46 protein-coding genes (2 of these 46 running past the window's edge) are annotated in these 57,671 nt (G+C 57.4%); 16 read left to right on the top strand and 30 right to left on the bottom strand.

Annotated features, from left to right (window positions below; translation table 11 throughout):
* From AAIG26_RS03205 to nifL, 5 genes are all read right to left on the bottom strand, one after another.
* A protein-coding gene (locus tag AAIG26_RS03205; RefSeq protein ID WP_343179637.1) for an EAL domain-containing protein crosses the window boundary here: on the bottom strand, positions 1 to 907 show its 5' portion. The gene continues 332 nt to the left of window position 1, outside the view; only the first 907 of its 1,239 coding nucleotides appear in the window; its start codon is at positions 905 to 907; its stop codon lies off the left edge, out of view.
* A 207-nt stretch (positions 908 to 1,114) separates the two neighbouring features.
* Positions 1,115 to 1,627: a nitrogen fixation protein NifQ gene (locus AAIG26_RS03200; protein WP_269230934.1), complete on the bottom strand. Its 513-nt coding sequence runs from the start codon at positions 1,625 to 1,627 to the stop codon at positions 1,115 to 1,117.
* Positions 1,624 to 3,018 carry a nitrogenase cofactor biosynthesis protein NifB gene (gene nifB, locus AAIG26_RS03195; RefSeq protein ID WP_343179636.1) on the bottom strand — a complete coding sequence of 465 codons (1,395 nt, stop codon included), beginning with the start codon at positions 3,016 to 3,018 and terminating at the stop codon, positions 1,624 to 1,626. The genes AAIG26_RS03200 and nifB overlap by 4 nt, the downstream gene beginning before the upstream one ends.
* 146 nt (positions 3,019 to 3,164) lie before the next feature.
* Positions 3,165 to 4,739: a nif-specific transcriptional activator NifA gene (gene nifA / locus AAIG26_RS03190; RefSeq protein WP_343179635.1), complete on the bottom strand. Its 1,575-nt coding sequence runs from the start codon at positions 4,737 to 4,739 to the stop codon at positions 3,165 to 3,167.
* Positions 4,736 to 6,223 carry a nitrogen fixation negative regulator NifL gene (gene nifL / locus AAIG26_RS03185; RefSeq protein ID WP_016496144.1) on the bottom strand — a complete coding sequence of 496 codons (1,488 nt, stop codon included), beginning with the start codon at positions 6,221 to 6,223 and terminating at the stop codon, positions 4,736 to 4,738. The genes nifA and nifL overlap by 4 nt, the downstream gene beginning before the upstream one ends.
* 353 nt (positions 6,224 to 6,576) lie before the next feature.
* On the opposite strand from nifL, the gene AAIG26_RS03180 reads away from it, so the two are divergent.
* Positions 6,577 to 7,107, top strand: coding sequence for a flavodoxin (locus AAIG26_RS03180; protein WP_343179634.1), 531 nt, complete (start codon positions 6,577 to 6,579; stop codon positions 7,105 to 7,107).
* A 37-nt stretch (positions 7,108 to 7,144) separates the two neighbouring features.
* Here the strand turns inward: AAIG26_RS03180 and nifM are convergent, their stop codons facing one another.
* The 14 genes from nifM to nifH all read right to left on the bottom strand — a co-directional run bounded on the left by nifM (position 7,145) and on the right by nifH (position 20,306).
* A complete protein-coding gene (nifM, locus tag AAIG26_RS03175; protein WP_343179633.1) occupies positions 7,145 to 7,930 on the bottom strand; it encodes a nitrogen fixation protein NifM in 786 nt (261 codons plus the stop codon).
* The gene (locus AAIG26_RS03170; protein WP_343179632.1) at positions 7,927 to 8,370 is read right to left on the bottom strand and encodes a nitrogen fixation protein NifZ; all 444 of its coding nucleotides are present in this window, start codon (positions 8,368 to 8,370) and stop codon (positions 7,927 to 7,929) included. Before AAIG26_RS03170 ends, nifM begins: the two co-directional genes overlap by 4 nt.
* The gene (locus tag AAIG26_RS03165) at positions 8,367 to 8,624 is read right to left on the bottom strand and encodes a nitrogenase-stabilizing/protective protein NifW (protein ID WP_343179631.1); all 258 of its coding nucleotides are present in this window, start codon (positions 8,622 to 8,624) and stop codon (positions 8,367 to 8,369) included. The genes AAIG26_RS03170 and AAIG26_RS03165 overlap by 4 nt, the downstream gene beginning before the upstream one ends.
* A 2-nt stretch (positions 8,625 to 8,626) precedes the next feature.
* Entirely contained in the window at positions 8,627 to 9,772 is a 1,146-nt protein-coding gene (gene nifV, locus AAIG26_RS03160) for a homocitrate synthase (protein WP_343179630.1), read from the bottom strand.
* A 9-nt stretch (positions 9,773 to 9,781) separates the two neighbouring features.
* Positions 9,782 to 10,975, bottom strand: a complete 1,194-nt coding sequence (gene nifS, locus AAIG26_RS03155) for a cysteine desulfurase NifS (protein ID WP_343179629.1) — start codon at positions 10,973 to 10,975, stop codon at positions 9,782 to 9,784.
* Between the two features lie 32 nt (positions 10,976 to 11,007).
* Entirely contained in the window at positions 11,008 to 11,832 is an 825-nt protein-coding gene (gene nifU, locus AAIG26_RS03150; RefSeq protein WP_016496137.1) for a Fe-S cluster assembly protein NifU, read from the bottom strand.
* Between the two features lie 206 nt (positions 11,833 to 12,038).
* Complete coding sequence (locus AAIG26_RS03145) at positions 12,039 to 12,497, bottom strand: NifB/NifX family molybdenum-iron cluster-binding protein (RefSeq protein ID WP_097406781.1); 459 nt, start codon at positions 12,495 to 12,497, stop codon at positions 12,039 to 12,041.
* The gene (nifN, locus tag AAIG26_RS03140) at positions 12,484 to 13,869 is read right to left on the bottom strand and encodes a nitrogenase iron-molybdenum cofactor biosynthesis protein NifN (protein WP_343179628.1); all 1,386 of its coding nucleotides are present in this window, start codon (positions 13,867 to 13,869) and stop codon (positions 12,484 to 12,486) included. The genes AAIG26_RS03145 and nifN overlap by 14 nt, the downstream gene beginning before the upstream one ends.
* Before the next feature lie 10 nt (positions 13,870 to 13,879).
* Positions 13,880 to 15,253, bottom strand: a complete 1,374-nt coding sequence (gene nifE / locus AAIG26_RS03135) for a nitrogenase iron-molybdenum cofactor biosynthesis protein NifE (protein ID WP_343180310.1) — start codon at positions 15,251 to 15,253, stop codon at positions 13,880 to 13,882.
* A 155-nt stretch (positions 15,254 to 15,408) separates the two neighbouring features.
* Positions 15,409 to 16,071 carry a NifB/NifX family molybdenum-iron cluster-binding protein gene (locus AAIG26_RS03130; RefSeq protein ID WP_313625230.1) on the bottom strand — a complete coding sequence of 221 codons (663 nt, stop codon included), beginning with the start codon at positions 16,069 to 16,071 and terminating at the stop codon, positions 15,409 to 15,411.
* Between the two features lie 11 nt (positions 16,072 to 16,082).
* Positions 16,083 to 16,301 carry a putative nitrogen fixation protein NifT gene (gene nifT / locus AAIG26_RS03125; RefSeq protein ID WP_016496132.1) on the bottom strand — a complete coding sequence of 73 codons (219 nt, stop codon included), beginning with the start codon at positions 16,299 to 16,301 and terminating at the stop codon, positions 16,083 to 16,085.
* 40 nt (positions 16,302 to 16,341) lie between these two features.
* Complete coding sequence (gene nifK / locus AAIG26_RS03120; RefSeq protein WP_343179626.1) at positions 16,342 to 17,904, bottom strand: nitrogenase molybdenum-iron protein subunit beta; 1,563 nt, start codon at positions 17,902 to 17,904, stop codon at positions 16,342 to 16,344.
* Between the two features lie 55 nt (positions 17,905 to 17,959).
* Positions 17,960 to 19,408, bottom strand: a complete 1,449-nt coding sequence (gene nifD / locus AAIG26_RS03115) for a nitrogenase molybdenum-iron protein alpha chain (protein WP_045508504.1) — start codon at positions 19,406 to 19,408, stop codon at positions 17,960 to 17,962.
* Between the two features lie 16 nt (positions 19,409 to 19,424).
* The gene (gene nifH / locus AAIG26_RS03110) at positions 19,425 to 20,306 is read right to left on the bottom strand and encodes a nitrogenase iron protein (protein WP_016496129.1); all 882 of its coding nucleotides are present in this window, start codon (positions 20,304 to 20,306) and stop codon (positions 19,425 to 19,427) included.
* A gap of 368 nt (positions 20,307 to 20,674) precedes the next feature.
* Between nifH and nifJ the strand changes: the two genes are divergently transcribed.
* Positions 20,675 to 24,187: a pyruvate:ferredoxin (flavodoxin) oxidoreductase gene (nifJ, locus tag AAIG26_RS03105; protein ID WP_343179625.1), complete on the top strand. Its 3,513-nt coding sequence runs from the start codon at positions 20,675 to 20,677 to the stop codon at positions 24,185 to 24,187.
* 309 nt (positions 24,188 to 24,496) lie between these two features.
* Positions 24,497 to 24,994 carry a cupin domain-containing protein gene (locus AAIG26_RS03100; RefSeq protein WP_016496127.1) on the top strand — a complete coding sequence of 166 codons (498 nt, stop codon included), beginning with the start codon at positions 24,497 to 24,499 and terminating at the stop codon, positions 24,992 to 24,994.
* Positions 24,995 to 25,043: 49 nt separating this feature from the next.
* Here AAIG26_RS03100 and AAIG26_RS03095 read toward each other — a convergent pair whose 3' ends face one another.
* Together AAIG26_RS03095 and AAIG26_RS03090 are read right to left on the bottom strand one after the other, a co-directional pair.
* On the bottom strand, positions 25,044 to 25,772 hold the full coding sequence (locus AAIG26_RS03095; protein ID WP_045508497.1) for a metallophosphoesterase: 729 nt from the start codon (positions 25,770 to 25,772) through the stop codon (positions 25,044 to 25,046).
* Between the two features lie 180 nt (positions 25,773 to 25,952).
* The gene (locus tag AAIG26_RS03090; RefSeq protein ID WP_045508496.1) at positions 25,953 to 26,855 is read right to left on the bottom strand and encodes a LysR family transcriptional regulator; all 903 of its coding nucleotides are present in this window, start codon (positions 26,853 to 26,855) and stop codon (positions 25,953 to 25,955) included.
* A gap of 101 nt (positions 26,856 to 26,956) precedes the next feature.
* Here AAIG26_RS03090 and AAIG26_RS03085 point away from each other — a divergent pair, with 101 nt between their 5' ends.
* Positions 26,957 to 27,781: an SDR family oxidoreductase gene (locus AAIG26_RS03085; protein ID WP_343179624.1), complete on the top strand. Its 825-nt coding sequence runs from the start codon at positions 26,957 to 26,959 to the stop codon at positions 27,779 to 27,781.
* Here AAIG26_RS03085 and AAIG26_RS03080 read toward each other — a convergent pair.
* Positions 27,778 to 28,719: a zinc-dependent alcohol dehydrogenase family protein gene (locus tag AAIG26_RS03080; protein ID WP_343179623.1), complete on the bottom strand. Its 942-nt coding sequence runs from the start codon at positions 28,717 to 28,719 to the stop codon at positions 27,778 to 27,780. The genes AAIG26_RS03085 and AAIG26_RS03080 overlap by 4 nt on opposite strands.
* Positions 28,720 to 28,764: 45 nt before the next feature.
* On the opposite strand from AAIG26_RS03080, the gene bla reads away from it, so the two are divergent.
* The 7 genes from bla to glgX all read left to right on the top strand — a co-directional run bounded on the left by bla (position 28,765) and on the right by glgX (position 40,932).
* The gene (bla, locus tag AAIG26_RS03075; RefSeq protein ID WP_343179622.1) at positions 28,765 to 29,634 is read left to right on the top strand and encodes a class A beta-lactamase; all 870 of its coding nucleotides are present in this window, start codon (positions 28,765 to 28,767) and stop codon (positions 29,632 to 29,634) included.
* Between the two features lie 162 nt (positions 29,635 to 29,796).
* Positions 29,797 to 32,847, top strand: coding sequence for a formate dehydrogenase-N subunit alpha (gene fdnG, locus AAIG26_RS03070; RefSeq protein ID WP_343179621.1), 3,051 nt, complete (start codon positions 29,797 to 29,799; stop codon positions 32,845 to 32,847).
* 12 nt (positions 32,848 to 32,859) lie between these two features.
* Entirely contained in the window at positions 32,860 to 33,747 is an 888-nt protein-coding gene (gene fdxH / locus AAIG26_RS03065) for a formate dehydrogenase subunit beta (protein WP_343179620.1), read from the top strand.
* Entirely contained in the window at positions 33,740 to 34,381 is a 642-nt protein-coding gene (fdnI, locus tag AAIG26_RS03060; RefSeq protein WP_016496119.1) for a formate dehydrogenase-N subunit gamma, read from the top strand. Before fdxH ends, fdnI begins: the two co-directional genes overlap by 8 nt.
* 106 nt (positions 34,382 to 34,487) lie before the next feature.
* Positions 34,488 to 36,275: a malto-oligosyltrehalose trehalohydrolase gene (gene treZ, locus AAIG26_RS03055; protein WP_343179619.1), complete on the top strand. Its 1,788-nt coding sequence runs from the start codon at positions 34,488 to 34,490 to the stop codon at positions 36,273 to 36,275.
* On the top strand, positions 36,272 to 38,782 hold the full coding sequence (gene treY, locus AAIG26_RS03050; protein WP_343179618.1) for a malto-oligosyltrehalose synthase: 2,511 nt from the start codon (positions 36,272 to 36,274) through the stop codon (positions 38,780 to 38,782). Before treZ ends, treY begins: the two co-directional genes overlap by 4 nt.
* Before the next feature lie 71 nt (positions 38,783 to 38,853).
* Complete coding sequence (glgX, locus tag AAIG26_RS03045; RefSeq protein WP_343179617.1) at positions 38,854 to 40,932, top strand: glycogen debranching protein GlgX; 2,079 nt, start codon at positions 38,854 to 38,856, stop codon at positions 40,930 to 40,932.
* A gap of 45 nt (positions 40,933 to 40,977) precedes the next feature.
* On the opposite strand, the gene AAIG26_RS03040 is transcribed toward glgX, so the two are convergent.
* From AAIG26_RS03040 to AAIG26_RS03010, 7 genes are read right to left on the bottom strand one after another with little or no spacing between them, the layout of a single operon-like run.
* Positions 40,978 to 43,179 carry a sugar-binding domain-containing protein gene (locus AAIG26_RS03040; RefSeq protein WP_343179616.1) on the bottom strand — a complete coding sequence of 734 codons (2,202 nt, stop codon included), beginning with the start codon at positions 43,177 to 43,179 and terminating at the stop codon, positions 40,978 to 40,980.
* The gene (locus AAIG26_RS03035; protein ID WP_343179615.1) at positions 43,176 to 45,881 is read right to left on the bottom strand and encodes a response regulator; all 2,706 of its coding nucleotides are present in this window, start codon (positions 45,879 to 45,881) and stop codon (positions 43,176 to 43,178) included. Before AAIG26_RS03035 ends, AAIG26_RS03040 begins: the two co-directional genes overlap by 4 nt.
* Positions 45,878 to 46,315 carry a globin gene (locus AAIG26_RS03030; protein WP_016496113.1) on the bottom strand — a complete coding sequence of 146 codons (438 nt, stop codon included), beginning with the start codon at positions 46,313 to 46,315 and terminating at the stop codon, positions 45,878 to 45,880. The genes AAIG26_RS03035 and AAIG26_RS03030 overlap by 4 nt, the downstream gene beginning before the upstream one ends.
* Positions 46,312 to 47,718, bottom strand: a complete 1,407-nt coding sequence (locus AAIG26_RS03025; protein ID WP_097406766.1) for a DUF3131 domain-containing protein — start codon at positions 47,716 to 47,718, stop codon at positions 46,312 to 46,314. Before AAIG26_RS03025 ends, AAIG26_RS03030 begins: the two co-directional genes overlap by 4 nt.
* Positions 47,703 to 49,250 (bottom strand): DUF3131 domain-containing protein, encoded by a 1,548-nt coding sequence (locus tag AAIG26_RS03020; RefSeq protein ID WP_343179614.1) that lies wholly within the window; start codon positions 49,248 to 49,250, stop codon positions 47,703 to 47,705. Before AAIG26_RS03020 ends, AAIG26_RS03025 begins: the two co-directional genes overlap by 16 nt.
* A complete protein-coding gene (locus AAIG26_RS03015; RefSeq protein ID WP_343179613.1) occupies positions 49,247 to 50,578 on the bottom strand; it encodes a DUF3131 domain-containing protein in 1,332 nt (443 codons plus the stop codon). The genes AAIG26_RS03020 and AAIG26_RS03015 overlap by 4 nt, the downstream gene beginning before the upstream one ends.
* Entirely contained in the window at positions 50,575 to 52,389 is a 1,815-nt protein-coding gene (locus tag AAIG26_RS03010) for a cellulose synthase catalytic subunit (protein WP_343179612.1), read from the bottom strand. The genes AAIG26_RS03015 and AAIG26_RS03010 overlap by 4 nt, the downstream gene beginning before the upstream one ends.
* A gap of 293 nt (positions 52,390 to 52,682) precedes the next feature.
* Here AAIG26_RS03010 and opgC point away from each other — a divergent pair, with 293 nt between their 5' ends.
* From opgC to AAIG26_RS02985, 5 genes are read left to right on the top strand one after another with little or no spacing between them, the layout of a single operon-like run.
* Positions 52,683 to 53,903: an OpgC domain-containing protein gene (opgC, locus tag AAIG26_RS03005; RefSeq protein WP_343179611.1), complete on the top strand. Its 1,221-nt coding sequence runs from the start codon at positions 52,683 to 52,685 to the stop codon at positions 53,901 to 53,903.
* 11 nt (positions 53,904 to 53,914) lie between these two features.
* Positions 53,915 to 54,814: a hypothetical protein gene (locus tag AAIG26_RS03000; protein WP_097406762.1), complete on the top strand. Its 900-nt coding sequence runs from the start codon at positions 53,915 to 53,917 to the stop codon at positions 54,812 to 54,814.
* Positions 54,815 to 54,825: 11 nt separating this feature from the next.
* Positions 54,826 to 56,040 carry a SpoIIE family protein phosphatase gene (locus AAIG26_RS02995; RefSeq protein ID WP_343179610.1) on the top strand — a complete coding sequence of 405 codons (1,215 nt, stop codon included), beginning with the start codon at positions 54,826 to 54,828 and terminating at the stop codon, positions 56,038 to 56,040.
* Positions 56,030 to 56,368, top strand: coding sequence for an STAS domain-containing protein (locus AAIG26_RS02990; protein ID WP_016496105.1), 339 nt, complete (start codon positions 56,030 to 56,032; stop codon positions 56,366 to 56,368). The genes AAIG26_RS02995 and AAIG26_RS02990 overlap by 11 nt, the downstream gene beginning before the upstream one ends.
* Positions 56,369 to 56,370: 2 nt before the next feature.
* Positions 56,371 to 56,787, top strand: a complete 417-nt coding sequence (locus tag AAIG26_RS02985) for an ATP-binding protein (protein WP_269230963.1) — start codon at positions 56,371 to 56,373, stop codon at positions 56,785 to 56,787.
* A gap of 4 nt (positions 56,788 to 56,791) precedes the next feature.
* Here the strand turns inward: AAIG26_RS02985 and tehA are convergent, their stop codons facing one another.
* Positions 56,792 to 57,671, bottom strand: the 3' portion of a protein-coding gene (tehA, locus tag AAIG26_RS02980; RefSeq protein ID WP_343179609.1) for a dicarboxylate transporter/tellurite-resistance protein TehA. It continues 83 nt past the right edge of the window; the window shows 880 of its 963 coding nt (coding positions 84-963); its start codon lies beyond the right edge, outside the window — the gene reads right to left on this strand; the stop codon is at positions 56,792 to 56,794.

The raw sequence follows: 57,671 nt of genomic DNA, 5'->3' as shown, positions 1-57,671 counted from the left end.
AAAACTTGGCGCGGATCAGGCTCAGGTAATAAATTTCAGTGTTGGTGACATCCTCGAAGGAGGTCAGACACGCCACCAGCACAAAACGGCGCATTTCACTGATGCCAAGGTAGACCACGATGTCGCGCAGCGATTGATTACGAAAACCGCTAATACCGCGCGTGTTATATAAAATGTTTTGCGCATAACGCATAATTTTAAACGAGAGAGAAACATCGCGTTTCAGCAGATCTTCAATTTTGTTTAAATTGGGTGATTCAACGTTAACTTCCTGCATTAGCTTCAGAGCAAATGCACGGTTTTGCGCCAGTTTATTTCGTTTAGTCACCACCGGTTTGCTGAAAAAATACCCCTGGAAAAGATGAAAACCTAATTTTTTAAAGGTCTCAAACTCTTCGTAGGTTTCCACTTTTTCGGCCAGAAAAACCGCATGGCGCAATAATTCCCGATTGGCGAGAATATAGTCGCTAATTTTTTCGCGCGGGCTTCTTCTTATGTCAAATTTAATCACGTTGACATAGGGCATAAAGGCTTCCCACTGATTTCCGGGTTCGAAATCATCGAGCGCAATGCGAAAACCCAGCGCGTGCATCCGTTTGACGGTTTCCAGCAGTTTGAGATCCGGTTCGGCGTCTTCCAGAATTTCAATCACCACGCGGTTTACCGGCAGCGTTTCCGCGAGACCTTCGACCAGCAACTGGTAGGGAAAATTGACGTAAACCGTACTGTTGTCGCTCTTCCGGCCCACCGGCGCGCTGAGAAACTGCTCTTCGATTAACTGCGTGGTGGCCTGTTCCGCAGAGATATCGGGGAAGCGGTTATCCATGCTGTTCCGAAAGAGGAGTTCGTAACCGACGGTGTTCAATTGCTTATCAAAAATCGCCTGTCTGGCCACAAAAGAATACATTCGCCACCTCGCACACCGTGTACTTTTGTATAAGTTTTCCAAATATATAAGCAACATTAACACCCTGGCTACCGGAACCGTGTGACTGCGGCAAAATATTTGACTTTTATTGTGAAAGGATAGGACAGCAAAGCGGTAAGTGTACAGGCGACGCGGGTTTTAGTGCGGAGTAAAAGCCTGATCACCCGCTATATCAGGCTGGTTACGTTACGAAGGCTCAAAACAGAGCGGGCGTTCGCAGCAGGCATCACAACTCGGCGAGCGGCACACCACTTCGCCTTCGCTGTGCAGACAACGCTGGCGGTAGAAAAACTTTTTCCAGCGCATATTGTTGCTGTTCATCTCAACTAAAGGCGCGAAGCAATCGCTCATCAGCTCCCGTAGCTCCGTGCGCGAGCTGAGCCCCAAATCCTGCCACAGGTGATTAAAAGCCAGTGAGACACTGGCAATAATGTGCTGCATCGGCGCGGCATCTGCCGACATATGGCACGCCAGCCACTGTGCCAGCTCTGCGCGCTCTGCGCCGCGCGTGGCGTTAAGTTCGCTCATAAGCTTTTGCCGCAAACGGCAGTCCGCCGGCATTTCTGGCGCAGGCGGGGCGAAACGCGCCTGCAGGTTTTCCCAGTCGCTCACGCTTAAACCCATTCTTTCCGGGTAGCAACCTTCACCGTGCAGATAAAGCCACAGCAAGCGCCGTAACCAGTCATCAACGGGCATCATGCCACCCCCTTGTTTTGCCCCTTTGTCGGCGCAGTCTGCCACCAGCGTAACAGCGAGGAAGCGATGGGTTGCCAGGCATCATCAACGCAGGGCTGAATGCCGCGCGATTGCAATTTTTGCCACGGTTCGTAGCCGATACGGGCGCAGAAAACGGCTTTCACATCGACCAGCAAGTCGAGCACGGTGTCCAGTCTTGCGTCGCTTTCCGGCGGCTCACAATTATCCGACCCCTGGCAATATTTCGGTGTGAAACGCTCGTTGACCAGCACAGCGCCCGCGGCCGATAAACTGTAAATACGAAAGCGATCCGCATGGCCAAAATGGCAGTCGATCAGCTCGCCATGCGTTGACGCCACCGCCACCAGACAGGCCTCTGCATCATCGGATTCGCCTTTGGTGACGATACTGGCGTGAAGCTGCGCACGGCGAAACAGCGTCGGCAACCACGGCTGCGGGGCGGATTCAACGGGTAGCAGGGCAAATTGCTGGCTGCGATCTTCGCCGAGCATACCAATCGCATCCGCGCGGCACTGCTGGCAGTGGGTCATTTGCGGCATCACTTCGCCACAGCTTTCGCGCACGCGCGCGACCATCTCTGCATCGGGTTCGGCCTGGCCGTTAAGGCCAAATACCGTGCCGTGTTCCGGGCGGGCTATCAGCGGCATAATGTTATGGATAAACGCGCCAGCTTCGCGCAGTTCGCGGCTGACATCGGCCAGCGCGAAATCGTTAATACCGGGGATCAATACCGAGTTGATTTTCACCAGCACGCCTTGCGCCGTCAGGCGACGAACCCCCTCCAGTTGACGGGCTATTAATATTTCACCCGCTTCGCGTCCGCTGTACCGTTCACCCTCGAGCCACAGCCAGGCGTAGATCTGCGCGGCAATTTGCGGATCGAGCGTATTGATGGTCACCGTTACGTGATCGACGCCGAGACTGACCAGCCGATCAACGGCGTCCGGCAGCATCAAGCCGTTGGTGGAGAGGCACAATTTCATATCCGGTAGCTGTTCGCGCACCAACTCCAGCGTGGTGAAGGTGCGTGCGATATTCGCCAGTGGATCGCCGGGCCCGGCAATGCCAACCACCGACAGTTGCGGGATAGCCGCCGCAACTTGCCGTACTTTCGCCACCGCCTGCTCGGGGGTTAAGAGCGAGGATGAGACGCCAGGCCGGGATTCGTTACTGCAATCAAATTTGCGATTGCAGTAGTTACATTGCAGGTTACAGGCGGGCGCTACCGGTAAGTGCATACGCGCAAAACGGTGATGACCGCTTTTCGAGTAGCACGGGTGCAGCGCCACTTTACCGGCGATGGCATCGGAAAGCGGTTCAGACGGCGTTGACTGACACCGGGAACCGCCAGCGGCGGATGAACAGGACATCATGGAAGGTACCTCCGTTTACGGAATTATCCCTGGTTGTTGCAAATCCCGTTCCTGTTTCAACCTATTGAAAAATAGTAATATTTATTTTATCAGGTTGTCGGTTTTGTGGCATTTGGCTGACAATGTACCGAATGCCACAACCGCTGTTATAGCCTTGGCAGGGTGATATCCATCGTCTGAATGCGATAGGCGACCTGGCGCGGCGTCATTCCCAGTAAGCGTGCGGCTTTGGCCTGTACCCATCCCGCTTTTTCCAGCGCCGCAATCAACCGCTGGCGCTCGTCAAGGGTGTTATCGAGCCAGTTATCGTCGTGCGTGACGCTGATAACCGGCGGTTTGGCTGGCTGGTCGCGATGATTAAACAAAATCACGTCCCGATCGATCAGACCGTTTTCCGACATCACCGCCGAGCGCTCAAGGCAGTTTTCCAGTTCACGCACATTACCGGGCCAGTTGTAGCTCATCAGCAGGCGGATAGCGCCCTCGCTAATACGCAGCGTGCGGCTCTGGTTGTGGGCGATTTTGCGCACCAGAAAGTGCGCCAGTTCGGCAATGTCCTCCTGGCGTTCCCGCAGCGGAGGCAGGGCGATGGGCATTACATTCAGGCGGTAATAGAGATCTTCGCGAAAGTGCCCCAGCCGGACTTCATCTTCCAGATTACGGTTTGTCGCGGCAATAATGCGCACATTGACTTGCAGTGTTTCGTCGCCGCCGACGCGTTCCATTTCGCCTTCCTGCAGGATGCGCAGCAACTTAGCCTGAAACGAAGCGCTACTTTCGCCAATCTCGTCAAGAAACAGCGTGCCGCCATCGGCCAGCTCAAAACGGCCTTTACGCTGGCGTACCGCACCGGTAAAAGCCCCTTTTTCATGACCGAACAATTCGCTTTCAAGCAGTGTGTCCGGCAGCGCCGCACAGTTGAATTTCACAAACGGCGCACTGGCGCGCGGTGAATTATGGTGAATGGCGTTGGCAATCAGTTCCTTACCGGTGCCGCTCTCGCCGCGTACCAGAACGGTGGTGTCCCAGCGCGAAACCTGACGAATAATCTCCATGGTCTGGCGCATCGCCGGGCTGTTACCGACCATATTCTCGAAACCGAATGCGCGTGAGGCAGTGCAGGATTTCGGGCTGACGGCCTGCGTTATCGCGGCGTGCGGGGAAGGGCGCGCTGCCGGTGGGGCCATCAAACGCACGGTCTGCGCCACCAGGTTGGCAACCGTTTCCAGAAAGCGGGTGCAGGCGGGTAACCGCTCTTCGTAACGCGCCATGGGTTGCGCCGTCAGCACACCAAACGTCTGCGCATCCGGCCCGATCAGCGGCACGGCGATAAACGGCAGGTTGTAATCATACAGTCCCAGCCGGTCAAGAAAACGCTGATCGTCGGCAACCCGTGCCAGCACTAATGATTGCCCTTGTGAAAGCACCGTCCCGACCAGCCCTTCGCCCGGACGGTAGCGAATTTGCGAGCTACCGGGGATTAACTGCTGATCGGCTTCCTGCAACGCTTCAATAGTCAAAATCGCCTGCTGGCTGTCGTACAGACAGATCATGCCGTGCTGCAAAAAGGCGTCATTGTGCAATACGCACAGCACTTGCTGGAGCGTCTGTTCGACTTCGGTCGCCCGGCTGAGTACCACGCTTATCCGCTGCATCGCGGTGAACTGCTGGGACAAATCGAAGCGCCAGACGGTATTACCCGACTCGGTTCGCTGGGTCATTTTGAACCTCCGGTCAGTGAATGAAATAGCGGGAATCGTAGGGTCAGGCAGCTTCCGCCTTCCGGGCGTGAAGTGAGTTCTATCGCGCCGTGGTGGTGCGCCACCAGCGTCTGGATCAGGCGCAGCTCCATGCCTTTGCCCGGCGCGTTAAGCGCATCCGGCGAGTGGGTATGGCGCACCGGGATCAGCGGCACATTGTCAGTAATATACAAAGAGAGCCAGCCCTCTTCTTCGCGGGCGAAAATCTCTGTTTCTGCAGTGAAATCACGCAGACCGGCGGCAATATCCAGCGTGCGATCGAGCCACAAACTCAGGCAGGCCAACAGTTGCGTACGCTGACCAAATCCCACCAGATGATGGGAATCCAGCGTGACCTGCAAATTTTTACCCTCTCCGAAGCGGGTGTGATAAAGCGCGTGCAAATCGTCAAAAAAGGGTTGCAGCGGCCAGACCGCCGCACTTTCCAGTTCCAGCGACGGGCGGCAACGTTTCAGCCGCGCCATCGCCTCTTCACCTTCGCGCCACGCGGCGTCCAGCGCCATGTTGTTGTTATCACTGCCGTTTAACCGCCGCGCCGCCGCCAGCATATTGATGGGGCAGTTAAGCTGGATCAGCGCGGCGTCCAGCGCTTCGCGGATCGCCGCCAGCAGTTTGCCGCTGGTCATCTGCTGTTTAAGGCGATCTAGCCGTCCCTGTTCCTGCTGCTGGCGCTGTTGGGTGTCGTCGGTGATGACCACCAGCGTGCGCGTCAGCGCGTTATCAATAAAGTAGCGACTGGCTTCTTCGCTGACGCCCGGCAGCGCCCAACAAGTGACTGATAACCAGCGCACCGCGCCGCGCAACACCACCGGTAAGACCTGGCCGTTCGCCAGCTCCGCTTTGCGGGCTGAAAAATTAAGTTCGCTCAGGAGCTCTTTTCCGCCGCAGTCGGCACAGAACGTTTTGTAGGCGAGGTTATCCATCACCACATGATCGCGTTCATCCACCACAACCACCGCCGCCGGAATGTTATTCAGCACCGCTTCGGTCAGCGTCATGTGGTTACGCAACCGCTGCTCCAGCGCGTAGCTGGCGCTGATATCACGCTGCATTGCCAGGTAGTGTTCCAGTTCGCCAAACGGGTTAATCACCGGGGTGATATCGATCTCGACCAGATACAGGCTGCCATCACGGTGGCGGTTGATCAGTTGCCCGCGCCACGGTCGGCGTTGTAATAAGGTGTGCCACATATCCTGGTAGATTTCCCGTGGGGTTTGGTGGCTTGCAAGCAGGCGGGGATTTTGCTGCAACAACTCCTCAAGTTCATAGCCGGTCTGGCGGCAGAATGCCGGGTTGGCATAGACAATGCGTGCGTCGGCATCAGTCAGCGAAATGGCGACGGGCGCTTCTTCAACGATGGTAAAAAACAGCCCAGGATGGTGTTGCGAAAGCGCACCGGCGATTGCCTCGGGCGCGCTGGCATCCATCATCATATTCAGGGTCATCGCACACTCCTGCGGTCAGTTAGTCGTGTCGTAGTTCTGACAATTTGTGCCACCTGGCGGCTTTCGCCCGGACAACATGTCAGGTACGTATAACCATGCAAAGAGTGCACCTTTTGGCCGCTAACCTGACAAAACCTTGATCCAGATCGGTATTAAGCGCGCTATCAGCGCCAAAGCCGCGCCAGGCGGGCGTCTGCGAGGGGAGGTCGAAGGAAAAAAAGCGCCAGACTGGTGCATTAATAACCATTGTGGTGCAGGTTTTGCCCGTCACTAAAACTGGCACACTCTTCGCAATATCAGATACGTTCACCGCAATTCCCGGCGGGATCTCTTTTTCAACAGGAGCGTGTGTTATGGCAAATATTGGTATTTTTTTCGGCACCGACACCGGCAAGACCCGCAAAATCGCCAAACAGATCCACCAGAAACTGGGCGGGCTGGCGGATGCGCCGGTCAATATCAACCGAACTGACTTAGCGACTTTTCTCTCGTATCCGGTGCTGGTATTAGGCACCCCGACACTCGGTGACGGGCAACTGCCGGGGCTGGCTGCCGGTTGCGAGGATGCGTCGTGGAGTGAATTTGTCACCCAACTGCAGGGCGATAGCCTGCGTGGTAAAACGGTGGCGTTGTTTGGGCTGGGCGATCAGGTGGGTTACCCGGATAATTTCGCCAGCGGTCTGCGCCCGTTATATGACACGCTGCAACGCTGCGGCGCGCAGATGGTCGGCCACTGGCCCAATGAGGGCTATACCTTTGGTTCATCGTCCGCGCTTGAGGCGGATAACTTTATTGGTCTGGTGCTGGATCAGGACAACCAGTACGACCTGACCGATGAACGTATCGAGGCGTGGCTGGAGACGCTCAAACCGCTGATCCTCTAATCTCTGAAGCCCGGCGGATAACCGATCACCGGGCTTTTCAGCGCGCCTGTAATAATGACGCCAGCCACTGGCGTTGCCACTGCTGTTGGGACTGACGGAACAAATACTCCCGCGCTTTCGCCAGCGCGTCTGCCTTCGCCATCAGCGTCGGTTGGCGGATCTGTTCACACCACAACAAATGCCAGCCCAGCGCCGTTTCGACCGGCTGGCTGACCTCGTCCGTTTGCAGCGCAAACAGCGCATTTTCCAGTTCCGGAAAGAGCAGGCCACGGCTTACCCAGCCCAGACGCCCCCCTTCCAGCGCGCTGGGGCAGTGCGAATGGCGCGCTGCCAGCCGGGGAAAGGCCGCGCGGTGGTCACGGATTTGCTGATAAAAACGGGTGATCTGTGTTCTTATCCCGGCGTGGTTTTGCTCTGTGGTCAGCAGCAGGTGCGAGGTTAAGCGCTGTTCTGGGCGCATAAATTGTGCCTGATGCTGCTGATACCAGCGCAGGACGCTCGCCTCGTCCGGGAGGGGGGCTGTGCGTGCAACCTCAGCAAACTGCGTTTCCAGACGGGCATGATGCGCAATCACCGCCTGACGCTCAGCAGAGGAAAAAGGGCACTCATCGAGCTGCGGCGCCAGCGATGCGGCCACGGCATTACGCAGCTCGTCAGTAACGCTTGCGTCGCACGCAATGGCAACTACTGCCAGTTCGAGCTGGCGCTGGCGCGCCCAGGCGCGGTCAAATGCCTGCTGGTGTGAAGCCGGGATGTTTTCCGGCTCGCAGTGCCAGCGGGTCAACGCCAGCCGTCGGCGGGCGAAACGCTCCCACGGCATCATTGTGGCGTCTCCAGCAAAATCATGGCGCGGGCGGGAACCTGAAACCAGCGCCCGGAAAAGGTGACAGTGTAACTCTCCGCGCCGTCTCCCTGGCCCGTGGCGGCGATCTGGCCTTGTTCTCCGGCGGCCACCACGATGTTATCGCCGATGGCCAGCGCGTGGCGGCAGGCGACGGTATCGCCATACTGAAACTGCCCGGCATGCCAGGGGGCGGAAAGCGGCAGCAGTTCCTGCTCACGGCAGCCCACAATCAAACCGCAATCGGGAAAGTGGATTTGATAAATCACTTTTTCCATCAGGAACGTGCCCCATTCACGGACAAAACCTGTGCTGCCCCGACGCACCAGCAAATCGCCGCGCCGGTAACCCGGCATGGTGCCATCGTTGCGGATGGCGCGGCTAACGCGAACTTCCTCACCGAACGCATACTTTGGTTTCATGATGTTGGCTCCGTTGTACAGTGTTCGTAGCTTTCCGCCAGCAGCCTGCGCGCCAGAAGCCAGTGCTCGCGGGGTGTAGCTTCAAGCAGATTCCGCAGCGGCACATGATCACGCAGGCGCTGGTGAAATTCGCGCAGCACCGGCAGGCAGCAACGGCGCAGCGTGAGCGGTTCATAAGGTACGGAGAAAAAGGTAAAAAAGGACTCGGCGCTGTCGAGTTCAGCCACGCCAGGGATCTGATAAAACCATTCCATCTTTAACCCCTCGCCAGGTGTGTGGCGCTTGTGCCACACAAGGTTGTGTAAAGCGCAATCAGTTCATCGTCTTGCGGCGTGCGTTTGCTGCTTTCCGCCACGCGGCGAATGGCGGGCAGCAGCAGGTCGACTTGCAGGGCATTAAGGTGATAGCCCAGCCGGGTAAACACACCTTCCACGGCCTGGCGACCGGAGTGCTTACCGAGCACCAGCCGGTATTCGCGGCCGATCAGCGCCGGATCAATGGCCTGGTAGCTTTCGCGATCGCGCAGCAGGGCGGCGACATGCACGCCGGATTCATGGGTAAATACCTGCGCGCCAACCAGCGGTTGCTGTGGGTCAATGGGGCGCCGGGCGGCATCGGCGACCTGCTGGCAGAGCATCGGTAATTGCGTGAAATCCACGCCGCTATCCAGACCCAGACAGCGGCTCAGACCGAGCGCGACGGTTTCCAGCGCGGCGTTTCCGGCGCGTTCGCCAAGCCCCAGCACGGTCGTATTCACACTGGTTGCGCCGGCGCGAACCGCCGCCAGCGTATTGGCGGTCGCCATACCGAGATCGTTATGGGCGTGCATTTCGATTTCACCGGGCCAGCTTTGACGCAGGGCGCTGATACGCCGGGCGGTGGTGAAAGGGTCGAGCAGACCAAGGGTATCGGCAAAACGCAACCGCTGTGCGCCTGCGCTGCGGGCGACGTGGGCAATCTCCGCTAATGTCCGATCGCTGGCGCGGGATGCGTCTTCGCAACCAATACAGACCTGCAATCCCTGCTGTCGCGCCTGCGCAATCAGCGTGGCCAGCTTATCCAGCACGACCGGCAGCGGTTCGCGCAATTTGTACTGGCGCAGTTTGTCAGAAGCCGGTAGCGAGATATCCACCCAGTTCATGCCGAGATCGGCGCTCTGGCTGATTTCATCAGTATTCATGCGACACCAGGCCATGAGCGTGGCGTCAGGCAGTTGCTGGCGAACTTGTCGCATCCGCTGGCGTTCTTCGCGGCCCATCGCCGGGGTGCCGATTTCCAGCGCGGTCACCCCGGCGGCAAACAGCGCTTCGGCAATGGCGATTTTCTCGCTGGCGCAAAAGGCGACGCCGGGGCTCTGTTCGCCGTCGCGCAGCGTAGTGTCATTGATCACAACCCTGGACATGTTGCCGCCTTAGCCGTAAACCGGCGCAAAGGTGGCGGGGGCAGAACCATCCTGCCAGTAAGGAGAAAGCGCGCGCAGACGGGTAATAATGGCTGGCAGCGTCTCGATCACATAGTCGATCTCCTTTTCCCGCGTATAGCGCGAGAGTGAAAAACGGATACTGCCATGCGCCGCCGTGTAGGGAATGTTCATCGCCCGCATCACATGCGACGGTTCCAGCGAGCCGGAGGTGCAGGCGCTGCCGCTGGAGGCGGCGATCCCCGCCTGGTTAAGGAGCAGTAAAATGGCTTCCCCTTCGATAAATTCGAACGCCAGGTTCGCCGTGCCGGGAACGCGGGGTTGATCACCGCCCATCACCATCACTGAGGGCACCTGTTTGACCAGTTCGTCTTGCAGGCGATCGCGCAGGCTGGCGATGCCCGCGCTACCGGGCAGGTGTATCTGCGCCAGTTCGCATGCCGCACCCATGCCGACAATCCCGGCGATATTCTCCGTACCGGCGCGGCGACCGCGCTCCTGATGCCCACCGCGCAGCAGCGGACGAAAGCGGGTGCCACGGCGCAAATAGAGGCAACCCACACCTTTTGGCCCGTGCAGTTTATGCGCCGAGCAGGAGAGCATATCGATCTGCGTGCGGGCGATATCCAGCGGAATTTTGCCCACCACTTGTACCGCGTCGCAGTGAAACAGCGCGCCATATTCCTGCGCCATCGCCGCCATTTCGATCACCGGAAACAGCACCCCGGTTTCATTATTCGCCCACATTATGCTGACCGCCGCCACACGCGTGCTCAGCGCGTGGCGATACTGTTCCATATCCAGTGCGCCGCTGGCATTAACGCCAATACGATGGATAAGGTAGCCCTGGCGTTCCAGATGTTCGCACACGGCGAGAGTAACCGGGTGTTCAACGGCAGTGGTAATAATCTCCCGGCGCTCCGGCATCAGTTCAACGCAGGCGTGCAGTGCGGTGCTGGTGGCTTCGGTCGCGCAGGAGGTGAAAATGATTTCGCTACTGTGATCGGCCCCCAGCAGCGCGGCGACTTGCTGGCGGGCGCGTTCAAGCGCGGCGCGGGAGGGGGTACCAAAGTCGTGAATCGACGACGGGTTACCGTAATGTTCGGTTAAGAATGGCATCATCGCTTCCAGCACCATCGGGTCGATACGGGTGGTGGCGTTATTGTCCAGATAGACCTGCTTCATATTTTCTCCCCCATCGGTTGACAAGTGGTGGCTCAGGCGGCCACGACGTCCATATAACAGCCGGTACGCTCCATCAGTTTTTGCTGGAGCCAGGCGAGTGTCATGTCGGTCATCATGCAGCCGCTGCAACTGCCGGAAAGGCTGACGGTTACGGTGTGATTGTTGACGCTAAGCAGCGACATATCGCCGCCATCGGCCTGGATATGCGGACGTAATTCAGTGATCGCATCGACGACCTCCTGCCAGTGCGGATCTTTCTCCGCAGTGACGGTAGTGGCGGCCTGCGGGTGCCGGGCGAGAATATCGGCCAGCGCCAGTTCAATTTTTTCATGGCACGCGGTGCAGCCGCCGCCCGCTTTGGTGTAGTTGATCACCTCTTCAAGGGTGGTCAGCCCGTTACTCAGCACCGCCCGGCGAATTTGCCCTTCATCGACGCCAAAGCATTTGCAAATCAGCGCGCCTTCTTCGTGCTCATCGATCAGCGTTTCGCCACGGTAGTGGGCAATCGCCGCCCGCAGCGCCTCCTGACCCATCACCGAGCAGTGCATTTTTTGCGGCGGCAGGCCATCAAGGTAGTCCGCAATCTGCTGGTTGGTCACCTGCTCAGCCTGCGCCAGCGTACGGCCAATAATCAGCTCGGTGAGCGCGGAAGAGGAGGCAATCGCGCTGCCGCAGCCAAACGTCTGAAACCCGGCTTCAAGGATGGTTTCACTTTGCGGATCCACGCGTAGCATCAGCCGCAGCGCATCGCCACAGCTTAACGAGCCCACATCGCCCACGGCGTTGGCGTTTTCCACCACCCGCGCGTTACGGGGATTAAAAAAATGATCTTTCACTTTCTCGGAGTAATTCCACATGTGCCTGGCTCCCAGGAGAGATGACGGAAAGCGCCGTGGCGCATTTCACCGCCTCAATCAACGGCGGGTGATGACAATCAAGCAAAAGCAATACCAGAAGGGAAAAGCGTTGCATTTCAAGGTAGTAGATTAATGTGCCAACATAAAACCCGGCGCTGTGTCGCGATTTTATGTTGGCTTTGTCACACAACCGACACGGCGTGTGGCTAACGCTCATCCTCTTCCTGCCAGGTTTGTTCCTGGAGCATGCGGGCGAAGCGTTGTGGATTGCGGGCGCTTTTGCGCTGCTCTTTGTCATACCAGTAGTGCTGAATTTCCTGCAACAGCCCGGCAATGGTAGTCGCTTGCGGCACGCGAACCGCGCGTACGCCGATTTGCAAAAGCTGGCGAAAAACCGCTTCGCCAATCGCCACGCAGTAGAGCGTGACGCAATCTTCCAGCGCGTGAATGCGACAATCGAGTTTCTCTTGCTGGTGTCCGGCGAGCACAGAAAAATCCACCACCCGCAACAGCGTGACCTCGTGCTCTTTCACGCCATAGATCACTAATTTGGGCGTGGCGCCAAAGTGTTGATCCACGTGGTGATAATCCGAACTGGCAAAGGCGACTTTCATTGACCATTCGCCCTGGCAAATGGTGCTGAACTGACGATTAACATGCGGCATACAGATCTCCAGGCGTAACGGTATTGTCGACGTGCTGGCGCAGCGGCGAGCGGTAGGTCGCAAGCGGGTGGTGGCGTTCGCGCATCACATTCGCCAGCTCAAACAGCGTGTCACGAATGCCGCTATACCCCTGGCGCAGGCGACGAAATTCTCCCAGCCGGTCATACACCGGGAACCCGGCGCGGATAAGCGACAGATCAAACTGCGCGGCGAGATCGGCGGCATGAGAATTAGCTACCAGTAACGCGGCAGGCGTCGCGCAAAGCTGATCCTGCATATCTTCCAGATCGCCGATGACCACGGTTTCCACCGGCAGATTTTGCAACCCCGGCTGGCTGACCGGCGCGACAATCGGGCCGGGGAGCATGCCCTGGCTGCGGGCGAAATCGCACCATGCTGCCAGGTGATCGCCTTCTGCTGCCATGGCGATAGCCACACCCTGCAGCCACATATGGCAATCGATCATCGCATCCTGCACTTGCCCGCGCTGGCGCTCAATCCACGCGGGGACGTCGCGCCCCGAGAGGGTTTTCAGTCGATGAATAAACGTGTCGCAGGCTGCAAGCGTCATCAGATGCGGCAGGGCGATCACCTCGCCACGGCTGCGCTGCGCCAGTAACGCCGCCGCCCGGCTCAGCGAGTTGCCAATGACAAAGGTGGCCAGGTTTTGCCCCATATGTTCAATCATGCGCAGCGATGTTCCCCCCTGGGTAACAGGCGAAAAATCACCGTTTGCCAGATGTCCGTCCAGCGACAGCGACAGATCCGGCACAATCACTGGTTGCAGGCCGAAGGCCTCAACGTAACTGCGCAACAGTTCGATATCGCCCGGCGTCAGTAAATGGCTGACCAGCAGGTTGACGCGGCGGTTGCGCAGGCTGGCGGCGGGCTGCGCAGGCACCCACTGTTCAATCATGCTTTCCAGCACGGCGCTGTAGCCGTTTTCCAGCGAGCCGTAAAAGTCCGGGGTGTTGACGGTGAGCAGCGCAACGCCTTTATGCCGGGGAAAATCATCACGAAACTGGCGTACCACCCGCGAAATATCGCTGCCCTGGGCTTCTGAAAGCCCGGTACTGAGCAGCACAATGGCTTTCGCGGCGTTGCGCTGACAGAGAACATTGAGCGCGGTAAAAATGTTTTCATCGGCACCCATAATGGTGGACGTCGGGTCCATCGCCGTCGATTGCAGCGGGATCGGGTCGTGAAAATGTTGAATAAAGAACACCTTTGCGAAGGCGCTACAGCCCTGGGCGCCGTGTACCAGCGGTATGCACTGTTCGACCCCCAGACTGGCGAGGATCGCCCCCAGCGGCTGGCCGCTTTTTATCGGGCTGACCGCCAGCGGTTTTTTACTGCGAAGAATTTCGGCCATTGAACGCTCCTTATTGCCACGGCGCGCGGGCATGCGTTTGCGGCCAGACCGGGCTTTCCAGGGTCTGACAAAGTTGTTCGGCAAGGGTAATGATGCCGCGATAACCGGCAAACGCGTGTTCACGCTCCTGGTTGATATCAAGAAAGGGCAGACGCGCTTTATAAGCGGTGTACATGTTGCGACCGCCTGCGATCATCATGTCGGCTTTGCAGCGATAAACCACATCCAGCAGGGCGCGGGCATTGCCTTCGTCCAGCATGATGGCGTCATCGCCCATCAGTTCACGGATGCGCTGTTTATCCTCTTCGGTGGATTTGCGCGTTCCGGTAGCCACAACCGTCATGCCGAGATCCTGCAGTGCCGAAACCACCGACCAGGATTTAACGCCACCGGTATAGAGCAACACTTTCCTGCCGCGTAAACGTTCGCGCAGCGGTGCCAGCGCCTGCTCTGCGGCGTGTTCTTCACGCGTGATTAGCTGTTCGGTGCGCGCCATTAAATCGCTATCGCCGGTGAGCGTTGCCAGCTGGCGCAGGGCATCAGAAGTGGCGCGAACGCCATAAAAACTGCCTTCAAACCACGGCGTGCCGTAACGTTGCTCCAGCGATCTGGCGACATTAATCAGCGCTCTGGAGCAAACCAGCATATTGACCTGCGCACGGTGCAGCGTCTGGATCTCGGCAAAGCGCCCGTCGCCGGACAGGGAGCCCAGGACGCGAATCCCCAGCTCATCAAGCAGCGGCTGGATATGCCAGAACTCGCCGGCGATATTAAATTCGCCAATCAGGCCAATGTCATGACGGTGCGCCGGGGCAAAAGGCGTATTGTCCGGCCACGGCGCGGGTTCGCGCCCGCCAATGACTTTTTTCACCATCACCTCGCCCGCCAGGCGGTTCCCCAGGTTTTTGCTACCGTAAAAACCGGCCACATCAACGGCAATCACGGGCACACCGGTGGCGGTCGCTGCGGCCTGGCAGACGGCTTCAATATCATCGCCTTCCATTGCCGGAACGCAGGTGTTGTAAATAAATACCGCCGCCGGATGATAGCGGTCGACAACGTGGCGCACCGCGTGAAACAGCCGCCGCTCACCACGCCCCATGATGACATCCTGCTCATTCAAATCGGTGGTGAATCCCAGCCGGTTGATCCGTGGGCCGGAACTCAGGCTGCCGCGGTTATCCCATGAGCTACCGGCGCAGCCAATCGGGCCATGTACCAGATGCGCCACATCGGAAAGTGGCAGCAGGGTGATCTGTGCGCCGTCGAAGGCGCAGCCTCCGGCAGTCGCACCGGGTTTTGGCGCGCTACAGCCGGATTTCTGTTTATGGTTATGCTCGCAGGCCGGTTCATCGAGCAGGGCCAGGATGTCGTTCCCCTTCATCATCACCTCATTTTCTGGTTGGGTTAGCGTTAAGGGTGCAAATCGCAAGCCAGAAAAGAGTGATTGATTTTTAAGGGGAAAGTGTTGTGCGCTTTGTGACAAAACAGACAATTGGCGCAATGCCCACGCCAAAAAACGCCCCCATCAGGGGCGGTTTAAAACACCCGCGCTTCCAGCGGATTAGCGCGTTCCAGCCGTTTCGCCAGCCACGGCGGTAACGGCCCGGCCAGCAGGTTCTGGATGGCGGCGCACTGGGACAAAATGGTATTGCCCGGTGACACTTTCATCGGGTGAATATTATGACGAATCAACCGTGCGGCTGCCGGGCCGCCGATCGCTTCACAAAACAGCAAATGGCAGTCGTGGAGTAACTGCGCGCGGATTTCGTTCGGTTCCTGGTTTTGCGGGTGAGAAGGGTAGCGGCGCAGATCATGGAGCCAGCCGCCCTGGTCATCAAACCCGTAAATAAAGAAAAGTCGCCCCTGGCCGAAATGACCATTGATGGTGAGCCCATCCTGTGAGCAGAAGGCGACAACCAATTGCGGACGGCGGCTTTGGGCTTCCTGCACCTGCAAATGCGCGGGCAGTTCGCCACGCAGACAGGCTTTAACCCGTGCCCAGCGGCCACTGGACATCAGGGCTTCCGCATACGGAAACCGGGCTTCCAGTTGCGGTAATTCGAGTGCTGCCAGCCCGTCGGGTGTCAGCACGTCCTCACAACTGTGGGTGAGCCAGGCCATGATTTGCGCGGGTTGCAGCTCCGGCAGGCACTGAAACAGCGCCAGCATCCGCCAGAACAGCGTATCGTTGTCGGACATTGCTCACCTCCTTATGCCTGCGCGTCGCGGGTGGCGCGCAGGCTGAGCGGAAAAGCCGGGCGGCCGGGTTGCAGATTGACGTAATAACGGCGTCCACCTTCAAGTTCAAGCGCGCCGCCCCAGTGTTCCGGCGTGTCGTGTTCAACCTGTAACACGCGGGCTTCCAGATCCTGTTTCGCGATATAGCAATAGAGATCCGCGCCGCGCTGGCGAAGAATAATGACCGGCATAGAGCCTCCCTGGCCCCGCGTGGCGCGGGGCGTGTGATGGTTAACGGATAAGATCGAAGCTGTAGTCGGTTTTGCCGAGCTTGATGGTCTCTTTGTCCACTTTCTCCAGTACCGCATTCACAAGGGTAGTGAGAATGCTCATGGCGCCCTCATAACCCCAGGTGGTCTGGCGGTGCAGATGGTGGCGGTCGAACAGGGGAAAACCGAGGCGGATCAGCGGAACTTCAAACTGTTCGCCCTTGGCTAAGGTGTCGCGCTGAATAAACTTGCCGTACGAGTTGCCAATCATAAAGTCCGGCTGGCGGGTAAACATCAGCGAGCGGAAATGCCACAAATCGCAGTTGATAAATACTTCGCTCTCCTGGCCGTACGGTGAGGCGTCGAGCATTTTCTTCATCGCTTTCTGCCAGCGCTTGTTACCGTTATGGCAGAGGATAACGGTCGGTTCGCAGCCCAGCTCCAGCAGGAAACGGGTCAATCCCATGACAAAATCCGGGTCGCCAAACAGACCGAATTTTTTACCGTGCAGCCAGGTGTGGGAGTCGAGCATCATATCGACCAGCCGCCCGCGCTCCAGCGCCAGCGAGTCGGGAATGGCCTTGCCGGTTAACTGACTGATCGCCATTAATAGTTCATCCGTTCCTGCCAGCCCAACGGGAACAGAAACCTCGGTGGCGGGCTGATTCCACATCTCCTGTACCACTTTTTTGCTTTTCACCAGTTGCCAGGGTTGCAGCAGCAGTGTGTCGATAGCGTCCGGCGCCTCGCGCATCTCTTGCTGCGTCGTCCCGCCCGCGTACATCTGGTAATGCCCGTTAGCAGGGGTATCCAGCACTTCTGATGGATCGGAGAGCACACTCGCCTGCACCTCCATTTGCGCCATCATGCGTTTCAGCACGCGAAAATTGCCGAGATAGGTTTCAAACCCGGTCACCAGGTTGATGCGTGAAAGTTTACCGGGCTGTGCCTGATGGTCTGCGGTAAAGGTACGGGCAAAACCTTCAAACATGTTGTCCCAGCCGGTGATATGGCTGCCGATAAAACTGGGGGTGTGCGCGTAGGGCACGGGGATGGCGGCATCAAGAAAACCATCTTTTTTAGCGTTGGCGATAAAAGCCTGCAAGTCATCGCCGATTACCTCCGCCATACAGGTGGTAGAGACGGCGATAATCTCCGGTTTATACAGCGCGCTGGCGTTTTGTAGCCCGGTATTGAGGTTGTTATTCCCGCCGAACACGGCCGCGTCTTCCGTCATTGAATCCGACACGCAGGCCACCGGTTCTTTGAAGTGGCGGTTAAAGTACGTACGGAAATAGGCCACGCAACCCTGTGAACCGTGCACATATGGCAGGGTGTTGGCAAACCCCAGCGAACAGAGCACCGCGCCCAGCGGCTGGCAGGCTTTTGCCGGGTCGATAGTCAGCGCTCCGCGTTTGAAGTTCAGCGCTTCGTATTCCGGGGTGGTGGTCCATTGAAAAACTTCCTGCACCCGCTCCGGCGAGTGCGCCTCTTCGAGTGCCCGTTTACCGGCAAACAGCGTCTGGTAGGCATCCTGTTCAAACAGGGGATGGCAATTCTGTATTTTCTCAGCAGTCTGGCTCATGGTGTTCTCCTCCCGCGCCACAAATCGGTGAACAAACGGGATAACAGGATAAAAATCAGGCGGATTTCAGCCACGGCGCGGTCAACTGGCCCCACGCGGGGTTGTTGAGCGTCATATCCATATCGCGGGCGAAGATGGCGAAGCCGTCATAGCCGTGGTACGGGCCGGAGTAATCCCAGGAGTGCATCTGGCGAAACGGCACGCCCATTTTCTGAAAGATGTACTTCTCTTTGATGCCGGAACCGATGAGATCCGGTTTCAGCGCGTTGACGAATGCCTCCAGCTCATAGCTGCTGGCATCATCAAACAGCAGCGTGCCCTCTTTCAGATCCGGCAGGGTGCGGTCGTAATCATCGTTATGAGCGAACTCATAACCGGCTGCGATGATCTCCATTCCCAGGTCTTCATAGGCGCCAATCACATGGCGCGGACGCAACCCGCCCATATAAAGCAGCACCTTGCGACCCTCCAGACGTGGGCGATATTTGGCGATAATGGCGTCGTTCTGCGCCTGGTATCGGGCGATCACCGCTTCGGCGTTGGCGCGAATGGTGTCGTCAAACTGGTCGGCGATTTTGCGCAGCGATTCCGCAATTTTCGTCGGGCCAAAGAAGTTGTATTCCATCCACGGAATACCGTGCTTCTCCTCCATATGGCGCGAGATGTAGTTCATTGAGCGGTAGCAGTGCACCAGGTTGAGTTTGACGAACGGCGTGTTTTCCATCTCCACCAGCGTACCGTCGCCGGACCACTGCGCCACCACCCGCAAGCCCATCTCTTCGAGCAAAATGCGCGAAGCCCAGGCATCGCCGCCGATGTTGTAATCGCCGATGATCGCCACATCGTAAGGGGTGGATTCGAACGGTTTGCCTTCGCGGTTCTCCAGCACCCAGTCGCGGATCACATCGTTGGCAATATGGTGACCGAGGGATTGCGACACGCCGCGAAAGCCTTCGCACCGCACCGGAATAACCGGTTTGTTGATGGCTTTACGACTGGCGTTCGCGACGGCCTCAATGTCATCGCCAATCAGGCCGACCGGGCATTCCGACTGAATCGAAATGCCTTTGGTCAGCGGGAACAGTTCTTCCAGCTCTTCAATCAGTTTGGCGAGCTTTTTGTCGCCGCCAAACACGATGTCGCGCTCCTGAAAATCGGAGGTGAAGTTGAGCGTGCCGAAGCTGTCCACGCCGCTGACGCCGGTGTAGTAGTTACGTCGCCCGGCGCGGGAGTACTGTCCGCAGCCGATCGGACCGTGGGAGATATGCGCCATATCCTTGATTGGCCCAAATACCACCCCTTTCGATCCGGCATACGAGCAGCCGCGCACGGTCATCACGCCCGGCTGCGATTTGCGGTTAGAGATGATGCACTTACCGACGCTTTCCTGCTCCGGGTCCGTCACCATCATGTGTTTTCTGCGTTCTTTGCGCGTCTTCTCCGGGAAAACCTCCAGCACCTGCTCGATGATCTCCAGGTTACGTTCGCCTGTTGCATTACTCATGGGTGTGCTCCTGTGATCAGACGGCGTTTTCTTCGGCGGCGGTTTTACCAATGATGCTGGTGTCTTCCACATCCATAATGCCGAACTCCATCAGCAGCGCTTCCAGCTCATCCATGGTGCAGGGGGTTGGCACCACCATTTTGGTGTTGTTGACGATTTTGCTGGCAAGGCTGCGATATTCATTTGCCTGATTGCAGGTCGGGTCATATTCGATAACCGTCATACGGCGGATTTCCGCACGCTGCACAATGTTGTCGCGGGGAACAAAGTGGATCATTTGCGTGCCGAGTTTTTCTGCCAGCGCAATGATGAGTTCATCTTCACGGTCGGTCTGGCGCGAGTTACAAATCAGCCCGCCGAGGCGCACTTTGCCGGATTTGGCATACTTCACGATGCCTTTGGAGATGTTATTGGCAGCGTACATCGCCATCATTTCGCCAGAGCAAACGATGTAGATCTCCTGCGCTTTGTTTTCACGAATCGGCATGGCGAAACCACCGCATACCACATCGCCCAGCACGTCGTAGAAAACAAAATCGAGATCCGGCACGTAAGCGCCTTCTTCTTCAAGGAAGTTAATCGCGGTGATCACCCCGCGACCGGCACAACCCACGCCTGGCTCCGGGCCGCCTGATTCTGCGCAGCGCACGCCGCCGTAACCGATTTGCAGCACGTCTTCTAATTCCAGGTCTTCCACGGAGCCAACTTCAGCAGCCATCTCCATAATGGTGTTCTGCGCTTTCGCATGCAGGATCAAACGCGTGGAGTCGGCTTTCGGGTCGCAGCCGACAATCATTACTTTTTTACCCATCTCCGCCAGCGCGGCGACCAGGTTCTGTGTGGTGGTCGATTTGCCGATCCCACCTTTGCCGTAAATGGCGCATTGACGCATGGTCATGGTGTTTCTCCTGTTGGTTATGTGTTTGCCACACTTCCTTGTGCAGGGAACATACCAGCCATGCCAGAGTGATTAATTTATTGATTTGTATTGATTTTATATTTTGGCGAAGAAGAGGGAAGGAACAAAGAGTTCACAATCATCTGACCAATTGTACGAAACAGCACAATTCTGTTTGCGGTCGTGGCCGCCCGCCACGGCGTGACACTTTGTCGGCAGTTCAACAAGCTGTCGCGTCCACTGTCTTATTCCACGCAATCCATTTCCAGCCCCGGTGACTAATTGCTTGTATTCACTGAAATAACTGAGATGGCACAGGCTGTGCAATAGCCAGGGCATCACCACCTCTAAGAACCGAGGAACGAGCAATGTCCGGAAAGATGAAAACGATGGATGGCAACGCAGCGGCAGCCTGGATCTCCTATGCCTTTACTGATGTCGCGGCGATTTACCCGATTACGCCCTCCACGCCGATGGCGGAAAACGTCGATGAATGGGCTGCGGCGGGCAAAAAAAACCTGTTTGGCCAGCCGGTGCGTTTAATGGAGATGCAGTCGGAAGCGGGGGCGGCTGGCGCGGTCCACGGCGCGCTTCAGGCCGGAGCGCTCACCACCACCTACACCGCGTCGCAGGGATTGTTATTGATGATCCCTAACTTGTACAAAATTGCCGGTGAACTGCTACCCGGCGTGTTTCACGTGAGCGCGAGGGCGCTGGCGACAAATTCGCTGAACATTTTCGGCGATCATCAGGATGTGATGGCGGTGCGCCAGTGCGGCTGCGCGATGCTGGCCGAGAGCAATGTCCAGCAGGTAATGGATCTCTCGGCGGTGGCGCATCTGTCGGCAATCAAAGGTCGTGTGCCGTTTATCAACTTTTTCGACGGGTTTCGTACTTCGCACGAGATCCAGAAAATCGAGGTGCTGGAGTATGACGAACTCGCGCCGCTGCTGGATAACGATGCGCTGAACCGCTTTCGCCGCAATGCGCTGAACCCGGAACATCCGGTGATCCGCGGGACGGCGCAAAACCCGGATATCTACTTTCAGGCGCGCGAAGCGGCTAATCGCTATTACGATGCCTTGCCGGAAATTGTCGAAAACTATATGGCGGAAATCTTTGCCCTCACCGGGCGCGAATACCATTTGTTTGATTACTACGGTGCGGAAGATGCCGAACAAATCATTGTGGCGATGGGGTCGGTGTGCGACACCATTTCGGATGTCGTGGACGCCCTTTGCGATAGCGGTGAAAAAGTCGGCCTGCTGACGGTGCATCTGTTTCGCCCGTTTTCGCTGGCGCATTTCTTTGCCCGGATCCCGTCCAGCGTGAAACGCATCGCGGTGCTCGATCGCACCAAAGAGCCGGGTGCGCAGGCCGAGCCGTTATGTCTGGATGTGAAAAATGCCTTTTACCACCACGATAACGCGCCGTTAATTGTCGGCGGTCGCTACGGGCTGGGCGGTAAAGATGTGCTGCCGGGAGATATTGTCTCGGTGTTTGAAAACCTGAAAAAACCGCTGCCAAAAGATGGCTTTACGCTGGGTATTTTTGACGACATCACCCACACTTCGCTGCCGCTGCCTGCCTGGGACGTGCAGGTTTCACGCGAGGGGATCACCGCCTGTAAATTCTGGGGGCTGGGATCGGATGGCACTGTCAGCGCCAACAAAAGCGCGATTAAGATCATCGGTGACAACACACCGATGTATGCGCAAGCCTATTTTGCCTATGACTCGAAAAAATCGGGCGGCATTACCGTGTCGCATCTGCGTTTTGGCGAACGGCCCATCACCTCGCCCTATCTGATTAATAAAGCTGACTTTATTGCCTGCTCGCAGCAATCGTATGTCGATAAATATGATCTGCTGGAAGGGTTAAACCCCGGCGGGACATTTCTGCTCAACTGTACCTGGTTTGGCGAAGAGCTGGAGGCGCGGCTGCCCAACGCGATGAAGCGCTACATTGCGCGCCAGGGCGTGCGCTTTTACACCCTCAACGCGGTGGACATCGCCCGCAGGCTGGGGTTGGGCGGGCGTTTTAATATGCTGATGCAGGCGGCGTTTTTTAAACTGGCGGGCATTATCGAACCCCAAACGGCGTCGCGTTATCTGAAGCAGGCCGTTGAGAAATCTTACGGGCGGAAAGGGCAGAAAGTGGTGGATATGAACAATGCCGCCATCGATCTTGGCATGGAGGCGCTGCAGGAAGTGATGGTGCCGGAGCGCTGGGCATGGCTGGAAGATAATGCCAGTGAGGATACGCGCCTGATGCCGGACTTTATTCGCGATATTCTTGAGCCAATGAATCGCCAGTGCGGCGACAAACTGCCGGTCAGCGCCTTTATGGGCCGGGAAGATGGCTCGTTCCCACCCGGCACCGCCGCCTGGGAGAAACGCGGTATCGCCCTGCAGGTGCCGGTCTGGAACCCTGAAGGCTGCACCCAGTGCAATCAATGTGCGTTTATTTGCCCGCATGCGGCGGTGCGCCCGGCGCTGCTGGATGAGGCCGAGCGGCAAGCCGCGCCGCCTGCGCTGTTGAGCAAACCGGCGCAGGGAGCGAAAGGGTATGAATACCATCTGGCGATTTCGCCGCTGGATTGTTCCGGGTGCGGTAACTGTGCGGATATCTGCCCGGCGAAAGGCAAGGCGCTGACCATGCAACCGCTGGAGAGCCAGCGGGCGATGGTTCCTGTCTGGGATCATGCGGTAGGTCTATCGCCCAAAGCCAATCCCTTCAGCAAAACGACCGTTAAAGGCAGCCAGTTTGAAACACCGCTGCTGGAGTTTTCCGGCGCGTGTGCCGGGTGCGGAGAGACGCCGTATGCGCGGCTGGTCACGCAACTGTTTGGCGACCGCATGATGATCGCCAATGCCACAGGCTGCTCGTCAATCTGGGGGGCCAGCGCGCCGTCCATTCCGTGGACGACAAACCATAAAGGCCAGGGGCCGGCGTGGGCGAACTCGTTGTTTGAAGATAACGCCGAGTATGGCCTTGGCATGATGCTGGGCGGTCGCGCATTACGCGAACAGATCGCCAGCGATGCGCGAAAAGCGCTGGAATTACCGCTTGGCGCAGACCTTGAGCAGGCGCTGCGCCAGTGGCTGGAGCATAAAGATCTCGGCGACGGGACGCAGGCGCGCGCCGGGCAGCTCAGCGCGTTACTTGAACAGCAGAAGGGGGATGACCCGCTGCTCAACCGGCTGTATCAAAACCGCGACTATTTCGCCAAGCGATCGCAGTGGATTTTTGGCGGCGACGGCTGGGCCTATGACATTGGCTTCGGCGGGCTGGATCATGTGCTGGCCTCCGGCGAGGACGTCAATATTCTGGTGTTTGATACCGAGGTTTACTCCAATACCGGCGGGCAGTCGTCAAAATCAACCCCTGCGGCGGCCATCGCCCGATTTGCCGCTGAAGGCAAGCGGACGCGCAAAAAAGATCTCGGCATGATGGCGGTTAACTACGGCAATGTGTATGTCGCGCAGGTGGCGATGGGTGCCGATAAAGCCCAGACATTGCGGGCGATTGCCGAGGCGGAAGCCTGGCCCGGACCGTCGCTGGTGATTGCCTATGCCGCATGCATCAACCACGGCCTGAAAACCGGTATGGGATGCAGTATGCGCGAGGCGAAACGGGCGGTCGACGCGGGTTACTGGCATTTATGGCGCCATAATCCGCAACTGCTGGAAAAAGGGAAAAACCCGTTTATTCTCGACTCCGACGAGCCGGAAGAGGATTTTCGCGAGTTTCTGCTCGGCGAAGTGCGCTATGCCTCGCTCGAGCGCATCTCGCCATCACTGTCCGAACAGCTATTTGCACAAACTGAACAGGATGCGAAGCAGCGTTTTGCCCGCTATCAGCGGCTGGCGGGAGAGTAAGGTGCTGAAGCCCGGTGGCGTCGCTACCGGGCTGATAGACACCCGTAGCCGGTATGGCGAATAACGCAGAGAACATTTTCACGCCCGCACACATTGTCGATGGCGAGTGGGATCATCCACGCTAATTTTCCCCATGAATTGACAGCCAGAAGGGGTGTTTCAATCCTGTACATCAGCCCCTTACTGGAACTGTTTATGAACGCGAAAACCCACCTGAGTTAGCGATCAGCAACGTTATATTTTCAGCACGAATTGACAGGCCGAACGGGCGTTTCAATACTAAACAGGAACTCTTTACCGGAACTGTTTATGAACGACGAAACCTCGCCTGCGTTTGTCATCCGCAATTTTAACCATATCGAAATGGAAAACTTCGTGCGCCCGCCGCTGTATGAATCACTCGGCGGCTCGCTGACCAAAGGCACCCTCGCCAGTAAACTCGGCGCGTCGATCGATATTTTGCCACCGGGCAAACGTGCCTGTCCGTTTCATCTGCATCACGCGCAGGAAGAGATGTTTATTGTGCTGAACGGCAACGGTACGTTGCGCATCGGCGATGAAGAACGGCCCATCCAGGAAGGGGATGTTATCTGCATTCCGCCAGGCAAAGCGTGGCCGCACCAGATTATCAATACCTCTGAACAACCGCTGCGTTATATCTCGATTAGCACTATGGAAAGCCCGGAAATCTGCGAATACCCGGACGCCGATAAATTCCTCGCGAGAGCACGTACAAACGGCCGGGATGACTTCCGGCGCGTCGAATTTCGCGGTGCAGGTGTGGATTACTGGGAAGGCGAGCCGTGAAAACCATCGCCCCGGCGCGAAGGGAAAACCGGCGCATGGGCGATACCCGCTACAGGCTGACAAAATGGCTAACGCGGGTATCACCGCGCAGTTCGTGAATGAGAAGTGCAGGTGGATCGCTTACCGCCGGGATGTGCTGAGCATTGAGCATCAGCGGGTTCGCCGGGCAGATGGAGCCGCAAAGATACGCCGGGATACCGGCAAAGGTGGCGGACATCGCGCGGTGGACGTGGCCGGCGCACAGCGCCAGCGGCGGATGCGGTAAGCGCGCCAGCAGTTGCGCCAGTGCCTCGCCGCCATCACACATGGCGTTATCCAGCGGGGCAATGCCGCTCGGGAAAAGGTGCTGGTGCAAAAAGACCATCGCCGGTTGCGGCTGCGCGCGCAGCGCCGCTTCCAGCCAGTGCAGATGTGGGCGGATATCGCCCCGGCTTTCACCGGTTACGGTCACATCCACGCCAATCACCGGCACGTTATTTATGTGCTCATGAAAATGCAGCGCGTCATGCGCAGATCGGTGAGCAAAAGCGGCCAGATTTTCACACATCCCGGTTTTATCATCGGCATTGCCGGGCAGGATCAGCGAGCGGCACGCCAGACGCTGTAATGCGTGGTCAATGGCGCGATAGCCTGCCCCCCAGCCGTCATCAGTTAAATCACCGCTCACCACCAGCAGATCGGGTTTAAGCTCAAGCAACCAGTCGATGGCGCGCTGCAGGCGCTGCAGATTGTCATTATCCGGCGCGGCATGAATATCGCTCAGTTGGGCAATCAGCATTCTCTCTCCGGGTTATCCGTTTTCACCGTCAAAGCGTAGCCTAACCAGGCTCACTGTAAAAACGGCATAAGTGACTGCATTGATGGTGTGGTATATGGCTCCGGCGACTGGGATCTGCCGGACGGCAGGTGCGATTTCCGCCTGGATCTGCACACCGGACAGTTAATTAACGACTGAGCGTTACAGCATGGCTTCGTTGGCCTCACGGATGGCGGCGATAAACGCCTTCAACGTCGCCGGTATTTGCCGGTGACCGGAATAATAGAGACATAAACCAGCAATCGGCGGGCTGAACGGCGACAACACCTGTTGTGCCAGCCCGTTGTTGATCGCCTCGCGGGCATAAGGTTCGGGGACATAAGCAATGCCGAAGCCTTTTACCACCGCCTCGACCATCAGCGCGCTGTTATCAAGACATAAATTGCCGGGCACGTTGAGCGTCAGCGGCTTGCCATGTTGCACAAACTCCCAGCGATAACGTTTTCCGCTCGGCAAACGCTGGGCGATACAGCGGTGGCGCAAAAGATCTGCCGGGCTTTGCGGTATACCCGCGCTGTGCAGATATTGCGGCGAGGCGATGGCGATAAAGCGGATCGGCCCGCCGAACGGTACCGCAATCATATCGAGCGGTACGGACTCCGCCAGCCGCACGCCCGCATCAAACCCTTCGGCGACGATATCCACCAGCCGTCCTTCGGTGACAATATCCAGCACCACCTGCGGGTGCGCCTGTAAAAAACCGTCAACCACGTGCGCCAGCAGCCAGCGCGCACCACCTTCATTGGCGTTAATGCGCAGCGTGCCGTGCAGCTCCTGCGGGCGAAAGCGGGTGGCATCCAGCGCCATATCTAACTGGTTGAGCAGGGGATCAATGCGCTGCAACAACGCCGCGCCTTCTTCCGTCAGCGAAACACTGCGGGTTGTACGATGTAACAGGCGCACGCCAAGCTGGCTTTCCAGCCCGCGCATAGCGTGGCTCAGCGAGGAACGGGACACTCCCAGTTCATTGGCAGCTTGTTGAAAGCTGCGGTGCTGCGCGACCAGCAGGAATGCTTTTAAATCTGCGAGAGTGACATTTTTCATTGTTGAGTATTTTTCACCGCTGCATGCCGATTGGTGCGTCTTATCATAGCAGTGCCGGTTGCTTACGCTATCCACTCACCGGAATACATGTGGAGGTATTTATGACGACATGGCTGATTACCGGCGCTTCGTCCGGGCTGGGATTACTGATGACGCAAACGCTGCTGGCGCGCGACGACCGCGTGGTGGCCTGTGTACGGCGCGCGGACGCGCTGAATGCATTACAGGCGCAATATGCGTCGCGGCTGCACGTCAGCTGTTTTGATATGACCGACAGCGCGGCGCTGCGCCGCGAAGTGGATGCCGCGTTTACCACTTTTGGTGTGATTGAACGGGTGGTAAGCAACGCCGGCTACGGCTTGTTTGGCGCGGCAGAAGAGGTCAGCGATGCGCAAATTGAGCGGCAGATCGCTACCAATCTTACCGGCTCCATTCAGTTAGTGCGTGCCGTATTACCGTGGCTGCGCGCGCAGCGCGGCGGGCGGATTGTGCAGGTCTCTTCGGAAGGCGGCCAGGTAGCGTACCCCAATTTCAGCCTTTACCACGCCAGTAAGTGGGGTATTGAAGGCTTTCTGGAATCGGTGGCGCAGGAGGTGAAACCGTTTGGTGTCGATATTGTGATTGCCGAGCCCGGCCCAACGCAAACCGGCTTCGGTGCCGGGCTCGATCACGCCACGCCGCTCGCGGTCTATGACGATACGCCTGCGGGCGAGGTGCGCCGGGGGATCGCCAACGGCAGTTTTGACATAAAAGGCGATGCGCAGCGCACAGTTGATGCAATTATCGCAGCGGCAGATGCCCCCGCGCCGCCGTTCCGGGTGCCACTGGGCAGCCTTGCCTGGGCGCACCTGGTGGCATCGCTCCGCGCCCGATTAGCGGAAATTGAGCGCCAGCGCGATGTGGCGTATTCCGCCGACCGGGATTAAAACGACAACAGCGGTTTGGCTATCCGGCCTGGCGTCTGATACAGCGTGATAGCCTGCCGCCACTGCTGAAAATCTGTCAGCGTGACCTCGCTCACGGGTGTTATGCGCAGCCGCTGCCAGAGTGTGCAAAACGCCTGCTGCCAGCTATCTGCCGTCATCGCGTCGAGATAGTTACGCACATGGAACCAGTGGACCGCGGGTAAGCGCTGGCGGATGCTGAATGGCTGCCCGGAGAGCAAACCGTAGCTGATAAATTGCCCCGTTTTCGGCATTGATTGCAGCAGCGTTTCTGCCAGTGTGCCGCCGGTGGCGTCATAAATAACGCTGGCTTTCCCCGCCGCCCGTTTGATGGCGGTGCTGTCCGTATCGGCCAGCGGTATCACGCCGCAGGCCGCCAGGCGGCTGGCATGAATGGCGGAACGATAAATACCGGTCACGCTTTTCGCCCCCTGAAGCCTGGCCCACTGCGCAAGGTAACCGGCGCAGTCAGAACCCGCCGCGGTGACCAGCACATGTTGGCCGTGAGCCGGGTAACGTTCCAGCATCATCTGCGCGGCCAGCGGATTGATGTAGGCGCGGGCGGCGAGCGTATCGTCAATATCATCCGGCACCGGCACAACCAGCTCCGCCGGGCAATCAACATACTGCTGCCAGGTGCCCTGACCGCGCAGCGGCAACACACGTTTGCCCAGCAGATGCGCGTCTGACCCGGACGTTTCTGTTACCACGCCCACGCCTTCATAACCCGCGACGGCGGGCAGGGTGATGCGGTGGCTGTAGGCGCCGGTGACCGGGATCACATCTGAGGCATTCACCGGCGCAAGGCGCATTTTGACGCGAACCTGTCCTGCCGGAAGCGGTGCCAGCGCGGTGGTTTCAGTTTGCAGAACAGTCTGCGGTTCGCCGAAACTTCTGTACACTAACGCGGTGTTATACATGATGCCCACTCGTGATGTTGCTCTGTCTGAACAAGGATTATACCTATGTTTTTCCCAGTGAAATCAATCTGTTCTTTACTGCTATTGAGCGCGTTTGCCGCCAGCGCCGCCAATATTGATAACGCCACGCTGACGGCGGTGGCTCGCCTGCAGGAAGAACATTTAGGCGCACGCATCGGCATTGCGGTAGTGGATACCGCCAGCGGTGAGACGGTGAGCTACCGCGGCGATGAGCGTTTTCCGCTTAACAGCACCCACAAAGCGCTGCTGTGCGGCGCGTTGCTGAGCAAGGCCGACAAAGGCGAACTGGCGTTAAATGAGACCACTCAGTTTGCGCAAAGCGAGCTGGTGACCTGGTCGCCGGTGACCAGCAAGTTTGTTGCGCCTGCTTCGATGAGCTGGCAGCAACTGTGCAGCGCGGCAATCACTGAAAGTGACAACACGGCGGCAAATGTGCTGGCGAAAAAGCTGGGCGGACCGGCAGCGGTGACGCGTTTCTTTGCTGATTCAGGTGACAGTGTCACGCGACTCGATCGCGCGGAACCTGAACTCAACAGCGCCGTGCCGGGCGATTTGCGCGATACCACCACGCCGCTGGCTGTCAGCCACACGCTGCAAAAGCTGGCGCTCGGCGAGCTATTAACGCCGCGTTCGCGCGCGCAACTGGTGCAGTGGATGAAAGAGGATAAAGTCGCCGATGCGCTGCTGCGTTCCACGTTGCCAAAAGGCTGGGTGATTGGCGATAAAACCGGGGCGGGCGATTATGGTTCGCGTTCGATTATCAGTATTGTCTGGCCGAAAAAAGGCGCGCCTCGTATTGTATCTATTTATATAACGGATACTAAAGCGACAATGGCGCAAAGTAATGACGCCATTGCCCGCATCGGCAAAGCCATATTCAGCGCGACGAAGTAATAAAAAGGGCAGAGAGAAAAATCTCTGCCACTTATTTTAGTTAAATAACTTCCTGCCCCAAATTACCCGCAAAAATAACCATAAATGGATAATGGTTAAGTGTTGAGAATATCCTTATAATCTCCGTCCCTTTTCATGTCTTAAGTTTAAGCTGGAGGACAAATGGAGCTCAACCGGAGGCAGTTCTTTCGGATCTGCGCGGGCGGTCTGGCAGGAAGCACTGTCGCATCTCTCGGATTTTTATCTTCTTTTTCCGTTCACGCGGAAACCCGTCAATATAAACTCTTAAAAGCAAAAGAGACACGAAATAACTGCACCTATTGTTCAGTCGGCTGCGGCATGCTGATGTACAGCCTCGGTGATAATGCGAAAAATGTCAGTGAAAGTATTTATCACATTGAAGGCGACGCCGATCATCCGGTGAGCCGGGGTTCATTGTGCCCGAAAGGCGCTGGCGTTCTGGACTATATTCACAGCGAAAATCGTTTATTACATCCGCAATATCGCGCGCCGGGTTCCGATAAATGGCAGCGAATTAGCTGGGATGAAGCAATTGATAAAATTGCGCGGTTAATGAAAAAAGATCGCGATGAAAACTTTATTGAAAAAAATGCGCAGGGCGTAACGGTCAATCGCTGGACCACTACCGGCATGCTCTGTTCTTCCGCCGCCAGTAATGAGACCGGCATTCTTGACGGCAAATTTACCCGTGCGCTGGGCATGGTGGCGATCGACTGTCAGGCGCGGTTGTGCCACGGCCCGACCGTTTCCGCGCTGGCACCGACCTTTGGCCGCGGCGCGATGACCAATAACTGGGTGGACATCAAAAACGCCAACGTGGTGCTGATCATGGGCGGTAACGCCGCCGAAGCGCACCCGGTCGGCTTTAAGTGGGTGGTGGAAGCGCAAACCAAAAACAACGCCACCGTGATGGTCGTCGATCCGCGCTTTAACCGCAGTGCGGCGGTGGCCGATTTCTATGCGCCGATCCGCGCCGGTTCCGACACCGCGTTTTTGCTTGGCGCGATCCGCTATCTGATTGAACATGACCAGATCCAGCATGAATATGTGCGCCACTACACCAATGCCAGCCTGATTATTCGCGAAGATTACGCCTTTAACGACGGCCTGTTCAGCGGCTACGACGGGCAAAAACGCCAGTACGACAAATCAAGCTGGTTCTACCAACTCGACGCCCAGGGCAATGCGTTGCGCGACGAGACGCTGAGCCATCCGCGCTGCGTGTGGAACTTGCTGAAAGCCCACGTTGCGCGCTACACCCCGGAAATGGTCAGCCGCCTGTGCGGCACCACGGTAAAAGATTTCACCCATGTTTGCTCGGTGCTCGGCAGCACCAGCGTGCCGAACCGTACCGCTACCATTCTTTATGCGCTGGGCTGGACGCACCACTCGGCCGGGGCGCAGATCATTCGCGCGGCGGGGATGCTGCAACTGCTGCTCGGTAATATCGGTATGGCGGGCGGCGGCGTGAACGCGCTGCGGGGCCACTCGAATATTCAGGGCTATACCGACTTAGGCCTGCTGTCGACCAACCTGCCGGGTTATATGCCGCTGCCGTCCGAGAAACAGCCGGATTACCAGACCTATATTTCGCAAATCACCCCGCCGTCACTGGGGGTGAACGAAGTGAACTACTGGCAGAACACGCCGAAGTTTTTCATCAGCATGATGAAGAGTTTCTGGGGCGATCGCGCCACGGCGGAGAACAACTGGGGTTACGACTGGCTGCCGAAGTGGGATCGTCTCTACGATGTGATGACCCAGGCCGAGCTGATGCTCGAAGGCAAAATCAACGGTTATATCGTGCAGGGGTTCAACCCGCTGGCGGCTTTCCCGGATAAGAACAAGTCATCACGCGCGCTGGCGAAACTGAAATACATGGTGGTTATCGATCCGCTGGCGACTGAATCCTCCACCTTCTGGCAGAACCACGGCGAGATGAACGACGTCAATCCGGCGGAAATTCAGACCGAGGTGTTCCGTCTGCCATCCTCCTGCTTTGCTGAAGAGGACGGTTCCATCGCCAACTCCGGGCGCTGGTTGCAATGGCACTGGGCCGCCGCCGAGCCGCCGGGAGAGGCATTGCACGACGCCAAAATCCTGGGACGCCTGTTTATACGCCTGCGCGAGTTGTATCAGGCCGAAGGCGGAGCCAACCCGGAACCGCTGCTGAACATGTCCTGGGATTATAACGATCCGTACGATCCGCATCCGGAAGAGGTGGCTCGCGAAGCCAACGGTAAAGCGCTGCGCGATCTGTATGACGACAAAGGCACGCTGATTGCCAAAAAAGGCGAGCAGTTAAGCAGCTTTGCGCAACTGCGCGATGACGGCTCCACCAGCAGCTTCTGCTGGGTGTACTGCGGTAGCTGGACGGAGCGCGGAAACCAGATGGCGAACCGTGATAACAGCGATCCGTACGGGCTGGGCTGTACGCCGGGCTGGGCGTGGTCATGGCCGGCGAACCGCCGCATTCTTTACAACCGCGCCTCTGCCGATCCGGCGGGTAAACCGTGGGATGCGAAGCGCGCACTGCTGCACTGGGATGGTCAGCGCTGGACAGGTATGGACGTTGCCGATTACAGCCAGGCTGCGCCAGGCAGCAATGTCGGGCCGTTTATCATGAACCCGGAAGGCGTGGCGCGCCTGTTCTCCATCGACAAGATGAACGACGGCCCGTTCCCGGAACACTACGAGCCGATTGAATCGCCAATTGGCACCAACCCGCTGCACCCGGAAGTGGTTTCCAGCCCGGTAGCGCGTATTTTCGCCGCCGACAACGCCAATATGGGCAAAGCGGATGCTTTCCCGTATGTCGCCACCACCTACTCAATAACCGAGCTGTTCCGCCACTGGACGAAACATGCCCGCCTTAATGCCATCGCGCAGCCGGATCAGTTCGTTGAGATTGGCGAAGCGCTGGCAAAAGAGAAGGGCATTCTCGCCGGCGACGACGTGAAGGTGATGTCGAAACGCGGTTTTATCAAAGCCAAAGCGGTGGTCACGAAGCGTTTGCAAACCCTGACCATTGACGGTCGCCGGGTCGACACCGTCGGCATTCCGTGCCACTGGGGTTTTGAAGGGGCCACGCGTAAAGGCTTCCTTGCTAACACGCTGACGCCATCGGTGGGCGACGCTAACTCGCAGACGCCGGAATACAAGGCGTTTTTGGTCAATATTGAGAAGGCGTAAGGAAGCGAAACCATGTCCATGCAATCACAAGACATTATTAAACGTTCAGCGACCAACGGTTTTACGCCGCCGCCGCAGGCACGGGATTTCCGGGCCGAAGTGGCAAAGCTGATTGATGTGTCCACCTGTATCGGCTGTAAAGGCTGTCAGGTGGCCTGTTCCGAGTGGAACGATATCCGCGATGAGGTGGGGTATTGCGCCGGGGTGTATGACAACCCGCTCGATTTAAGCGCCAAATGCTGGACGGTGATGCGCTTTAGCGAAACCGAGCAGAACGGCAAGCTGGAGTGGCTGATCCGCAAAGATGGCTGTATGCACTGCGCGGAGCCGGGCTGCCTGAAAGCCTGCCCGTCGGCGGGCGCGATCATTCAGTACGCCAACGGGATTGTCGATTTCCAGTCGGAGCACTGCATTGGCTGCGGCTACTGCATTGCCGGTTGCCCGTTCAACGTGCCGCGTCTCAACCCGGACGATAACCGGGTCTACAAATGCACGCTCTGTGTCGATCGCGTCAGCGTCGGCCAGGAGCCCGCGTGTGTGAAAACCTGCCCGACCGGGGCGATTCATTTTGGTACCAAAGCCGAGATGCTGGAGCTTGGCGAGCAGCGCGTGGCACAGTTGCAAAAACGCGGTTACGTCAACGCGGGGGTATACAACCCGCAGGGCGTGGGCGGTACGCATGTGATGTATGTGCTGCATCATGCCGACCAGCCGGGGCTGTATCACAACCTGCCTGCGGAACCGAAAATCGATGTGCCGGTTAATGTGTGGAAAGGCATCCTCAAGCCGCTCTCCGCCGCCGGGTTTATCGCCACCTTTGCCGGTCTGCTGTTCCACTACATCGGCGTAGGGCCGAACAAAGAGACGGATGACGATGAAGAGGAGCACGACCATGAATAAAAGCAAAATGATCCTGCGCACCAAATTTATCGACCGGGCGTGCCACTGGACGGTGGTGATCTGCTTTTTCCTGGTGGCGTTATCCGGTATCGCGCTCTTTTTCCCGACGCTGCACTGGCTGACGCAAACCTTCGGCACACCGCAGATGGGGCGCATTCTGCACCCGTTCTTTGGCGTGCTGATCTTTCTGATCCTGATGTTTATGTTCGTGCGCTTTGTGCACCACAACATTCCGGACAAGAAAGATCTGCCGTGGCTGAAAAACATTGTTGAGGTGCTAAAAGGCAACGAGCACAAGGTGGCGGATGTCGGCAAATATAACGCCGGGCAAAAAATGATGTTCTGGACCATCATGAGCATGATTTCGCTGCTGCTGGCGACGGGCGTGGTGATCTGGCGACCGTACTTTGCCCACTTTTTCCCCATCTGGCTGATTCGCTGGTGTTTGCTGGCGCATGCCACCAGCGCCATTATCCTGATGCTCGCCATCCTGGTGCACATGTATATGGCGTTCTGGGTGAAAGGGTCGATCAAAGGCATGATTGAAGGCAACGTGAGCCGCCGCTGGGCGAAGAAGCACCATCCGCGCTGGTATCGCGAAGTCGAAGCCGCAGAAGAAAAACAACAGCAGTAACGCAACTCACCGCCCGGTATGCGCGTGCATGACCGGGCGGCCCGCCAATGGCTTTGCAGATTATCGACTATGATTGTTCTTCGTGACATCGTGGAGAGGTAATTGCATGGCGTCGAAATCGTTTTGTAAAAGCTGGGGAGCCGAATACCTCGCGAATGGTCGCGTGCGTTTTCGGTTATGGGCCACCGGGCAGCAGCAGGTTTCACTGCGTTTACCGGCTGGCGAATTGCCAATGCAACGCCTTGATGACGGCTGGTTTGAACTGACCGTCGATAATATCGCCGTTGGTACGGCGTACCAGTATCTCCTGAGCAACGGCATGGCGGTTCCCGATCCCGCCTCGCGCGCGCAGGCCGCCGACGTTAACGGTCCTTCACTGGTCGTCGACCCGGATCATTACGTCTGGCAACACCCGCAGTGGCAGGGCCGCCCGTGGGCAGAATCCATAGTCTATGAGCTGCATATCGGGACATTCACTCCGCAGGGAACGTTTCGCGCGGCGATGGAAAAATTGCCGCACCTCGCGCAACTCGGCATCACCATGATAGAAGTGATGCCCGTTTCCCAGTTTGGCGGCAATCGCGGCTGGGGCTATGACGGCGTGCTGCTTTATGCGCCGCACTCGGCTTACGGCACGCCGGATGATTTTAAAGCCTTCATCGACGCGGCTCATGGCTACGGCCTTTCAGTGGTGCTGGATATTGTGCTCAACCACTTTGGCCCGGAAGGCAACTATTTGCCCGCGCTGTCGCCGGATTTTTTCCACGCCGAACGCCAGACGCCGTGGGGGCCGGGCATCGCGTATGACGTTGACGCCGTGCGGCGTTATATCGTTGAAGCGCCGCTCTACTGGCTCAACGAATACAACCTGGACGGGCTGCGATTTGATGCCATCGATCAGATTGAAGACAGCGCCGAGCCACCGGTGCTGGTGGAGATTGCCCGCCGTATTCGCGAGGAGATCACCGACCGGCCGGTGCATCTGACCACCGAAGATTGCCGCAATATTATTGCGCTGCATCCGCGTGAGCCGGATGGGCGTGCGCCGCTGTTTACCGCCGAGTGGAACGACGATCTGCACAATGCCGCGCATGTGTTTGCCACCGGCGAAACCCATGCCTATTACCAGGATTTTGCGGATAAGCCTGAAGTCTGGCTGGCGCGCGCGTTAACTGAAGGGTTTGCGTTTCAGGGGGAAGTTGCCCCGTCAACCGGTGAACCGCGCGGAGTGGACAGCCGTAACCAGCCGCCGGTGGCGTTTGTCGATTTTATCCAGAACCACGATCAGACCGGCAACCGCGCCCAGGGCGAGCGGCTCATCACGCTGGCGGGCGAGGAGAGAACGCGCGTGCTGCTCGGCGCACTGCTCTTTTCCCCGCATATTCCGCTGCTGTTTATGGGCGAAGAGTATGGCGAAACCAATCCTTTCCTGTTCTTTACCGATTTTCACGGCGATCTGGCGCGCGCCGTGCGTGAAGGGCGCGCGCGGGAATTCCAGGGCCATGCGGGACATGAGGGGGAAGCGGTTCCCGATCCGAACGCGCCTGAAACCTTTACCCGTTCACAACTGGACTGGGCGAAAACGCAGCAGGAGACCGGCCAGCGCTGGCTGACGCAAACCCGCGACTGGCTGACGCTGCGCCAGAAATATGTGGTGCCGCTGCTGACAAATGCGCAGCGGCAAAATGGGGAAGTGATCGCCACCGCGCCGGGGTTTATCGCGGTCCGCTGGCGCTTCCCGCAGGGGACATTATCGCTGGCGCTCAATATTGGCGAAGCCTCGCAACCGTTGCCGGAACTACCCGGCAAAACGCTGGTGGCCTGGCCGCGCGGGCAGGATGACTTACCGCCGAACGCGTTCATTGTTCGTCTGGCTTTGGGAGAGGGAATGTGAATACGCCAACCGCCACTTACCGCTTGCAGTTTCGTAACGGAATGACGTTTGATCGCGCCGCGGCGCTGGTTCCGTATCTTAAACACCTTGGTATCAGCCACCTTTATGCTTCGCCCATTTTTACCGCTGCCAGTGGCTCCACCCACGGTTATGACGTCACTAACGCCAATGAGATCGATCCGACGCTTGGCGGGCGCGGCGGGTTTGACCGGCTGGTGAGTGCGTTAAAAAACGCCGGGCTGGGGCTGATTCTGGATATTGTGCCAAACCATATGGCCGCCTCGCTGGAAAACGCCTGGTGGCGCGATGTGATAGCCAAAGGCGAGAAAAGCCCGTATGCCCACCATTTCGACATCGACTGGTCGCGGCGGCTGACGCTGCCGTTTCTCGGTGATGATTTTGACACCGTGCTTGCAAACGGCGAGCTGGCGATCAAAGCCGATCCGCTGACCGGTGAACCGGCGCTGGCCTATTACGACAACTTTTATCCGCTGGTGGCAGAGAGCTGGCAAGGGCGGGAGCAGGCACTCATCGGCGAGACCGATCACACGCTAATCGCTGACATTCATGCGCAGCAGCCCTGGCGGTTAATGAGCTGGCGCGATGCGGCGAATGACCTCTCGTACCGACGCTTTTTTGAAATCACCGGCCTGGTTGGCGTGCGCGTGGAAGATGAAGCGGTATTTGATGATGCGCACCGGCTGATCCTTGAACTGGTGCACAGCGGCGCGGTGGACGGTTTGCGAATCGATCACGTTGACGGGCTGGCCGATCCGCAGGGGTATCTGACGCGCTTACGCCAGAAGGTGGGGCCTGAGTGTTACCTCACGGTGGAGAAGATCCTCGGCAAAGGCGAGCATCTTCCGGCGGACTGGCCGGTTTCCGGCACCACCGGGTATGAATTTATCGCTGCGCTGTCGGATGTGCTGGTCGATGACGCCAAGCTCGCTAACCTGCGCAAAGCCTACGACAGCGTTGCCGGGCGGCGCGTGAATATGCGCGAGGAGCTGCGCGACGCCAAGCTGCTGATGGTCGATCGTAACTTTAACGGCGAATTCAGCGTGCTGGTGTCGCTGGCGCTCACTATTGGTCACGCGGAAATCCCGGTGCCGCATGAGGACACGGTACGCCAGGCGCTGCGCGAACTGCTGATCGCTTTCCCGGTTTATCGCACCTATGGCACGGAACAGGGGCTACCGGAGGCTGACACCGCGCTGTTAAACAAGGTGGTGGAGAACGTTCAGCGCAGTCCGTATGCGCCGGACGCTGCCGCGCTCGATTTTGTGCGCCGCATTTTAGTCGGCGATGTGGCGAAAAGCGCGCTCGGTGCGGCGGCACGTTTTCGTACCCGCTTTCAGCAGCTTACCGGCCCGCTGATGGCGAAATCCGTCGAAGATACGCTCTTTTTCCGCCAGCATGTCGATCTGGCGCTTAACGAAGTCGGCGCGGAGCCACTACCGCGCACCTTTTCGCTCGATCGTTTCCACGCAGAGATGCAAACCCGGCTTGAGCGCCAGCCGGATGCGCTTTCCGGCACCTCAACCCATGACACCAAACGCGGGGAAGACGCCAGGGCGCGGCTCTATACCCTGACGGAAGCGCCCGAGCGCTGGGCCGATTGCGTGGCGCGCTGGCGGCAGATGAACCATAGCAAAGTGCAACTGCTGGACGATGGACACGCCCCGCGACCGATGGTGGCGTGGATGATCTATCAGGCGCTGGCGGGCGTCTGGCCGGTCAACTTACAAGCCGATGACGTGGAAGGTTTGCGTGCGCTGGAAGAGCGGTTTGTGGCATTTGTTGAAAAAGCGCTGCGCGAAGCGAAACAGCGTACTGACTGGATCGAGACTAACGACGCCTATGAACAGGCGGTGCTTGATTACGTGCGTCATTTGTTGTCGCCGGAGAATCGCGAGTTTTTAACCGATTTTACCGCCTCGCTACAGTCCTTTATTCGCGCAGGGCTGGTCAATAGCCTGACGCAAACGGTGATCAAACTGACGGCACCCGGCGTACCGGATATTTATCAGGGCAGCGAAGCGCTCAATTTCAGCCTGGTCGACCCGGATAACCGGCTGGAGCCGGATTACGCCGAGCTTGAACGCCTGCTGGTAGACGAAGAACAGGCCGATCCGCATTCGCAGGAGAGCTGGTCGAGCGGGCAGTTAAAGCAATTTTTCATCTACCGGCTGCTGCATTTACGCCAGCAGATGCCGTCGTTGTTCCGCCGGGGCGCTTATCTGCCGTTGACCGTTGCGGGTGAAGAGGCGGAGCACCTGATCGCCTTTGCGCGCGTGGAAAACGAGGATGCGTTAATTGTGCTCGCCCCGCGTCTGCTGTTCGATGCCATCGACGGCAGCCTGGCGGGCGCCAATATTGCCCTGCCGGCGGAACTAGCGAATCGGCGTTACCGGGACATACTCAGCTCAGAGGAGGTTTTTCTCACCGACAAAGTGAATCTGCGATCGATAGGCGGTTTCACCTTTGCGGTACTGGTCAGTGCATGATTGCGAAGAAAAGGGTGCGGTTCATCAATCGTTATGTCTGGTGAGACTTTACAGGCGATCAAGGGGAAGCAATGTCTGACGGAAAACAGTTTTACATTACGGCGGGGCACGGCCAGCAACTCGGTGCGAATTACGACGGTGAGGGCGTTAACTTTGCCCTTTTTTCAGCGCATGCGCATCGTGTGGAGCTCTGTTTATACGCGCCCGATGGCAAGCAGGAGATCGCTCGGTTTGATCTGCCGGAAAACACGCACGAGATCTGGCACGGTTATGTGCCAGGCCTGCAACCCGGCGCGTTATACGGCTACCGGGTGCATGGCCCGTTTGAGCCGGAAAACGGCCACCGGTTTAACCCGAATAAATTATTGATTGACCCTTATGCCCGTGAACTGGTCGGGGATATCGAATGGAACACGGCCCATTACGCTTATGATTTAGGCCATGAAGATAAAGATCTGACCTTTGATACCCAGGACAGCGCGCCGTTTACGCCCAAGTGCCGGGTTATCGATCCCCACGCGTTCGACTGGCAGGACGGCGCACGGCCGAATATTCCCTGGCCACGTACGGTTTTCTACGAAACCCATGTGAAAGGCTTCACCCAGCTTAATCCGGCGCTGCCGCCGGAACTGCGCGGCACGTTTGAAGGGATGGGACATAAGGCCTCGGTGGAGTACATCAAAAGCCTCGGTATTACCTCTGTCGAACTGCTGCCGGTTCACTGGTTCCCGGACGACCAGCATTTGCTCGATAAGGGGCTGCGCAACTTCTGGGGCTATAACACGCTTGGTTTCTTCGCCCCGGCGTCGCGTTATTACGGGCCGCGCGGCATTCAGGGCTTTCGCGATATGGTGCGGGCGTTTCACGATGCCGGTATCGAAGTGATCCTCGATGTGGTTTATAACCACACGGCAGAAGGCAACGAACTGGGGCCAACCCTGTCGTTTAAAGGTATCGATAACTTCTCTTATTACCGCACATTGCCGGATCAGCACCGTTACTACATCAATGACACCGGCACCGGCAACACGGTGAACACGTCGCACCCGCGCGTATTGCAGATGGTGATGGATTCGCTGCGTTACTGGGCAGAATCGATGCATATCGACGGTTTTCGCTTCGATCTGGGCACCATTCTCGGGCGCGAGCCGGAAGGGTTCGACCAGCGCGGCGGCTTTTTTGATGCCATGACGCAGGATCCGCTGTTATCCAGGCTGAAACTGGTTGGCGAACCGTGGGACATCGGCCCCGGTGGTTATCAGGTGGGCGGTTTCCCGCCGGGCTGGGCAGAGTGGAACGATAAATACCGCGACACGCTGCGTGAATACTGGAAGGGCGATAACGTCTCGACGGACTTTGCCGCCCGCCTGCTGGGCTCCGGCGATCTGTACGATCAGCGCGGACGTCGCCCGTGGGCAAGCGTGAATTTTATTACTGCCCACGACGGTTTTACGCTGAACGATCTGGTGTCGTACAACGGAAAACATAATGAAGCCAACGGCGAAGACAATAACGACGGTCACAATGACAACCGCTCCTACAACTACGGCGCGGAAGGGGTGACCGACGACGAAGGCATCAACACCGTGCGCGAACGGCAAAAACGCAACTTCCTTGCGACGCTGTTTTTCTCCCACGGCACGCCAATGCTGCTGGCCGGGGATGAGTTTGGCCGCACCCAGCAGGGCAACAACAATGGCTACTGTCAGGACAGCGAAATCTCGTGGATCGACTGGGATGCGCCGCACAGCGGCAACGGGGAAGCGCTGCGGGAATTTACCCGTCATGTTATTGCGCTGCGGGCATCACAGCCGATCCTGCGGCGCGAAAACTGGCGCGATGGCATGGAGATCCGCTGGTACAACGCCGGTGGCGGCGAGCAGTTACCGGAGCAGTGGGATGAAGGTACGACGCTCGGTGTTTATATCGGACGCCCGGATTTGCAGGAAGAAGAGGGGATCTGGCATGACGTGCTGATGCTGTTTAACCCGTTTGAAGGCACGGTGCCGTTTCGCATTCCGCAGTTCGGCGAAGGCGGCTGGGTGCTGGAGCTGACCACCGCCGATAGCGCGAAACGCGGGGTTGTTATTACCAAAGAGAAGGATTTCGAACTCGAAGGGCGCAGCATCGTGCTGTTCCGTCGTCCGTAAGCAGTGATGCGCCAGGCGACATGCTAGCCTGGCGCGTTATATAGGTCAGTTTGTGGCCTCACCGACCTCCGTTTGCCAGGCGTTTTCCGCCACTTTTTTTCCTGTTGCATCGAAGATGTGATAAGTCACCGTCAGCACGCCGGTACTGTCAGGCGTCACCGTCAGATCGGCGATTTTCACGCCGCTATCCACCGCCAGCGTCTGCTGTTTTTGCCCGGTCAAAAGCGGGCGGTCGTGCTGTGTCACTTGCCATTTCAGCGTGCAATCTTCGCAGGGGGTATAGGTATCATTTACCGCCCACAGACGTAGCGTGGCGGGTTTTCCGCGCTGCCACTGCGCGCTGACCGGTTCAATGGAGGGTAACAACGGCTGATAGGCTTTTTGCAGTGCGTAATACCCGGCTTTCGGATGGCGTAAATAATCCACCACGCCCCAGTTTATCGACGGCCAGGTTTCGACAAACATGAACTGGAACAGGGCAGTCACAGGCTGATAGCGTTGACGTCGATAGCTTTCCGCCGCCATCGCGACAAGCTGCGCCTGGTATTGCTGGGTATTTTCAATAAACGTTTGCAAATCCTCGCCGCGCGGGATGTTGGCAAATTTAAAGGTCTGAAATGGCTGGAAGTTATGGTATTTCCACTTCACCCAGCCAGCATCGTCCGCCGCCGTGGTTGCAGGCCACAGTAGAGAAGCGGGAATAATGGTTTTCAGTGTGGCAAGGCGTGGCAGCGCCTGCGCGCCAAACTCGGTGATAATGCCGGTTTTCGCCGGGGCGAGCAGATCGCGCATCACGCCGAAATACCAGCCTTGCCAGTAGTGCTCTTCGACGGCGGAAAAACGATGTACGATCCGCGAATTATCTTCGGCCAGCGTGTCTGCCACGCGCGCGGTCAGCGTTTGGTTCAGATCTTTATGCCAGTCGGGAAAGCGTTTTTCCATCCAGGGGGAGTTCCACGGCGGTTCGTTATGCCCGCCCCAGACGATGATGGACGGCGAATTGCCAAACTGCTCGACCATCTCGCGGGTTTGTCGCGCGGCGTTATCGGCAAAGGCCGCGCTGTCGTCATATCCCCATTGCAGCGGCACATCCTGCCAGAGCATCAGCCCCAGTTCGTCGGCAACCTGGTAAAGCGGGCGGTTGGCTACATGACCATGCACGCGAATGGCGTTGGCGTTCATTGCCAGCACCATGTGCAGATCGCGCCGATATTTCTCCGCGTCCATGGTGCTCAACCACGGCGAACCGATGTAGTTGGTTCCTTTGATAAACAGGCGCTTTTCATTAATAAGCCAGCCACGGTTATCCGCTTGTTCTTCTACCTTACGCAGCCCGGTTCGGCTTGTAGCGCTATCCATTACGCCGCGATCGTCCGCGAGGGTGACGCGCACCTGGTAGAGATTCGGTTTACCCAGACTGGCGGGCCACCAGAGCTTTGCGCCTGCCATGGGCAGCGTCACCGTCATCGTTGCGGTTTCCCCGCCGGTGGCATTCAGGGTCACAGCCTGTTCAAGGCGGAATGCACGACCGTTGAAATTCGCGGGTTCGGCAAGCAGCTTCAGCGTTGCGGGCCCGCGGTTGCGCGACCGGTAGCGGATCTCTGCGCGTAAGGCAGGGTTCGCCAGGCTGTTTTGCCAGTCCGGGCGCAGAATAATCTCGTCGATCACGGCGCCCCGGCTCAGGTGCAGACGCACCGGCGACCAGATGCCGCCAGAGTTGGCATCCTGACCGTGCGGTGACCAGGCGCCACCGGGGCGGGTGTCGTGCTGATTTAGCACGCCTTTGATCAGCTTTTTGTGCAGCGGCCAGAGCGTTTTCGGATCTTCATATGGGCTGTCGACGCGCACCGCCAGGCGATTATGGCGACGTACTGTGTCGGTAATATCGACGGCAAAACGCTGGAAGTACCCTTCGTGCCGCGCCAGGTGCTGGCCGTTGAGCGAGACATCGGCATAGTAATCCACTCCGTCAAACACCAGCGTTGCCAGCGTATCCGGGGCAAGAGCGGGCAGGGTGAAGTCGTGTCGATACCACATTGCCCCCTGGTGATCGTACCCGGCTGAATACCAGTTGGCCGGAACCGTTAATTTTCGCCAGTCGCCGACAGGTGCGCGAATGCCGTCAAATTCAGCCTGATTGGCATCATGCACACGCCATTGCCCCGCCAGCGACCAGCTCACCGGCGTCGGATGCGCTTGGGTGAAGGCTGACAAAAACAATAAGATCGTGACGGTGTAACGTTTCATGATGAGGCCTCCCGCGTTTGTAACCAGTTGAGCGCGTGCTGGCGCTCATGTTGCAGTGGCGCAAGCAGGCGCGCCAGTTCCGCGTCGCTAAGGCTTTGCGACTGGCTTTCCAGTTGTTGGAGAACCTGGCTCAGGCTCCGGAAATCAAGCGCGATGGCTTCTCCGCGCAACTTATGGGCACTGCGGCGCACGGTTTCACGATCGCCGGAGCGTACCGCCTGTTCAATGGCGTCGCTGAGCTCCATCAGGCCTTCCCTGAAAATGGTCATAAGTTCGTTCAGTAGCGCCCTGTCGCCGCCCAGTTGTTCAAGCAGGGCGCTTTCGTTGGGCATTCCCGCTGCCATTTGCGCTGCGGCGTGGGGCGAGGGGGTTCCCACTACGCGGGTCAGTTCCGCATTCAATGCTTCACGCGTGACGGGTTTGGCGATATAGCCGTCAAAACCCAGTTCGAAGCAGCGCGCTTTGTCGCCCTGCATGGCATGGGCGGTCATGGCGATCACCCGCTGTGGCGGCACACCGCGCCGGGCTTCTTCTTCTCGCAGCAGACGAATAGCCGTTTCACCGTCCATGCCCGGCATTTGCAGATCCATCAGAATCACATCCCAACGGCTGGCCTGCCAGTGCTCAAGCGCGGCCTGGCCATCGGCGACGATTTCGCAGCGATGCCCAAGCTGCTCAAGCAGCCGGTAGGCCAGCTTTTGGTTGACGAGGTTATCTTCTGCCAGCAGAACATGCAGGCTCTGCTGCCGTGGTGGCGGCGCAGCGGCGGGTTCTGCTGCCGGGCTGACCGTGGGCGCGGGCGTGGGTACGCTGACCGGCAACAACAGGGAGGCGATAGCCTGTTGCAACTCGCTGTGATCGACCGGTTTATGCAGATAGTGCGCAATGCCAATGCGCTTGAGCATATTCCTGTCGAAATGACGATTCATGGAACTGAGCATAATAATGCGGCTCTGGCTGGCTTCCGGTAGCACCGAAAGTTCCAGCGCCAGTGAGATGCCGTCCATATCCGGCATTTGCGCATCCAGCAGGATCAGCGGAAACGGCGGCATTTGCGCCGCCAGCGCCAGCGCTTCCAGCGGTTTGTTGATACAGACCGGCGTCAGCCCCATGGCGGTCAGTTTGGCCTCCAGCAAGCGTAAGTTGGTGGCGTTATCATCGACGACCAGCACCCGTTCACCGTGAAACTGGTGCGCTTCTGTCGTTGTCATTTCGCTCACGGGCAAGTTTGCCAGCGGCAGGGTGAAGGCGAACTCACTCCCAACGCCCGGCGTACTGGTCACCGTTAAATTTCCCCCCATCATCGCCACCAGCCGCGCGGAGATGGTCAGCCCCAGCCCGGTGCCGCCATAGCGGCGTGTGGTGGAGCTGTCCGCCTGGCTGAACGCTTCGAAAATCAGTTGCTGTTTATCCGGGGGAATACCAATGCCGCTATCGCGCACCCGAAACCGCCACCGGGAGCCGTTGCCGGCGGGTTCAATTCCGAGCAATACCTCGCCGTGGTGGGTAAATTTCAGCGCGTTGCTGATGAGATTGGTCAGGATCTGGCGCAGCCGCACGCTATCGCCTCGCACCACCTCTGGCAAACGCGGGTCAATATCGACCAGCAGTTCCACCTCTTTTTCGCTGGCGGCAGGCATATGCGGGCGGATCAGCGACTGGATAAACGGGCGTATCTCCAGCGCCTCGTCATTAATCAGGATCTTCCCGGCTTCGATTTTCGAGAAGTCGAGAATGTCATTGATAATATGCAATAAAGATTGCGCCGAGCTCATCACCAGCGTCAGGTATTCGCGCTGTTCGGCGCTCAGCGGGGTTTCAAGGCACAGTTGCGTCATGCCGAGAATACCGTTCATTGGCGTGCGGATTTCATGGCTCATATTGGCGAGAAACGCGCTTTTGGCTTCGTTCGCTTGTCTGGCGACATGGGCCGCTTCAATGGCGAGCAGCTCTGCTTCTTTGCGGCGGTTGATATCCTGCAATGTGCCAATCACGCGCTCCATTGCGCCGCTCAAATTCAGGGTGGTAACCTGGCCGGAGAGCAGCATCCAGCGCCACTGATCCTGCTTATAACGGACACGGATTTCGCATTCAAACACCGGAAAATGGTGCGCGCGGGAGCGCAGCACGGTGCGGATCAGGTGAAAGCGATCCGCCGGATGCACCAGCCCAAGCATGGCGTTGACATTATGGTGCCAACTGTCGCGCGGTTGCCCCACCAGGCTTAACAGCGTATCGCTGAGCTGGAGGATATCCGGCGAGACTTGCCAGTCCCAGATCCCGATATGAATCGACTCCGCGGCCAGCAAAAAGTCAGCGTGCAGATCCTGGCGTGCGCGCTGCGCCATATCGAGGTGTGAAATGTCCGTATGCAGGCTGATGATGCCGCCATCGGGTAAACGCTGATGTTGAACAAACAGGCGTCGTTCTCCTTGATGACGTACCTCGTAGTGGCTTTCCAGCCGACAGTTGCGGATTACCGACTCTTTTAGCGCCTGTCGCCGGGCAGGATCGGTATTGAAGGCGGTATCGATAAACTGGCTGGCTAACGCTTCCAGCGTGACGCCGGGTTGCAGGCGGGTGGCCAGCGACGGGTAAAACTGGCCGATTTTGTCATTCCACGCCACCAGCCGTTCTTGCGCGTCATACAACATCACCGCAATCGGTAGCGCGTTGAGGTCGAAGCGCGAGGCGGCGGTCATGATTGCGCTCCCGCCTGGTAGTGCAGCTCCGCCTGACGGCGAAGATATTCCAGTCCAGGCGCTATCGCCATAGCCCAGGCGGTAAGGATCTCTTCATCGCACAGGGGATCGCGCTGGCGCACGGTATCTAGCATGGCTTGCCGCCAGAGGGCGAAAAAGCGGGGCGGCAAGTGCAAGCCGCTGTCGCTCTGGTCGCGGGCAAGTTTTTCCAGAAAATCGGGAACGAAGAGGGAGCCATCCACCGCCAGCATGGCAAAAAAGCTCTTAAATATAAGCTGGCGGCCTTGCTCGGCGTTACCGAGCAAAAAGTGGCGTTCGGTTTCCGGCGACATGCGCACAAAGGCGTCATAAAAAGCATTGAAAAAGGGCTTTTTGTCATCCTGCGGGAACACGCGGCCCAGACTGGCTTCAAAAAGATCGCGGTAAAATTTCATTTTTTCATCTCCACCCGGCGCTCGCCGGGTAAGCAGAGTCCCGGCGCGCTGAAAACATCAGTCGCCTGCAGGTAGAAATAGCTGCCGTTATCGATTAATCCATTGCGGAATAGTGGGCCGCCGTGTGCCTTATAAAACAAGCTTTCCAGCACCATGGCGTTAGTCGACAAGGTGATCGTGCGGTTAAAGTCGCCTGTGGCTTCTACCCGACCTTCAAACCAGCCGCGCTGTGCATCGTTCATCCGTCGGCTGACATTCATTAGCGCATCGGTAAAGGGGGTGTCCCACAGCACCCAAAGGGCGAAAACCGCTTTGGTGGAAACCTGCGCCAGACGCGGATAGTATTTCCCGTCGGCACCCAGTGTGTTCCAGGCGTAACCATTGCCCCACACCGTGTCGTCAACATGCCACGGAGCCTGGCCAAGCGCGAAGTCGGCCCTGGCGGTAAGCACTTTCTCTTTTTCCCACCGCGTTTGTTGGGTGAGCCACACCTGTTTGGCCCGCTCACGTAACGCCTTGCGGGTGGCGCGCTCTACGCCTGGCGGTTGCCAGCCGAACTCCAGCCCTGGCAGCATGTAAGGCAGTGTGGAGATGAGCGAGGGTTGCCAGGTGGTGCGCGGGTCGCGGGCATCCACTTCCAGCGCCCGCTGGTGGATGATCACGTTGCGTGCGGGCGGCGCGAAAGCCTGGTCTGGCGCAAAACCCCATAAACGAAAGGCGGTGGCCGCGTATTCGCTTTCGCCGAGCCGCAGCTCCTCGCGGATCACCGGTTTGCCATTCTCAATGGAGGAGGACCAGAGTTCGCCGTGGGGATCGATAACCTGGCAGAAGTTCCAGCGCAGAACGATTTTATCCAGATACTCCTGGTATTGCGGCGCCCATTCGCTGACGAGGCGTAAGGCCAGCATCAGGCGCGCCATATCCCGCGCCGACCAGCCGTTTCGCTGCGTCTGACCGCTAAAATCCACCAGCGAGGCGTTTGGCGTGGCGTAGAGGCGGCCCGGTGTGCGGGTATCGGTCAGCGCGAGGCGGTTCAGCGTGCCGAGCAGTTGCGTCAGCCGATGATCGAACTCATCTTCTTTCAAAAGCCCCAGTTCTCTGGCGGCCAGCAGGGCAATTAGCGTGTCGCCCATCTGCCAGAGCGTGGCGCGGGGCTGTTTATCGCTGCCGTTGACCAGCCCGGTTTGCGGCTGGGTATTGTTAACGAAGTAGCGCCACGCTGTTTGCGCCCACTGGCGCTCCTCCGGGGTCAGGGCACTGATTCGCGCGCTGGTGTTCCAGCCGCCTTTGCTCAGCCAGCGCCAGCCTGCGCCGCCATCTTTAACAAGGGCAAGCAGCGCCAGCGCAACCAGCAAGAAACCGAGCAGCGCGGCCAGGGTTTTGCGGCTTACTGTTTTAAGCATGACGCCGCCACCGGGGGTAATTTCACCGGCTCGTCCGCTTTACAGGACGCGCACTGGCATGCCTGACAACTGGATTTTGTGCGCAGGGCGGTGCCGGTCCGCTCACACCAGCTTTTCACGGCGGACGTCGGGTTCAGGAACGGGCGGTTGCGCCGGGTATTGTTTTCCTCAAACAGATCGACCAGTTTTTTCTCCCACAGCGAGGGGGCGAAATTCTTGTCTTTCGGATTGTTGGTATTAAAGCGCAGCAGCTTGCCGCTCTTTTTAAACATCAGGGCTTCAAGCATGATGCCGTTGTTGTTGGCGGTGAACTCTTTAATCGGCCCGCTGCCGTTCTCATACAGCCCTTCGTAGTAGCCTTTGCCCTCTTCGTTGGCATTTTCGATAACGCTTAATAACCGATCGGTGTAGGGCGAATTCCACAGCACCCACATGCCCAGCGCGGCTTTTAGCGATACGGCGGCGGTTTCCGGCACGTACTGGCCTTTGTCGGTGATGGTGTTCCAGTTGAAGCCGTCACTGAACACCGTGTCGTAAACAAAGTAAGGCGCTTTATCCAGTTGATGCTCGGAGCGGGCTGTCAGCATGCCGGTAATGGTGTAGCGGTTCTCCTGCGCTTGATACACGCGATCAGCGAAGTTTTTCATCCACGGATGTGAATAGTTGTTTTTGGTGTTACTGCGATCGTCGGCGGTATCAAAGCCCATCTCCAGGCCATACAGCAGATATGATTCTGTCACCACGTAGTTATGCTGAAAGGTTCGGCGCGAGTCGCGCGAGTCATACGGCACCAGCACGCAGTAGATCTCCGCCAGATCGTACGGTTGCGGGCGGCTGGCCTGGCAGGTATTAAAACCCCAAAGCTGGTAACCCGCCGAGGCGTACTCTTCATACCCCAGGCGTCCCTCCTGAACATATTTCGGCTGGCCGTTCTCCAGATACGCGCCATACAGCGTGCCGCAACCGTCGACCACATGGCTGAAATCCCAGCGCAGAACGACGTTATCAATACTGTTGCCATACTCCGGATAACGTTCTTTGATAATTTTCATCCACAGCAGCATGCGGCCAATATCCAGCGCGGAGAAGCCAATTTCGCCGGGTTTGTTCAGGTAGTCCACTTTCTGCGCGTTGATGGTGTTGTAGACCTTGTTGGGCAGTTCATTGCGAAACAACTGGATGGTATTGAGGGTGGCGAGGAATTTGATTAACCGCCGGTCAAACTCGGCTTTATCAATAATGCCCAGTTCACGCGCCGCCGTCAGCGCGGCCAGATAGGAGGCGCTGTCCCACATGGTGGTGGAGGGGTATTTATTAACCGCGTTCACCAACCCGGTGGTGGGCTGATAGTTTGCGACAAAGTATTGCCAGGCGTTTTTCGCAATCTTCATCTCCTGTGCCGTTAACGTGCCGCTGCGCACCGGATAGTCGGACGCGGGCAACCCCGGCGCGGCCTGGGCGCTGGTCATCACCAGCCCGAGAGCCATAATGCCAGCCCACCGGCGGAAAAGCGTCAAACAAATCAACTTCATGGCGTGGCTCCTGCTGCTGGGGTTGGACGGGCGGTGGTGTTCATACAGCTCAGGCACAGCATCTGGCCGTGCGCGATAAACGAAAGGCTTTCAAGCACGATGGCGTTGGTGTCGGCGTCAATAACGTTATTCACACTGGCGTTGAGGTTAAGCCCCTGCTGCCAGCCTTTACCCGGAACCTGCAACGTCAATACCTGTTCGCGCAGGGCTTCACTCCAGGTGTTACGAAACAGGGCGTACCACGCAAACGCCGAGCGGGTGGAGGTGATAGCGCGCTGCTCTGGCGGGGCGTTGCTGACGCTGGTCTGACTGTCCGGCTGGCGGTTTGGCTGCTCGGTTACATATTCGGGCGCGGGCTCGGCATAATCGGTGCTGATGGGGGGTTTACGAACCTGCAAGCTGTGGCGGCGCTGCTGAATTTGCATAATGCGCCAGGCGATCTCCGCGCTTTGCGCGTCAAAACCGGTCTCCAGTCCGGTGAGCAAATAGGGCAGGCTCACCAGCGACGGCTGGCGTCCCCACGGCGTGCGCAGCCCTTCGTCGGGCACCATAACGCCGTCGATATCAATCATCGCCTGGCCTTCCGGCGGATTGGTGACGGCTAACCCCGCATCGTTGTCAATAAGACGCAGCGTGTGGCTGGCGTACAGGCGGTAACCAAAGCTGTTACGCGGTTCATCTGTCGCCAGTGTCCAGTGATGTACCGGCAGTGAGGCGCGGGTGGTTTCGCCGCGTTCAATCAGCGCGCCGGTCTGCCACTGATTAAACAGATCGCGGATTTCCGCCGCGTGCTGCGGGTAGTGCCAAAGCAGGGTTTGCAGCGCCGTCAGCAAGCGTCCCATGCCGATGGCGGAACTCTCCGCCTTGCCGAGGATTTTCAGTGTATCGGCGTGGTAATAACTGGCGGGTATTCCCTGCGCATTAAGGGGTAACTGACCGAGGCTGAACAGCGCGGCAGTGATGCGCTCGTCAAACTCTCCGGTGGTGATAATGTCCAGACGCTGTGCGGCCATGGCAGCGAAGAGATAGCTGCCGGTGCTCCATAAGCTGAACCACGGTTCGGCGTCGCGGGCGTTTGCCAGGCCGTTTGGCTGGGTGTTATTGACATAATATTGCCAGGCGACCCGCGCCCAGATCGCTTCGTTAAAGGTTAAGTCGCGCGTGGTGGGCAACGGCGGAAACGCTTTGCTCAGCGCCAGACCGGACGTGCTCTCTACGCGGGTAGGCATCTGGCGTTCCACCCAAACGACGATGGCAAAGCCCAACAGGAAACCGAGCAGGATGGTGATATAACTGCGGGCGTTCAGCAGCGCATCGCGCATTCTCATGGCGTTGGCTCCTCATCGGGCGGCGTCCACATCGCCGCGAGGATCAGCGGCAGCATGGCGGCAATATTCACCGCACCCCAGAAAATGTTGATCACGTAACCTGAAGGGTCATCCACCTGGCCGCGCGCCACCTGAATCCCGCCCCATAGCAGGCCAAGCAGTGTCAGCACCACAATGGCGATTTGCGGCTTCACAAGGTAGAGAAACCGCCCGGCCTGGCGCTCTTTGGGCGTGACGTGGAATTTGATCTGTTCCCCACGCAGAACGGTATCGAGGGCGCGTAAATTCATCGAGAAAAAAGAGAGATAGGATGCCCGTCCATCCCAGGCGGAAATACCCCATGTCCCAAACATGAACGCCAGCTCCGAAACAATAAAAAACGGTAAGAAATGCAGATAAAACGGCGTGGACCACGCAGAGACGGGGGGGATGCCGGTAAACAGATAAATAATGGGCGAAATCAGGAATACGGTATTCCAGATACAGGCGAGATAAGACCAGAACGTGGTGGCGTACATCAGCGTCTGAGGCAGCGACAACTTGAAGCGGCGGCGGGAAAAAATGTTGTCGTGAAACAGAATATCCAGCGAACCAGCGGCATATTTAAAGCGCTGGATCATCCAGGTCAGCATATCCTGCGGTGAGAGCATTTTGGATTCGATACGCGGATGCATGACTGAACGCCAGCGATGTGCATCGTCGCCATGCAGAACAATGGAGGTATAAATATCTTCCGAGACGTGGAATTTGTAAGGCGTCAGTTCGGTGTCGTAAATCACATGCGGGCGCATCGCTTCCTGAAGCGCTGCACGCATGGCCGGATCGCGAATATCACGGGTATGACGGTCGATTTCGGCATCGACATTCCACACGTAGCTGCGCAATGCCGCCTGCATCACCGCTTCGCGGCGATGAATTGACGCTGCACCACAGCAAAACGCGGCATTTGCCCAGTTGCGGCGGCGCAAAATGACATCATAAAACATGCGCGGATCGTTGAAAAACGGGTCGCGGCCAAGGGTGACCGGGCCACAAATTTTTTCCAGCGTCCAGCCGAGCGCATACCCGGCTTTGCCAGTCCGGCGTGCGAGCCAACGCGGCAGCCGTTCTCCTTCCGGCAGATCGTAAAACCATTGGGGGGTTTGCACCCAGGCGACATCCGGATCGCGAAAATAGCCCAGCGTATGGCTGAGCAAGGTGGGAAAGACGCGGGTATCGGCATCGCAAATCACAATAAAGTCGCCGTCGGTTTGCTCCAGTCCGTTGCGCAGATTTCCGGCTTTGTAGCCCATATTGTTCTGCCGGGTGATGTAATTAACGCCTTCTTCATCGCAGACGGCTTTCATCTCAGCGCGCCGCCCGTCATCCAGCACATGAATGCGGTAATCGAGCGGGCAAGGGTAGGTGACGTTAAGCGCGTCGCGAATCGATAACCGTACCAGCTCGACATCTTCGGAATAGGTGGCGATAAACAGATCCACCTTGATTGGCCTGGAATCAATGGCTTCTTCTGCGCCATGACAATCGTTGATATCTGCCGGTGGATTTTGCGCCGGTACATCCTTTTCCTGCCACAGGTTAATGGTAAATAACGTGGTACCAATCCATGCCAACGTCTCTGCCAGCACAAGGGGAATGGCGTACCACAGCGCATCCATATTCAGCGATTCCATCCAGCGCCAGCGAATATAATTTGCCCCCAGAATCAACGCCGCCACCGCCAATATTTGCCATGCCTTTTTTACCCATCCGGGAGTGCAAAGGGGTTCTGGCGGGCGACGCGCTTCAAATCTGGAAAAATAAAAACCCATAGTCGCAGATATCCTGATCTGTTAATCATTCGCAAATGAATAATATGCGTCGTGAAGATAAATCTGAGTTGCTTTTAATAGCCTGTGGGAAATGCTTTTAAATTCATTGTAGAACCCCATCGGTAACTTTCAAGAATGACTACAATTGCCTTTAAGTAACGTCTGATTAACTGGAGTTTCTGTTTAAGGATATATTTTATAATCTGGCGAAGCGGATTCATTTTGCCGGTCAGAGTGTACTACGCTATGTAAATATTAACTTCGCAACCTCTTTTCAGGGCAACGTTTACGAGATGGAAATAAGCCAGTCTGCGCCTGTCGCTATAGCGAAAAACCGTGAAAAAACAACGTGGCGTTATGTATTAGCCGACCGTCGCGATCTACGTATTGATATGATGCGCGGTGTGGCGCTGGTGATGATGGTGGTGGCGCATACGGAAGTGATGTCGGTTTTTAATATTTTTACGTGGGAGCGATTTGGTCTGACAACCGGCGCGGAAGGCTTTGTCATTCTTTCCGGATTTATGCTCGGTATGCTCAATCGCGTGCGTCTGCAAAAAGCGGTGTTATTAACGATTTCCTGGGGATTATGGCGACGCGCATGGAAAATATATCAGGTTAATATCATCATCATAGTTTCTATTCTATTACTCTCGCATCTGCATTTTATAAATACCTTTGAAGTTACCCATTTTACCGATCGTTACTCAGGTACGCATTGGTCATTATTTCCGACCAGCCCGCAAATACGTGAAACCTGGTTTAATATCATCCTCTATTTGCAAATTGGTCCGCATCAAACCCAGATTCTGGGATTATATATTTGCCTGCTGTTAATAAGCCCATTATTTCTGGGACTACTGCATAACGGAAAAGTAGCCTGGCTATTGCTGCTCTCGCTGGCGGTTTATTGTTGCTGGCAAGTGTGGCCGATGCGCGTCACGGTCTCCGAGTTTGAATTCGCCTTTCCGCTGATGGCCTGGCAACTGATCTTTGTGCTCGGCATGTGTTGCGGCTGGTACAAAGAGGAACTGCTTTCGCTCGCACAAACGCACGCGGGAAAAGCCATGGTCGCAGCTCTGGTGGTGGTGGCGATAGTGCTGGGATTTGTGGCGCAAAACCATACCAATCCTTTTATCCCACCGGCGTTGTTGTTGCAGGTGATCCCGCCCGCCGATTTTAATGCCTTTTACCACACCTGGGCGGCAAAAAACGGGCTTGGCCCGGTGCGGGTGGTCAATGACATCGCCCTGATGGTGACCGTTTATCTGGTGCTGACCCGTTGCTGGACGCCGATTTACCGTGCCACGGGCTGGTTTTTTATCCCGCTGGGGCAGCACTCGCTCTACACCTTCATTTTGCATGTGTACGTAGTGCTGGTGGTCAGCCAGTTTGTCACCTTCGATTTATGGCGCCAGGCATGGCTGACCAACACGCTGATCCATGCGCTGGCGCTGGGCGCGTTATGGCTGATGGCAAAATATAACGTCGCCGGACGCTGGATACCCAATTGAGGGAACACGATATGCGGGAAAAAATAGGGCTGGTGGTCGTCCTGTGCGGTAGTCTTGCGCCAGCGTATGCCGCCGAGCATAGCCAGGACGCGGGTCAGCAGGAGAGAGCCGCCGAGCAGATCCCGGCGGGGGGCATTAACAGCCGCTGGGGGCGTCTGTTCGCCGGGAATAAAGATAAATTTTCTGCGGCGTTGAGCTTTAACTCAGGGCTGAAACAGCAGTGGGTAACGATACCGAACAATTCGGAATCGGCCTCGCAAACCAAAAAAATAAACCAGACGCTCAATCTGAGCCTGCAATATTCCCCCTACAGTTTCTGGTTCGCGAACGTCATCACCCGCATGCCGGTCAGGGATACCAGCCGCTATACCACCGATTTTCGCTACAGCTTCGGCTATGACGACTGGCACCCGAACACCGTTAGCCTGGTTTACAGTAACTACGGCGATAACCATTTCTGGACGACCGGCAGTAAACGGCACACCTATTTTGAGCAGGGGGCGTTTACGCTGGCGTATAAGTTCTCGTTGCCAAAGCCCATTGAAAATAAGCTTTTAATTAATAAAGGCGATGCGCTGACCTGCCAGCTCGGTTATAGCTGGGTGCCGCGCTACTACGACGCGCAAAGCGACAGCGTGAAAGCCAATAAAAACGTCATGCTTGGCGGCTGCGGCTACACCCTTAAACAGCACTTTTTCGTACGCGCAACTGCGTTCTGGTTCCCTGATAGCAGCCAGCAGCAGCCGTGGAATGGCGATTATAGTTACAGCTTTGGTTACGCCACCTATGCGCCTGGCTCGCTCTCTATTCAGTACAGCAACTACGCCGGTACGCGTTTTCCCGGTCATAAAAATGGCAATGCACGATTCCGGGAAGGCACGGTGAGCCTTATCTGGTTGTTACCGCTTTAGGAGCCATGAGGATGGAGCAGAAAAGGGTACTGATTGTCGATGATTCGCGGGTTTATCGCCGTTTGCTGGTTAATCTGCTTTCACAGTGGGGCTACCAGGTGAGTGAAGCGGAGAACGGCGAAGAGGCGCTGGCGATGATGGCGCGAACGCCCGTCAGTATGGTGATCAGCGACTGGGAGATGCCGGTGATGGATGGCCTGGCGCTGTGCCGCGCCATTCGAAACATTGAGTATGGTCACTATGTGTATCTTATTTTGCTGACGGCGCGCGAGAGCGCGGATGACATTACCGAAGGCTTTGACGCAGGCGTGGATGATTTTCTCAGTAAGCCGGTCAACCAGAGCGAGCTTCAGGCGCGTTTACATGCCGGGGCGCGCATTCTGGCGCTGGAAGCAAGCCTTGCCGCGCACAATACACGCTTAAGCGAGGCATTAAACCAGATAGAGCAGGATTTACTGGTGGCCGCGCGGTTGCAGCGTTCGGTATTACCCGCGCATCAACTGCGCTATGAACACTATTTTGCTGACTGGCTGTTTCTGCCTTCTGCCTGGGTCTCCGGCGATATCTTTAATGTGTTCCCGCTCGATGGCCATCTTGGGTTTTATTTTGTTGATGTCGCCGGGCATGGCGTTGGCGCGGCGATGATGTCGCTGGCGGTTGCCCGGCAGTTTCTGCAGGGCCGCGTGGTGGAACGTTTTCTGTTTAATGAACATGGCGAGGTGGCGTCACCCGCGAAGGTTGTGCAGATGCTGAATGCGCGTTTTTGCAGTGAAGATACGGAGATAGTCAGCTATTTCACAATGGTTTATGGCGTTATTAACCTGCGAGATGGCAGCGGGACGTTGTGCCAGGCCGGGCATCCCACGCCGTTTATCGTCTCGCCTGACGGGCAAGCCCGCCAGACGGGTAATGGCGGGCCCCCGGTCGGGTTACTGCCGGATATGCAGTGGGAAGACACTGTATTTAGTCTGCATAACGGCGAGCGGTTGTGCCTGTTCAGCGATGGCATTACCGAGTGTGAAGGGCCAGGCGATGAGCAGTTTGGTGAATTACGCTTACAACATTGGTTACAACAGCAGACCGGCAAGCCCATTGAGGCGCTGCTGCCGTTATTCGGCGAGCATTTGACGCGCTGGCGTAATCATGACGGCGGGAGTGAAAGAACCATGACGGATGATGTTTCGTTGTTAATTATCGAGCGCGGAGGGGATGGGCATGAATATTGAGATCGAACGGTTGCCGCAGGCCATCATTATGACGCCGGTTGTCAGACGTCTGGATGCGTCGGTGGCGGCGACATTCAGGGAGATGCTCTCACGTGAAATGGCAAATGAGCAGAAAGCGTTAATCATCGATTTTAGCCGCGTCGACTTTATCGACAGTAGCTGTCTGGGCACGCTGGTGTCGTTACTGAAAATGATGAATGGCAAAGGTGAAATGCTGGTTTGCGCCCTCAAGCCCGGTATCCGCAATATGTTCACTCTGACGCGTATGGACAGGGTGTTTCGTATCTGCGAAGACCGCGATGCCGCCTGCGCCGCGCTTGCCAGGTAAACATGATGCGTGAGGCGATTACCCTTGAGGCTACGTTGGGCGCATTAGCTCCGCTGGCGGAGTGGTTGCAGCGCAACATGGCGGCGCTGCCCGTTGATGATGCGTGGCGCTTTGCGCTCGATCTTGCCGTTTGCGAAGCGGCGACCAATGTTATTCGCCATGCGTTAAACGAAGACAGCCACCGCGAATTTTCTGTGACATTCAGTTGCCACAACGATGCTGTGCAGGTCGAGTTGACAGATGATGGTATCGCCCTTTCGCCAGACAGCCTGAACAAAGCACGGCGCAAAATTGGCAGCGACGAGGAGCAGGAGCTGGAAAGTGGCAGGGGGATAATGCTGATGTTGCTTAGCGTGGATAACGTGAGCGTTGAGCGGGAGGGTGGCTGTAACAAAACCACCCTCGTAAAGCGCCTGTGATGCGTTAGCTGTGCGCCGTGCGGATCAGTAACTTAGCCTGCAGTAACAGCGCGAAGGTTTTCACCATCAACAGCACGATCACCAGGTTAGCCGCGATAAACAGCGGGAATGACATCCAGTACAGTGCGCCGCCCGGCGTGCCGTGTCCCAGACGAATCGAGGTGGTTGCCAGCGACGCCACGCCGAATGAAAAACTCCAGAACGACGGGTTAAACGGCTGCGAACTGTACCAGGGGATCAGCCTTATCATGAACAGCATCTGTAACAGGCCATAACCGAATAACAGTTTGGCGAACACATCGGCCTGCCCGCCGTTGACGCTCAGCCAGGCGCTACAGGCCACGAATGCAGGCGCCATCTGAATGCCAAGCGATGTACGCACCGCGGGCGACATTTCATCAAGGTTGCGCATCCGGCTGAGAATAGCTGGCTCAAGACTCAGCCAGGAGAAGAGCCCGGCGCCGAGAAACAACATCCCGACATCGTTAAAACCAAACGCGCCACAGGCCATCGCGCTGATAAAATTATTGGCAACCGTAGGCAGATAAAGCCCCGGTGTCGTTGCTTCTTTCGGGTGTTGACCGCGCCATAACCCGGCGGTTTGCCAGGCGGAGTAGGTGAGCTGCGCCACAACTGCAATAAGAAACAGCCCCAGCGCCAGTTTGTGCAGCCACGGCGCAAGGCCAATGGCGACCAGCATCGAGGTTGCCGGTGCCAGGCTGACAAAACTGCTTTTCAGCGGATGGGCGATCTCTTCCAGCACGCTCGCGCCGTGGCGAAACATTCGGCTAATAAATGCCAGCATCAACAGCGCCCAGATGACCATCGCCAGAATGATTAAGCCATCCGCAGGCAATAGCGTGACCGGCCAGATAGTGGCGGCG

This window comes from Kosakonia sp. PSU_27 (genome assembly GCF_039409795.1).
Classification (GTDB): Bacteria; Pseudomonadota; Gammaproteobacteria; order Enterobacterales; family Enterobacteriaceae; genus Kosakonia.
The sequence above is the reverse complement of the archived record's forward strand: the minus strand, read 5'-3'. Positions and strand labels throughout refer to the sequence as shown.

Coding starts and splice junctions, on each gene's coding strand:
- AAIG26_RS03200 (WP_269230934.1), bottom strand. CDS start 1,627: ATGATGCCCGTTGATGACTGGTTACGGCGCTTGCTGTGGCTTTATCTG.
- nifB (WP_343179636.1), bottom strand. CDS start 3,018: ATGATGTCCTGTTCATCCGCCGCTGGCGGTTCCCGGTGTCAGTCAACG.
- nifA (WP_343179635.1), bottom strand. CDS start 4,739: ATGACCCAGCGAACCGAGTCGGGTAATACCGTCTGGCGCTTCGATTTG.
- nifL (WP_016496144.1), bottom strand. CDS start 6,223: ATGACCCTGAATATGATGATGGATGCCAGCGCGCCCGAGGCAATCGCC.
- AAIG26_RS03180 (WP_343179634.1), top strand. CDS start 6,577: ATGGCAAATATTGGTATTTTTTTCGGCACCGACACCGGCAAGACCCGC.
- nifM (WP_343179633.1), bottom strand. CDS start 7,930: ATGATGCCGTGGGAGCGTTTCGCCCGCCGACGGCTGGCGTTGACCCGC.
- AAIG26_RS03170 (WP_343179632.1), bottom strand. CDS start 8,370: ATGAAACCAAAGTATGCGTTCGGTGAGGAAGTTCGCGTTAGCCGCGCC.
- AAIG26_RS03165 (WP_343179631.1), bottom strand. CDS start 8,624: ATGGAATGGTTTTATCAGATCCCTGGCGTGGCTGAACTCGACAGCGCC.
- nifV (WP_343179630.1), bottom strand. CDS start 9,772: ATGTCCAGGGTTGTGATCAATGACACTACGCTGCGCGACGGCGAACAG.
- nifS (WP_343179629.1), bottom strand. CDS start 10,975: ATGAAGCAGGTCTATCTGGACAATAACGCCACCACCCGTATCGACCCG.
- nifU (WP_016496137.1), bottom strand. CDS start 11,832: ATGTGGAATTACTCCGAGAAAGTGAAAGATCATTTTTTTAATCCCCGT.
- AAIG26_RS03145 (WP_097406781.1), bottom strand. CDS start 12,497: ATGCCGCATGTTAATCGTCAGTTCAGCACCATTTGCCAGGGCGAATGG.
- nifN (WP_343179628.1), bottom strand. CDS start 13,869: ATGGCCGAAATTCTTCGCAGTAAAAAACCGCTGGCGGTCAGCCCGATA.
- nifE (WP_343180310.1), bottom strand. CDS start 15,253: ATGAAGGGGAACGACATCCTGGCCCTGCTCGATGAACCGGCCTGCGAG.
- AAIG26_RS03130 (WP_313625230.1), bottom strand. CDS start 16,071: ATGTCCGACAACGATACGCTGTTCTGGCGGATGCTGGCGCTGTTTCAG.
- nifT (WP_016496132.1), bottom strand. CDS start 16,301: ATGCCGGTCATTATTCTTCGCCAGCGCGGCGCGGATCTCTATTGCTAT.
- nifK (WP_343179626.1), bottom strand. CDS start 17,904: ATGAGCCAGACTGCTGAGAAAATACAGAATTGCCATCCCCTGTTTGAA.
- nifD (WP_045508504.1), bottom strand. CDS start 19,408: ATGAGTAATGCAACAGGCGAACGTAACCTGGAGATCATCGAGCAGGTG.
- nifH (WP_016496129.1), bottom strand. CDS start 20,306: ATGACCATGCGTCAATGCGCCATTTACGGCAAAGGTGGGATCGGCAAA.
- nifJ (WP_343179625.1), top strand. CDS start 20,675: ATGTCCGGAAAGATGAAAACGATGGATGGCAACGCAGCGGCAGCCTGG.
- AAIG26_RS03100 (WP_016496127.1), top strand. CDS start 24,497: ATGAACGACGAAACCTCGCCTGCGTTTGTCATCCGCAATTTTAACCAT.
- AAIG26_RS03095 (WP_045508497.1), bottom strand. CDS start 25,772: ATGCTGATTGCCCAACTGAGCGATATTCATGCCGCGCCGGATAATGAC.
- AAIG26_RS03090 (WP_045508496.1), bottom strand. CDS start 26,855: ATGAAAAATGTCACTCTCGCAGATTTAAAAGCATTCCTGCTGGTCGCG.
- AAIG26_RS03085 (WP_343179624.1), top strand. CDS start 26,957: ATGACGACATGGCTGATTACCGGCGCTTCGTCCGGGCTGGGATTACTG.
- AAIG26_RS03080 (WP_343179623.1), bottom strand. CDS start 28,719: ATGTATAACACCGCGTTAGTGTACAGAAGTTTCGGCGAACCGCAGACT.
- bla (WP_343179622.1), top strand. CDS start 28,765: ATGTTTTTCCCAGTGAAATCAATCTGTTCTTTACTGCTATTGAGCGCG.
- fdnG (WP_343179621.1), top strand. CDS start 29,797: ATGGAGCTCAACCGGAGGCAGTTCTTTCGGATCTGCGCGGGCGGTCTG.
- fdxH (WP_343179620.1), top strand. CDS start 32,860: ATGTCCATGCAATCACAAGACATTATTAAACGTTCAGCGACCAACGGT.
- fdnI (WP_016496119.1), top strand. CDS start 33,740: ATGAATAAAAGCAAAATGATCCTGCGCACCAAATTTATCGACCGGGCG.
- treZ (WP_343179619.1), top strand. CDS start 34,488: ATGGCGTCGAAATCGTTTTGTAAAAGCTGGGGAGCCGAATACCTCGCG.
- glgX (WP_343179617.1), top strand. CDS start 38,854: ATGTCTGACGGAAAACAGTTTTACATTACGGCGGGGCACGGCCAGCAA.
- AAIG26_RS03040 (WP_343179616.1), bottom strand. CDS start 43,179: ATGAAACGTTACACCGTCACGATCTTATTGTTTTTGTCAGCCTTCACC.
- AAIG26_RS03035 (WP_343179615.1), bottom strand. CDS start 45,881: ATGACCGCCGCCTCGCGCTTCGACCTCAACGCGCTACCGATTGCGGTG.
- AAIG26_RS03030 (WP_016496113.1), bottom strand. CDS start 46,315: ATGAAATTTTACCGCGATCTTTTTGAAGCCAGTCTGGGCCGCGTGTTC.
- AAIG26_RS03025 (WP_097406766.1), bottom strand. CDS start 47,718: ATGCTTAAAACAGTAAGCCGCAAAACCCTGGCCGCGCTGCTCGGTTTC.
- AAIG26_RS03020 (WP_343179614.1), bottom strand. CDS start 49,250: ATGAAGTTGATTTGTTTGACGCTTTTCCGCCGGTGGGCTGGCATTATG.
- AAIG26_RS03015 (WP_343179613.1), bottom strand. CDS start 50,578: ATGAGAATGCGCGATGCGCTGCTGAACGCCCGCAGTTATATCACCATC.
- AAIG26_RS03010 (WP_343179612.1), bottom strand. CDS start 52,389: ATGGGTTTTTATTTTTCCAGATTTGAAGCGCGTCGCCCGCCAGAACCC.
- opgC (WP_343179611.1), top strand. CDS start 52,683: ATGGAAATAAGCCAGTCTGCGCCTGTCGCTATAGCGAAAAACCGTGAA.
- AAIG26_RS03000 (WP_097406762.1), top strand. CDS start 53,915: ATGCGGGAAAAAATAGGGCTGGTGGTCGTCCTGTGCGGTAGTCTTGCG.
- AAIG26_RS02995 (WP_343179610.1), top strand. CDS start 54,826: ATGGAGCAGAAAAGGGTACTGATTGTCGATGATTCGCGGGTTTATCGC.
- AAIG26_RS02990 (WP_016496105.1), top strand. CDS start 56,030: ATGAATATTGAGATCGAACGGTTGCCGCAGGCCATCATTATGACGCCG.
- AAIG26_RS02985 (WP_269230963.1), top strand. CDS start 56,371: ATGATGCGTGAGGCGATTACCCTTGAGGCTACGTTGGGCGCATTAGCT.